Source organism: Sellimonas caecigallum (assembly GCF_019754295.1).
Classification (GTDB): Bacteria; Bacillota; Clostridia; order Lachnospirales; family Lachnospiraceae; genus Sellimonas; species Sellimonas caecigallum.
Window position 1 is genome coordinate 1 of sequence record NZ_VIRV01000003.1, and the last position, 57,671, is coordinate 57,671.

Here is a 57,671-nt window from a genome sequence, read left to right on the forward strand (position 1 = left end):
ATCTGTCTTTGAAATAGCCTTTATATTCAGGAGGTCTGGGAATGATAATCGAAGGAAATCCAAAAGAAAAAGCAGCAATGGAAGAATTTCACAAGGGGAACCGTGCCGAAGGACTTCGTCTCCAGGAAGAGTTTGCCAGCGAGTTCCGTCAGGAGTACAAGAACAAAGATCACTGTCCGTGTCTGAAGGCATGCCGCTACCACGGCAACTGTAAGGAATGTGTAGCCATCCACCGTGCACACCAGGAGCATGTTCCAAACTGTATGCGCCCTCTTCTCAACAAGAAGATCCGGATTTTATCCGAGCTTACAGAACATACGATTGCAAATGAGATTGAACCGCCTCATGAAATTCTGCGCAAATAGAATGGCAATCGAAAAGGAGCAGGCCGTGACAGGCCTGCCCTTTTATTATATCTCTGTCTTTTTCTTTCCAATCCGTATTTCTTCCATCTTCTCTGTCATCTCTTCCGGCAGATGATCAAACAGATAATTTCCGGTCTTTCCTCCGGTTCGTTTCAGGTAGATTTCCCGGATTTCCGTGTTCGCCGCTTCGATTTCCTCCAGAAGTCCCATGGCGGACAATCTCTGCGCGCCCTGCCCCATAATGATGATCTGTTCCAGTCCATCGGAAGTTGCCACTGTCACATGGTATTTGCGTCCGATCTCATGGACAGTTTTTTCAATATACTGATCTGCCGTCTCTGCTTCTTTCGTGTACACTACATAGATATTGTGATATTTCTGCACTTCCCCTATATTTCCCGGCACTTTGTATGCATCGAACACAAGGATCAAGGTGTTTTTCTTGTAGCCCTGATAGTTGCTCAGAATGTCCATGAGTTTGTTTCTCGCCGCCTCGATATTGATCTTGGACAGTTCTTTCAACTCATCCCATGCAAAAATAATATTGTATCCATCCACAAGCAGATACTCTTTTTCGTCTTTGCGTTTCTTCGGGATATAGCTCTGTTCCGCCCTGGAAGCAGAGATCGTCTTCTTTTGAAATCCGTATTTTCGTTCCTTTCCCGGACCGTAAGTACGGGTAAATATTTCCTCCAGCTCTTTGTCGTCTCCCCATCCGTATCCAGCTCCAAGACTGTAGGTCCTTGGCTCTTTCTCAGAAACACTCTCTGTCTGTACCGCTTCTTTCAGACAGCTTTCCAGGTGCATGTATTCTTCTACCTTATCCCACTCTACATAGAATCCGGCTCCGTGGGCACAAAAAACAGATCCGGTCGGATTTTCCGTATCCGCCTCCGAATCATAAGCGATAGCCGCAATGACTTCCTCTGCATTGTGACAAGGCTCATACCCGCCAAGCATACAGGAGAATCGGCCTCTTCCTTTTGTGTAGGCCATGACCTCCATCTGATAGCCCTGCATTTCAGATACCGGGGCACTTCCTATCAAGACAGCCATATCCCCTTCATTCTCCGGCGTCTCGAAACTTCCGCTCATGCGCTGGATGTCCGCCATGGCCCGTCCGACCATCTCAGAAGGAACTTCCAGCGTAAATTCATACACCGGTTCCAGAAGGATGCTTTTTGCTTTTTTGAGTCCATGCCGGACAGCCCTGTATGTAGCCTGCCGGAAATCTCCGCCTTCTGTATGTTTCTGATGTGCCTTTCCTGCTGCCAGGATCAGTTTCATGTCCGTGATCTCGGATCCTGTAAGAACTCCCGGGTGTTTCTTTTCCGCCAGATGCGTAAGGATCAGACGCTGCCAGTTTTTGTCCAGGACATCCTCGCTGCATGATGTCTCCAGCACAAGGCCGCTTCCTGGCTCTCCCGGCTCCAGCAAAAGATGGACTTCCGCGTAATGTCTGAGCGGTTCGAAATGCCCGACTCCTTCCACCGTATCCGTAATCGTTTCCTTGTACAGGATGCTTCCGGTTCCGAATTCTACTTCTGTATGGAAGCGTTCGCTGATCAGGCTTTTGAGGATTTCAATCTGAACTTCCCCCATGACCTGGGCATGGATCTCGTTTGCATGTTCCCTCCACACAATATGGAGTTCCGGTATTTCTTCTTCCAGCTCCTTTAGTTTCCCAAACATGCGATGTACGTCTGTCCCTTCAGGAAGCTGAATCTGATAGCTCAATACTGGTTCCAGGACCGGGGCCTGGGCCTCGGGCTCAAATCCAAGACCTTCCCCGGCAAAAGTATGAGTAAGGCCTGTGACCGCGCATATCGCCCCGGCCTGCACTTCCTCCGCCGGCTCGAACCCAGCTCCCGAATATATGCGGATCTGGTGCACTTTTTCCTCCCAGCATTCCTGCTCTTTCGCTCCTTCCCTTTGGTTGGAAAGCAGTGTCTTTACTTTCAGGGAACCGCCTGTTACTTTCATGTATGTCAGTCTCGTACCCTGCGGATCCCTTGCTATCTTGTACACTTTCGCTCCGAACGTATCCGGATATTCCGGATATGAGGTGTACTTGGAAAATATTTCCAAAAAGTCTTCGACCCCCTCTGTCCGGAGTGCCGACCCGAAACAACATGGAAAAAGTCTGCGCTCCCGAATCAATGTCCTTACTGCCTCTTCCTCAATTTCCCCTGTCTCCAGGTAAGCTTCCAGCAGGCTGTCATCACAGACCGCGATGTTTTCCAGAAATTCTTCTCTTTTTTGTTCCTTTCTGAAATCAATACACCGCTCATCCAGCCGTTCTTTCAGCTCCTTTAAAAGCGTCTCTTTATCCGTGCCCTCCTGGTCCATCTTATTCACAAAAATAAAGACTGGAATTCCATATCTGTCAAGCAGTTTCCAAAGCGTCTCCACATGCCCCTGTACACCGTCTGCACCGCTGATAATAAGGATGGCGTAGTCAAGCACCTGGAGCGTCCGTTCCATTTCCGCCGAAAAGTCCACATGTCCCGGTGTGTCAAGAAGCGTAACCGCCTTCTCCCCGATGGGCACCTCTGCTTGCTTGGAAAAGATCGTGATGCCCCGGTTTTTTTCCAGTTCGTGCGTGTCCAGAAATGCATCTTTGTGATCCACTCTCCCAAGTTTTCTTATCCTGCCGCCGAAATATAGGATGCTCTCTGCAAGCGTCGTCTTTCCGGCATCCACATGGGCCAAAAGCCCTGTGCAAATATGTTTGGATGGATTTTTTTTCAATTTGTCTCTTCTATTTTCAGACGTATTTTCCATGAAAATACCCCTTTCTGTTCTATGATCATACATTCATAATCATATCACAGAACGGGGTATAAGTCGATAAAGTTTTCCGTCAATCCCTATGCATCCGCGCTGTCCAGGAATATTTCCATTTTACATTGTTTTCTCACAAAGTAGAAGCACACTGCCTGCATGAGAATCGTGATAATCCATGATCCCGGATAGGAAATAAACAAAAAGAACAACGATCTGTGGTGCGGGAAAAACAGATAGATCCACACGATCCTCGTGCCTACCGTTCCGATCACAGACAAGAGCATCGGTACAGCGGAATGTCCCATTCCGCGCAGGGCACCTGGAAACAGATCCATGATGCCGCAAAGGAAGTATGGTACTGTCGTGATAGACAATACCTCCACCCCGCAGCGGATTACTTCCGCATCTGCCGTATATATCTTCAGGATCTGTGCCCCGAATACATAAGCGCCCACTCCCATGACTGCAGAGACGCCCACCGACAGGATCATGCAGTCTGCCAGCACCCGGTCCATGCGTTTTTGCTTCTTGACACTGTAATTCTGACTCGTAAAGCTCATGCATGCCTGTGTGACTGCATTGACTGCCGCATACAGAAATCCGATGATATTGTTGGCTGCTGTGTATCCTGCCATTGCCGTCGCTCCAAAGGAATTGACAGAAGACTGCAAAAGAGCATTGGAGAAATTGATGACTGTGCTCTGTATTCCGGCAGGAATCCCTACCTGAAAAATTCGTTTCAAATGCTCCTTTTTGATGGTAAGCTTGGAGAAACGAAGCTGATAATCTCCTTCTGAGCTATGGAGACAGCGAATGACCAGAATACAGGAGATCATCTGTGAGGTCACAGTTCCGATGGCCACGCCGGCCACGCCAAGAGGGATCACTATGACAAGCAGAAGATCCAGAACCACATTGGCACATCCTGCGGCAATCAGATAAAGCAATGGTCTCTTCGTGTCGCCCACCGCCCGCAGGATTGCCGCCCCATAATTATAAAGCATAAAAAACGGCATCCCCATAAAATAGATCCGCATATAAACTACCGACAAGTCTATGACATCGCCCGGTGTCCCCATCAAAGTGAGAGCCATCCGGGATGCGCCGACTCCGACAAAAGCCATCACTATCCCGCTGATCAAGGCAAGCGTGATGGCAGTATGTACAGCTTCCGACATTTCTTTTCCGCGTCCCGCCGCATGATAACGTGCTGCAAGGACATTTGCTCCAAGCGAAATTCCGATAAAAAGGTTGGTAAAGATATTGATCAGTGCAGTGGTCGATCCGACTGCCGCCAGAGCCCGGCTGCCGCTGAATCTTCCCACAACAATGATATCCACCGCATTAAACATCAGCTGCAGAATACTGGAAATCATCAATGGGACAGAAAAAGAAATCAGTTTGTCCATGATCGATCCGTTGCACATGTCAATCTCGTATTTATTGTTTTTCAATGTCCGGCTCCCCCTCTCATTTGTCATCTTTCTCTACATTGTCCGGACTGAAAGATCATCTCTTGTTTTTTCTGTTCTTCTCATAAAGGATGGAAAGACCTTTCAGCAGCAGATCATCATCCAGAATGATCTCCCGCTTACAGTGCGGTATAATCTTTTTCGCCAGTCCGCCTGTGGCGATGACGGTCAGATTTTCGCCCATCTGTTCTTTCATCCGGTCGATGATGCCGTCGATAGCGGCAGCGCTGCTGTAAATAATTCCGCTTTTCATACACTCAATCGTATTTTTCCCGATGAGATGCTCCGGCGCTTCCAGACTGATACCGCTTAGCTGGGCCGCTTTTGATGTAAGAGAGTCCAGAGAAACCTGAATTCCCGGGTAGATCATCCCTCCCTGATAACGTTTCTCACTGTCGATGACGCTCACTGTCGTTGCCGTCCCCATGTCAAAGATGATCATGGGCGCCGGATATTCCGCTATTCCTGCTACCGCGTCCACAACAAGATCCCCTCCAAGGGATGCCGGATTGTCCATCCGGATATTGAGTCCGGTTTTTATGCCGGCTCCTACGATCATGACATCCAGTTTCAGGATCTTCTCGGCCGCAAGCTGAAAGGCTTTCGTGATCTGTGGAACGACGGATGCGATGATCCCTCCTTCCAGGTCTTCTCTGTGAATCCCGTAAATATCAAGAACGTTTTTGATATCGATCGCGTATTCCAGTTCCGTCTTTGTCCGGACGGTGGAAAGGCGCTCTATAAATACACACCGGCTGCCTTCCATGCAGCCGATGACGATGTTTGTGTTTCCTATGTCGATTGCTAAAATCATTTTGACACTCCTAATCTGGCTCTGATATTTTTCCTCATAAGAACTTTTCCGATGCAAAGGGTAAGAACCCCGGCCACAATGGCTTCCGGTACACCGTTGATCCCGATGACAGACAGGATAAAGCTGTATACGGCGGATTCAGCCACGTTGTTTGCTGCTGCATAGGCATCGCGGAAAAATACAAAAATAAGGTTCATCACAAGCAGTGTGTTGACAAGTGCGCCGCATACGCCTGACGCAATAAGTCCGGCGGCCGACACGCCCGTCTTCTTTCTGCTTTTCTCAAACAGCCGGTACACATAATATGGGAGGATACCCACCAAAATCCGTGGGACAAAACAGATGATAAGGCTTCCGATACCTCCGCTTACCTCTCCCAGGCTGTAAAACGGCGTAAAAACAAACGATGTAACCGTCGGGTTCATCGTATTGTTGATCAGGCTTGTCAGACCGAAGATAGCGCCAAGTGCCGCTCCTTTTTTCGGTCCCAGAAGCAGAGATCCCAGTATCACGGGAATATGGATGATAGTTGCTCTCGTAAATCCAAGCGGAATATATCCGAGGAAAGGGGTAAACGCCATAATGACGATGATGGCGCCAAATAATGCCACCTGGATCATCCCCTGTACTTTTTTCATACTGCTTCGTGCTGCGCCTGCAGTTGTTGATGTTGTTTGATTCATATTTGCCTCCTTGTTATCATTCTCCTATGAGATACAATACATCGGCACAGACATGTACTACTTCTGTCCGCACATCAAAATCCGGTCAAGAATCTGTACGGCTGCCTCCTCTTTTGACATTTTTTCGAGTGAGACTTCCTCATCCTTCGTAATGATCGTCACGACATTTGTATCGCCCGCAAACCCCGCACCTTCTACTTTCAGGTTGTTTGCCACGATCATATCCAGATTTTTCTTTTCGAGTTTCCTTCTTGAGTTCTCTATCATATTTTCTGTTTCCATGGAAAATCCGCACAGAAACTGTCCTTCTCTTTTGTTGTCGCCCAGATATTTCAAAATATCGTCGGTGCGCTCCATCGGAATGGACAAATCCCCTTCTTTCTTTTTGACTTTCTCATGGCTTACATATTTCGGCCGGTAATCTGCCACCGCCGCCGCCTTGATGATGATGTCCTGACGCGGCGCCTCGTCTTTTACCGCCTCAAACATTTCCTTTGCCGTGTGGACCGTGATCGCTTTTACAAACTCCGGCTTCGGTATGGCTGTCGGTCCGGTCACAAGCGTGACATCGGCTCCCCGTCTCATGCAGACTGTCGCCAGAGCATACCCCATCTTTCCAGTGGAATGGTTTGTAATATAACGTACCGGATCGATGGCTTCCTGTGTCGGCCCTGCCGTGACAAGCACACGTTTCCCAGCCATATCCTTCTCAAACTGGATCTCTCTCAGAATATACTCGAGGAGCAATTCCGGTTCCGGCATCTTTCCCTGGCCGGTATCTCCGCACGCCAGATATCCGCTGGCCGGGTCTACCACCTCGTATCCGAATCTTCTGAGCTTTTCCAGATTATCCTGCACGATCGGATTTTCAAACATATTGGTATTCATCGCCGGGACGACAATCTTTTTACACGGGCATGCCATGACCGTTGTCGTGAGCATATCGTCGGCGATTCCGCCTGCGATCTTTCCTATTACGTTGGCGCTGGCTGGTGCGACCATGACGACATCCGCCTGTTTCGCCAAAGCCACGTGCTCTACACTGTACTGAAAATTCCGGTCAAATGTATCGATCAGACATTTATTGCCGGTAAGAGTTTCAAATGTGATCGGATTGATAAAATTCGTCGCATTCTCTGTCATCAGTACGTGCACATCCGCCTCAAGCTTCTTAAGTGCACTTGCAAGTGACGCGATCTTGTATGCCGCGATACTTCCCGTCACTGCAAGGACTACCGTCTTTCCTTTCAGCATATAATCCCCCTTCCTGTAGCTTTTATAATCTCAAAGATCCGTTACTATTATAATTTCTGTCCCTGAAAAAAGCAAGCCATACATAAGCAGCCAAAATCTCATATATAATTTTGACTTTTCCTTCAAATCTTGGTATTCTTATACATAATAACTTTTTTGACACAAACCAGAGGAGGCTATGTTATGGAAATAAATATCCTGTATGATGATGTTGGTTTTCAGTGTCTTGACCACATTGAGCATCAGACGAATGATCTGTATCTGACTCGATGCGGTATCCAGGCATGTAAACCAAATTATTGCTGGGGACCAAAGCTCCGGCCGCAGTACCATATGCACTTTATTCTGGATGGAAATGGTTTCTTTGAGATTGACCATCATATTTACCATCTGAAGAAAGGGCAGATTTTTCTGATTCCTCCTAACACAATGTCGCGCTACTATGCGGACGGAAATGATCCCTGGACTTATGCATTCATCAGCTTCCAGGGCAACAAGGCATCCCAGTACATGGAGCAGGCAGGATTTTCTGCATCCCCTTATATCCGTGACTGCGTAGTCGATCCGGAAGAGTATGCAGCTATCGTTCGCCAGATGCTGAAAACCCATCAGCTTACCATCACGAATGAACTGCAGCGTGTAAGTCTCCTGTTTTCCATGTTTTCCAAATTGACTTCTTCTTACCATGCCTCGGATTCTTCTTATATACAGAAATCTCATGATTATCTGCCCGAGACATATTTTGAACATGCCCTGCAGTATATCCATATTAACTACGGAAAAAATATACATATACAGGATATTGCAGATTACATTGGAATTACCCGTTCTTATCTGTTTTACATTTTTAATAAAAAGCTTCAGATGTCTCCAAAAAAATATCTTCTGAATTATCGCATCGAAAAGGCAAAAACCATGCTTTCTTCCACCGATATTTTCATTAAAGACATCGCCCACCATGTAGGATACGAAGATTCCCTTGCATTCTCAAAAGTTTTCCGCAATGCGACCGGGTATTCCCCATCTGCATATCGGAATTATAAAGCAGGTGTTCCTGAAAAACAATAGGACCTTGTGTTCCTGATTCGGCACAAAAAACGGCGCCCTGACAGAAAGACACAAAAACTGTGTTTTCCTGTCAGGGCTCTTTTGCTCTATCCTCTAAAAAAGATAAGTATTATTTTTCATCATATATTCTTCTATTTCCGGTATGGTCCTTGGAATATTTCTGGAAAGATTTTCACATCCATTTTCTGTGATCAGACAGTTATCTTCTATCCTGAACCCAATTCCCCATTCTTCATGATAGATACCGATATCTACACAAAATACCATACCAGGGACAACCACTTCCGGCCGCTTTATCATGTCGTGACAGTCATATCCAATATGATGTGCGCCGCCATGCCACATATACGTTCCGATGTCTTCAAATTTTTTGCACACCCCGACCTCTTTCAACTGTTCAAAATTGTATTTTTTCGCTGTGGCGTCCACATCTGCCATTTTAAATCCCGGCTTTAATACCTCGAACATATAGTCTGAAGTTGCAAGCGCGCAATTGTACAGAAGTTTCTGTTTTTCTGTAAATTTTCCGTTGCAAGGCCAACCTCTGGATACGTCGTTGACGAGACCTTTCCATCTTGCTCCTACATCATTCAGAATCATATCTCCATCCTTTGCCTGTCCTTTATAGGAATAGTAATGGATGCAGAAATTGTTCTGTCCGGCAGAGATGATCGGCGGAAATCCGCTTCCCTCCGTGCCATACTGCCCCAGTACATAATCAAATTCCGCTTTGTACTGATGCTCGTACATTCCAGGTCTTGACGCCTTCATCATCGCCTTGATCCCTTCGCCTGTGATTGCTTCCGCTTTCCGGATCGCCTCAATTTCACATGGCTGTTTAATCGTTCTTAGCTTTCTTAATATCAGGTTGGCATTTTCCTGCTTCAGATATGGGTAAGCCGCCTGGACATGTCTTAAAAAGTGATGTACAGATGTATCAATATCGGATGTGCTCTCCTTAAAGGAGTCCGCATATAAGAACTCATACTTTCCGGAGACCGCAAGGCTATGAAAATCTGTCGCAAAATTGGAATCATACCCAAAAGATTCGATTCCTGAAATATCTGACGCTTCTTTGTCTTTGATCCTGCTTCCGCTCCATCTTTCTGCCATTGGATCCGGCGTGCGCAGATAAAGCTTTTCCCACACTTCGCCATCATCCTGCTTGCCCGCAAGAAGAACAAGCCCTTTTTCTTCGATTCCTGTCAGATAGAGAAAATTACGATTTCCGAAAAAATCATAACATTCATCTGCTGACTTTCTGATATCATCTCCTGAAAAGAATACCACAAGAGACCCTTTCTTCAGCTCTGCATATACATTTCGGCGATTTCCGCTGTAATATTCTCTCTGCATAACTTTGTCCTTTCTCAAAATGTATTTAACAGACACATGCTGTTATTGTTTCCCCCGGGTTTATATCCAGGGAAGTGTAGCTCACGGCTGCCCCATTTATTTTTTTCTGTTTTGCCGCGATCTGTTTTCCGTCAATCTGGATAAACGGATGTTCTCCGTAAAATCTGACCTCCCACACAAATGATTTTCCGCATACATTTGTCAGGGAAGCAAGCATATTTCCCTTATAAGATACTGTAAATTCCGTATCTCCTACTATGATATGCTCTGCCTTTATATCTTTGATTTCTTCTGGAAGCCTTGGAGCTGTCGCTATCCTATAATCCGGAGCATCCGGTTCGATACCCATCATCCCTTCTATGACCTGGGAGACAAATGTAAAAGAAATTTCCGGATAGTCTCCGTTTGTCCCCTGGCTTGGACGCTCATGCGGCTGATCTTTCAGCAATGTAATATACTTCATCCATTTCCATGCCTCATCATTTTTATGATATAAAAACAGCATGTCTGGAATGTACGTATAAGATTCCAGATTGTCCGGTGCCAAGGGTGCTGTTCCGATGCCGTCTCCCAGATTTTCTAAAATAAATGCAATATACTGTTCATTTCTTTTTCCCGGTTCCGTAATCATCTTCAACGGCATAAACCACGTATTTTCCGTCGCAAAATCACTGTATCTCTCTCCGTTTATCCCCCATGCACGGACATAGCCGCTTTTCATATTGTCTGTAACACTCCACACATTATTGAAATATGCTTTCAGTTCTTTTGCTTTCTCATACCATTTTTCTGCCGCATCTGCATTTTCTCTTTTTTCCATCATCGCAGCATACGCCAGTGTAGCCTGATACTGTGAACCAATGGAGTCGCCCGACTCCAAAAGCGGTTCGCCGCTTCGTTCGTTGTAACTGCATGTCCCGTCAAAAATACCTCCTCCGGTTCCTTGTGCAACACCGTTTTTGTTTGAATCATGGATGGCAATAAAGTCTGTCATAACTTTTGTATAAAAATTCCACAAGTCATCGTCCATTATATATCTCTCATCCCCCGACCACAGATACTGTCTGTATGCCTTTTCCACTAATTCAAACTGGACCGGAACCTCCCGCACGAAATATTCGTCGTTTTTAAAGTCGATCGTATGAGGTGTCCCGTCAAAATTAAATGCCCATGGAGTATACCATTTCCGTTCTTTTGTTGCCCCTTTTGCAAAGGTACGGAACATGGAGAAGTTCTCTTCATCCAAACCAGTCATATGCGCTCCAGCTGTCTGGTGCACAAAATCTCTGGAATAAAATGCGGTTCTGTCATAATAGCCTGACCAGTAAGAGGGAATGTAGTCATGCAATCCGGTATGATCCCCCTCCGGATGCGCTTCGTCTTTGTTTGTGATTCCCTGCTTACCGGTCATGACAAACTGCTGCTGTTTTTCAACTGCCCAGCGAAATGTTTTTTCAAGATACTCGTTGGAAGAATGTAATCTTACTTTCTTATTCTGCCTGCATTTTCCGTTGGTTACTTCTTCTTTACCCACTGTATGCTCCCTTTTATTCCTCTATTTTCTTTACATAAAACAGTCTTGAAAAATAATCTCCCTGCTGCTCTCTTGCAACACCCGGGATCCCTGCCGCACAGTCTGATACATTGAGTCCTGCATACATCAGTTCATCTCCGTAATGTACGCCTAAATCTGCCTTGCTGCCAAAGCATTCTTTTACTTCGTACTTTGCGTTTTCTTCCAGACCTTTCACATAAATTCTTTCAAATTTTCCCTGTGCCGGCTGCAAAGTACGGAAGTATGCCACAAGTCCTTCGCTTCTGTCTTCTGAGACAACCTGCCATGCAGAATTGTTGCCTTCAAACGGACTCTTCAGACGGTAAAATACACCCTGCTGGATCAGCGCTCTGTTTTCCTTCATGAACTGGATCTGTTCTTTCATCTGCTCCAGCTCTTCTTCCGGAAGCCTTGTAATGTCAAGCTCATATCCGAATGTACCAAAGTACGCCACATTAGCTCTCGTTTCAAGAGAAGTATTGCGGAATACCTGATGGTTCGGAGATGCTGAAACATGACTTCCAATGCTGCTGATCGGATATACATAAGATGTACCATACTGAATTTTGATTCTGTCCACGGCATCTGTATTGTCCGAAGTCCATGCCTGCGGTGCGTAGTACAGCATTCCCGGATCAAACCTTGCCCCGCCGCTTGCGCAGGATTCAAATAAAATTTCCGGGAATTCCTGGATCAGTCTTTCATATAAGCTGTACACGCCCAGGATATATTTATGTCTTACTTTTCCCTGATAACTTTTTCCGTTTCCATTTGAAAAGACTTCTGAGAATGCGCGGTTCATATCCCATTTTACATAGGAAACCGGTGCGTCTGTCAGTACTTTTCTCATCTGTTCATAAATATAGTCCACGACTTCCTGTTTGGAGAAATCCAGCACATACTGATTTCTGCTGTGGCAGTAATTTCGTCTGATATCAGCAAGAAGCCAATCCGGATGCGCACGGAACAGATCACTGTCTTTGTTCGTCATTTCCGGTTCAAACCAAAGACCGAATTTCAGTCCCATTTCTTCTACTTTCTTTGCCAGACCGGTAATTCCTCCCGGAAGCTTCTCCATATTCGGATACCAGTCGCCTAAAGAACAGTTGTCCAGATTTCGTTTTCCAAACCATCCGTCATCCAGAACGAACAATTCCACTCCGATCTCTTTTGCTTTTTCTGCGATATCCAGGATTTTTTCTTCGTTGAAATCAAAATAAGTTGCTTCCCAGTTATTGATCAGGATCGGTCTTACTTTATCGCGCCATGTGCCGCGGGCAAGTCTTGTTCTGTATAATTCGTGGTAGACCTGGCTCATTCCGTTCATACCGTTTTCTGAGTAGACCATTACCATTTCCGGTGTCTGAAAATGTTCCCCTTTTTTCAGTTCCCACCTAAACTCGTTCGGATGGATTCCCATGACTACTCTTGTCACATCAAAGTTATCAACTTCTGCCTGGGCAAGGAAATCTCCACTGTAAACAAGGCTGAATCCGAGTACTTCTCCGCTGCATTCATCCGCATTTGCTCTTTTTAACATCAAGAAAGGATTGAACTGATGGCTGCTGCATCCGCGCATGCTGTATATGCTCTGCACGCCATATGTCAGTTTTCTTGTATGCGGGTGGCGTTCCCTGTTCCATGCCCCTGCAAGCTCTACCATCTCGTATTCTTTGTCCGGTAAATCCAGACATCCGCTCATACAGTTCAACAGCGTAATTCCTGCTTCACATTCGCATTCGAAGCGGACATGACGTGTGATAACTGGTCTGTCACGGAAGATTGTATAAGATAAAATCATCTTTGTCTGGATCATTTCATCTTCCAGAACAATCTCCAGTGTATCTGCTTCTTCGTTATCTTCTACGTAAACTGCCGGAAGTCCTTCAAGAGCTTTTTTCCCTGCGAAAATTTCATGAGTTTTATATTTAAAATCTACAACTCGGCTTCCGTCTGCACTTTCCAGTTCAAAAGCCGGATATCTTGTATCCCCTGAACCGAAAGTTGGATATTCCTGTTTCAGGTGTTCGAGAGAAAAATCGCTGCGCCCTTCAAACGGATACGGGGCCATGTCTCTTCTTGCATATTCAATCAGATATCCAAAATCTTCTCTGTCTGTAAGATGCTTTCCGTAATAAACATGTCCCAACTGACCGTTTTCCAAAACCTTGATAATGTAGCTGATCTTTTCGTTATAAAGATGAAACTCTTTTGCTGCCTCGTGAAATCTGATTGCCATGTTACTCTCCTTTTCATTCTGTCTTTAAATAAAGGGAATCTATGCCAGGCAAAGATTCCCTTTGTATCATTTATTATTTGATGGCTCCGCCAGTACCTTCGATAATGTATCTCTGTGCAAATAAGAAGATTAAAATTGGCGGTACAATCATAATCACTGTGATACATAACATAGGAACGATCTCCTGAGAATATACACCCTTGAATGACGCAAGTCCTAATGCCAATGTGTATTTGGATCTTTCCTGCAGGAAAATCAATGGTCCTAAATAGTCGTTCCATGCAGCAAGCATATTCAGTACACCAACCAGAATCAGTGACGGTTTCATAATCGGAACATAAATCTTATAGAAGATCTGGAACGCATTGGCTCCGTCGATTCTTGCCGCCTCTTCGAAATCTTTCGGTACGCCCATCAGGAACTGGCGCATCAGGAAGATGTAGTATGCTGATCCAAACCAAGATGGAACGATCAACGGTTTCAGTGTGTTCAGCCATCCAAATGCATTAAATTCCATGTACTGCGGGATCATTGTAACGTCCCACGGAATCATCATAGTGGAAAGCAGTAACATAAAGAGGATATTTTTTCCTCTGAACTGGAATCTTGCAAATCCGTATGCGACAAGCGCTGCGGATACCATGGATCCTACTGCGGATCCTACCGTTACAAGCACAGAGTTCTTCAAAAATGTGCCGAACGGCTGTGCATTCCATGCGTCCACATAGTTCTGCCAGTTCCAGATATCCGGCAGGAAGCTTGGCGGATAAGCAACCGCTTCTGTTTCTGATTTAAATGTGGAAAAGAACATGTATACGAAAGGGAACAAAAAGTAAACTGCAATCAATGTCAAAATCACATACAGTACTACTTTTGTTTTTTTAGACATTTTCATTACTTTTTCCTCCTCTTTTTCTTTTTCGTTCCTGAGTTTACTTCATTTTCATAGAATACCCACATTGAGGATGATTTGAATACAAGAGCGGTCAGACAGAGAATGATGATGAACATTACCCATGCATTGGCACTTGCGTATCCAAGTTTATGGTGTCTGAACGCGTTGTTGTATGTCATCAGTCCGTAGAAGTAAGTAGACTTCATCGGTCCGCCTCCTGTCAACAGCATAACGAGTGTTACCTGCTGGAAGGAACTGATGATAGAAGTAATCAAGTTGAACAATAATGTTGGTGTGATGATCGGCAGCGTGATGCTGAAAAACTGTCTTACCGGTCCTGCACCGTCAAGTGCAGCTGCTTCGTAAAGTTCCGCCGAGATTCCCTTGATATTCGTATAGAATACGAGCATCATCGTTCCGACTCCGAATGCACTTACGATTACGACTGCCAGGATTGCCCATGCCGGATCCACCAACCAGTTTGGCCCCTCAATTCCGATCAGGGAAAGCAGATAGTTTAAGATACCATAATCACTGTTCAAAACCCAGCTCCAGATAACGGATGTCGCAACACCGGAAACAACGGCCGGGATGTAGAAAATCGTTCTGTAAACCTTGATCCCTTTCAACGGCTGGCTGATCAGCATCGCAAGGAACAGGGCGATACAGATATTCAGCGGCACAAAGATTGCCGCATATTTAATACTGATTGTAAGAGATTTCAGTACCTGCTTATCTGAGGTAAACATCTCTATGTAGTTTCCAAGTCCCACAAAAGTACGCTCTCCAACAACTGGCCAGTCAAAAAAGCTGATGCACAGAGAAAAGATCAGCGGTCCTAATGTGAAGACTAAGAATCCGATAATCCATGGCAAAATAAACAGATATGGTGTAACTGTCTTCCATTTAAATTTTTTCATGTGACTCTCTCCTTATTTTTTGGAGGGGAAGTGCCCTTCCCCTCCTTCCGCCCCACCCTGCAGATGGTCCGGATTCTTTCACTTTTATACTATTCGTGGCTTGCTACTACCTCATCCAGAGCTTCTTTTGGATCTGCAAGGCTGCTTGGATTGATAATGCTTTCAAATGCAAGCTGAATATCTGCATCGACTTCTGTCCATCCTTCTGCAATAAAGCTTGACGGAGTATATCCTGCACAGTTGTCAAGTGCTGTATAGAACGGTGCACAGTTCGGGTCTTCTCTGAGGGCTTCAGATTCAACAACTGATTTTAATGCCGGTAATTCTGTCTCGATACGGTGTTTGTTCATTTCTTCTCCTGTCCAGTATTTCAGGAATTCCCAAGCTTCTTCTTTGTGCTTGCTGTCTTTGGAGATTGCGATACCGGATGTATTGATGACACTGATGGAGTGTTCTGTTCCTTCAAACTTCGGAATCTGAACAATACCATAGTTCAGGCCTTCTTCTTCAAACTGTTTGATCGGCCATGTACCATCTACATACATTGCTGTTTTTCCACCCAGCATTTCTGTCTGTCCTGATTCTTCAGATGCGTATAATACGCCGTCTTTTTCCATATCCTGGAATGTCTTGAATACTTCAACAGATTTGTCGCTGTTGATGTTGCCGTCAAGTTTTCCGTTTTCATCAACAAATGCTGTTCCATTGCTCCACAGATACATTTCCAGTGTGTATGGAAGTGTTCCGATCGGAAGTGTAAATCCGTTTACACTGTCAAGTTTGGACTGAATTTCTTCAGATGCTTTTGCTACATCTGCCCATGTCCAGTCGTCTGTCGGGTAAGCTACACCAGCCTGATCAAACAGGTCTTTGTTGTAGTACATACAGGATGTAACCACGCTGACCGGTACGCCGTAAATCTTATCATCGATAGAGTTGTACGGCCACAGTGCTTCGAAGAAATTGTTCTTGTATTCTTCGCCTTCTTTGTTAATATACTCGTCCAGTGGTTCCAGACTTTCTGAGTATGTCGGGTAATCCCACATGTACATTACGTCCGGTGCATCCCCAGCTCCCATGCTGGCTGTCATCTTTGTGTCGAAATCAGATCCCCATCCTTCCAGGACAACTTCGATCTTATCCTGGCTTTCGTTGAACTTGTCAACACATGCCTGCTGATCATCCAGTACAGATGCGTCATCCCAAGTTGCAAAACGAATCTTCACTTTGCCGTCACTTGTTTTGTCGTCACCGCTGTCTTTTCCGCCTCCACATCCAAGGAGCATGGAGCCTGTCATGGCTGCTACCAGACCAACTGCTGCAAGTCTTTTCATTCTCTTCTTCATAATGTTACCTCCGTTTTTTTATTTTTCTTTTTTTATTTCAATCCGACCGGCCGTAGTGCATGAAAAGCTCTCGATTCCTTTCAGAATCCGCTCTTCTTCCTTCACAATTTCGCCGTAGCAATCAATCTGAACAACTTTCACTTCCGCTTCTTCATCCGTCTTCACATAAATCCTGTCTGATTTTGTTCCGTTTACGATGATTGTACATGCTTTTTGTGAATCCAGCTCAACTACCCGATCAGTTGAATACAATGCAACGATTTCCGTTGTGTCGTCTTTTACTCTGACTTCCGGATATAAGTTCTGAGGTTCTTTTGCTTCTATCGGAGCATCCTGCAGTAATGCTTTGTGCTCTCTCATAAACGCCATATAGTTCTGTACCATGGCTTTTTGTCTGTCATCCATCTTATCCAGTCTTACTGAAAACTGCATTGTTGAGAATAAAGAATCTACGATCTGCAGTGCTGCCACTTCCGGCTTCTCCCCATAATGCCATACGATCGGATCGGAATGTACTGCTGTCTCGCCGCTGAGCAGACGCAAGTCAACGCTGCCTACACGGTTTGCCAGTCCGGATTCCGGACAATCCACAACTCTCAGCATATTTCCATATTTTTTGATGGCAGGTCCGATATAGCGCTGTCTGAATTCGATCAGGATATCTTCCTTGACAGCTTTTAAAGCTTCCATCGTCTCGCTTAAAAGCTTATCCAGCGCGATCTGCAGGCAGACACAGTCCATATCTGCATTTGCCTTCGGTGTGTTGGCTCTTTCATAAAACTCATCGATGAAGTCCAGCTTCAGACCGTCTAATCCCCATTCTTCCACTGCTTTTACGTATATATTTTTCAAATATGTTCTGACTTCCGGATAACGGATATCAAGAACGCCTGCTTTCTGTTCTTCATCTACTGTGATAAGCTTGTCATGGAACAGATTCCACATTTTGGAATACATTCCCACATACGGGACACTGAACCACAGAAGGTATTTCATTCCCAATTTGTGGACATTGTCCACATGTTCTTTCATGTTCTTAATTTTCTTTTCCGTTACTTCCCAGTCTCCGCAGAATCCGTATCCACGGTTTGTGTCATCTGTCTGCCAGCCATCGTCCACGATAACTGTCTTAAATCCCATTTCTTTTGCGCGTCTGCACTCTTCTTCGACTTCTGTATCTGTAAATTCCTGATGATAAGAATACCAGAAAGAGTACATCGGGTCTTTTGCATCTTCCGGTACATGTGCGGATTTCATGCCGCAGTCGTTTTCCCACCATGCTCCCACTTCTCTGATAGACTGTTCATATCTTACATCTCTGAAATCCTGAAGAATCCGCACTTCATATTCCTTTTCATCTGTTGCTCCAAGGTAGATATCTATCTTGCATTTCATTGTTCCGTCTTCTTCATGCACGCCAAGATTCATTCTGACTTCTTTTAATGCCTCGGAAACGGCAACCGTTCCTCTGTTTTTTCCATCTGTGCTAAAAAACGTGATAACCGGAGCGGACACAGAACTCATAGACCTCTCTCCGTAACTCCAGTCTGCTTTCACTGTTCTGTCAAACCGGCAGGTCGGATGCCATCTTCCGGCAATATCCTGTACCGGGAAATTCCATTGCGCAGTAACAACTGCATCTGTTGTGTTTTCCGGAATATTTTCCAGGCGGATCACTTCTATCTGCCGTCCATCTGCCAGTATTTCCGTATTCTGTTTCAGTTCTGCATTTATGTTGCTTGTTACTTTCATTTCTTCCTCCCGCTGCTCTTTCTTTTCTATGCTGACTGCCTGTCTGAACTATATTTTCAACATTTAAAACTGTGTTTCTTTTACGTCCTCAATAATACCATTCACATGCCCTGTCCAAAATGGAAGAATGACCAAATTATATGTCCTAATGTCAAATTTTTGAGCATTTCAACATATTTTCATCGATATCTTTACTTTTTTTACAGCACTTTGTATCCCCTGACCAGATAACTTTCCTTCATGTTAGCTGAAAACTCAAAGGAAAATCGAGGTTACAGACAGCCAAAAACCATGAAGTTCAAAATTGAACTCCATGGTTCTTTCATACTGTTTTCCGGTTATCTTGTTACCAGCCGGTAATATGTCCTGGATGTCAGGCTGTAGATGACAAAATAGACACACCCGAAGACAAGCACTGTCACAACTGTGCAGACAGCAAAAAGATCAAGATTGACCAGATTCATGACTCTAAGCAGCCTGCAAAGCGCCGGGAATGCCACCGCCATGTGAATCGCTGCCAATATAAGCGGCAGGAAAAACACCTGAAGGATCTGCTTTCGTATGGCCTTTTTGACTTCCTCCCGACTCATGCCTACTTTTTGCATGATGTGAAAACGCTCTCTGTCATCGTACCCTTCTGTGATCTGCTTATAGTATATGATAAGACATACCGCTGTCACAAAAAGAATGGATAAAAAAATTCCTATAAAGAAGATAGATCCGTACTGTTCATAGTAATCCGTCCGGGCTGTATCTATCGAATCCACTGTCAGAAGACGTGGGACATCCTCCACAAGATGGTTTCTCAGTCCTTCGAAAAACATGTTCTTGGCGTCTGATGCTCCTTTTAAATCAAAGTAATACTCATACTGCACCGTTCGATATCCTGTAGTGGAATCTGCATACTGCGTATTATACATATCCCGGATCTCCATGACAATATCCAAGTCTTTCATCACTGCCACGACAAGATTGTCTGTCAAATACATCACTTCATTCCATGTTTCCGGGTTTTCCACCGTCTTTTTAATCTCCCATGTACGATCCTCAAGCTTCAGCTTATCCCCAAGCTGTATCTTTCCTTTTGTAAAGACTGCAGTTTCATCTTCTTCCAGAGACAGGTCGGCCCCCATCATACGGTTGTAGTCATCCTGCGTAAGAGCAAGGAAAAGAAAAAGATCCTCCTCCTTGCCAAGTACTTCATCAGACAGTCTCAGCTTTCCGTCGTCATATACGGCTCCCAGCCAGCACTGGGCGTATCCTCTTGCATTTACAATCTCCACCCCCGTCTCGTGGGCTCTTTTATCCAGAGATCGAAGAAGGGTATCCGGCGTCTGGGTCACGTCATCCATAATGTAACTTGTCTTATATTCTCTCGGAAAGCGAATTCTTAAAATGTCTTCTTCCCCCAGGTACATGCTCATGCTGGAAGAGATCGCCACAATGACTGCTGTGGACAAAATGCAGATCGTGGCAAGTCCAGCCGCATTTTGTTTCATCCGATAGATCATTCCAGATATCGTGATAAAATTTCCCGGCTTGTAATAAATCCGTTCCCGTTTTTTCATCCATTTCAGAAAGGCAATGCTTCCGGAAAGGAACAGAAGATACGTGGCCGCGATGACAAGGAGAACCGCCGGCAGGAAAACATTGATGGTTTCGTACGGACCGTTTGCCAAAAGCGCAAGACCATACCCGAATGCAAGGGCGGCAACTCCAAGTACAGCCAGAGCAATCTTTGCTTTTGGTTCACGTTCTCCTTCTCTTGCTCCTTTCATCATATCTGCCGGATTCATCTTCCAGACTGAGATGCTGTTATAGCAAAACAGTATGAAATAGATGACAGCAAATGTCCCGCATGTGGACAGTACCGAATCGAGAGGCACTGTAAATTCCAGGGTCGATGGGATGTGTATGATCTTCAGGAAAAGCAAAAACACAAGCTGGCTCAAAAGAGCTCCTGAGAAAATACCAAAGAACAGCCCCTTCCCCGCTGTAACCGCCACTTCCCAAAACATCATGACAATGAGGTGCCGTTTCTCAAGCCCAAGTATTCCATAAAGTCCGATTTCTTTTTTCCGCTGTTTCAACACAAAGCTGTTGACATAGACAAGGATCAGAAAAGTCATGAATACCGCTACCACCGCGCAAAAGCCAAGCATCATGTCTGTGTTGGACCCTTTGACCGTACCTGCTTTTTGCATCATGCTGCGTATACTTTTCAAGATATAATACATAGCGATGACGAGCGCGTTGGCCAGCATATACGGAAAATAAATCGTCTTGTTCTGGCGGATGTTCGTCATAGCCAGTCTCAGATACATGATTTTAAACATCTCGTTTTCCTCCCGAAGCCAACACTGTGAGTGTGTCCGATATCTTCCGGTACATTTCTTCGTGACTAAGGCTTCCCCTGTATAGCTCATGGTACACGGCTCCATCCTTTATAAAAAGCACACGGTCTGCATGGCTCGCCGCTTTTGTACTGTGAGTAACCATGAGAATCGTCTGGCCAGCTGTGTTTACTTTCTCGAACAAACCTAGAAGCTGATCTGATGCTCTGGAATCCAGCGCCCCTGTAGGTTCATCTGCCAGTATCATCTTTGGTTCCGTGATCAGTGCTCTTGCAATGGCCGCCCTTTGTTTCTGTCCACCCGACACTTCATATGGAAATTTGTCCAAAATGTCTGTTATCCGAAGCAGCTTTACAAGAGGCTCGATCCTGCGTTTCATAACTTCTGTCTTTTCCCCCGACAGAACAAGAGGCAGATAAATATTGTCCCTCAAAGACAGCGTATCCAGGAGATTAAAATCCTGAAAGACAAATCCCAGATTTTCTCTCCGATAAGCTGCCAGATTCCGTTCCGGGATCGAACGGAACGAAAGTCCATTCAGGATGATATCCCCCGCTGTCGGCTTGTCAAAGGATGCCAGAAGATTCAAAAGCGTCGTCTTTCCTGATCCGGACTCCCCCATGATCGCCACATATTCTCCTTCTTCTATCGAGAAATTGACATCTATGAGGGCTTCCGTCTGATTGCCTCCAAACCGGTTTGTATAATTTTTTTTCAAATGCTTTACTTCAAGCAGTGCCATCTGTTTGCCTCCTCTCGATCGTATCCCGATCCTTTTGACTATACTATACAAAAAAAAGAAAGCATCTGCCATCGATTCGGCTTACACTTTCTTTTTCCAAACTTACATCCATGTAAGGTAGGGAATGTTATGACTTCGTTTCCATCTATTCTGCACAGACTGCTTCCTTGCGCGTATCAATTACCACTTTCGTCCCTTTTCCCACCTGTGATTCCACTGATATTCGATGTCCTAAAAGATCGCATGTCCGTTTTACAAGGGAGAGCCCGATCCCGGTGGAACGCTTATCCAGCCTTCCGTTGTACCCAGTATATCCCCACTCAAAGATTCGCGGAAGATCCTCCAAAAGGATGCCGATCCCGGTGTCTTCTACGACCACAACGCCCGGTTCTTTGGCATAAACTGTGACACTTCCCTTCTTTGTATATTTTACCGCATTTGTAAAGATCTGTTCTAAAATGAATACAAACCATTTCTCATCCGTAAGTATATCACAGTCCAGGCCATCTCCCATCACGAAGGCAAGCTTCTTCTGGATAAAGAAAGAAGCGGTACGGACAGCCGCCTGCTTGACAAGGCTTTCCGCCAAAAAGTGATCAAATCGCAGGTCTTTCCCTTCCTTCCCAAGCTTCTGGTAATTGAGCGCCATCTCGATATACTGCTCTGTCTTGACCAGTTCCTGCCGCATAGCTTCCTGGTCAGCTGACGGCTCCTGTACGAGCAGACGCATGACTGAAAGCGGCGTCTTGATCTGATGGCTCCACCGTGTATAATAGAGATCTGCTTCCGCTTTTTCCTTTCGGATCTTTTCTTCTGCTTCCGCTTTTTCTCTCATCGTACGCCTGTAGAGTTCCTGATAAAACTGTTCAGCCTGGGTATCCCATTTTGGCAGACTGTCTATCTCTCGATATTTTTCTTCAAGAATCCCGGAAAGCTGCCTGCACTTCTTCTTCCATCTTCGAAAACCAACAATCCAGGCCGCTGCAAAAAGCGCTGTCGTCAAAACTGATGTATATACGAGGGGTCCATCCGGAAGATCATACAGGAAATAGACTGCCGCCATGATGAACAGGAAGGCAGCAAAAATCATCTCTTCCCCCTTCTTTTCCCATGCAAAAAGAAGGAGCTCGTTATTCTTCCACATAGTACCCTATCCCTTTCTTCGTCAGAATATAGCCACACAGCCCGATATCCTCCAGCTTCTTTCTGAGCCGCGTCACATTGACTGTGAGCGTATTGTCGTCGATGAAGCTCTCCGTCTCCCAGAGTCTCTGGATGAGCTGCCCTCTCTCCACGATCTTTCCCGCATTCTCCATCAGCACCTGCATGATCCGGAACTCATTTTTGCTGAGTTCCAGTTTCTCAGTCCCGTGAGAAAGCACTGCCGAAGACAAGTTCAGCGTAACTCCTTTGTGAGCAAGCACATCTGGTCTGGTATTCGCAAAGGCGTATGTTCTCCGCAAAACCGCCTGGATTTTTGCCACAAGCACATCCATTTTAAAAGGCTTTGCCACAAAATCGTCCGCCCCCATATTGATGGCCATGACAAGATTCATATCATCCCCGGCGGAAGAAAGAAAGACGACCGGTACATTGCTGATCTTTCGTATCTCAGTACACCAATAATATCCGTTGTAAAATGGAAGGGAAATATCCAGGAGTACAAGGTGCGGATCCGTCTTCCGGAATGTGTCCATGACTTGCGCAAAATCATCTGCCGCCTCAACAAGATATCCCCACTTTGTAAGATTTCGCTTCAGGATTTCCACAATTGTTTCATCGTCCTCAACAAGAAATATCTTATATTTCAACGTCGTTACCTCCCATCTTTTATAAACATATCCCTATTATACTGTTTGTTTTCAAAAATGTCAGCCTCCTGTTTGCAGACCTTCCCTCTTTCAATTGTAAACCTTTATTATTTTTAAGTTGACAATCAATATGCATATATACTATACTTCCTTTGTACACTGATATTTCGGAAATTCCATCACAAATACATTCCGACAGAAAAGGAGACTTTGCTATGAATTCACAGATTACTACAACTTCTTCCCATACAAAACAGCTTGTCACAATGGCTCTGATGACAGCTGTGCTCTGCATTTTGGCGCCGCTTTCTATCCCGATCCCGGTCAGTCCGGTGCCCATCAGTCTTACAAATCTTGTCCTCTATATCGGCATCTACATACTGGGGACACACCGCCTTCTTGGCAGTTACATCGTCTATCTCCTTCTTGGTATCTGCGGGCTTCCTGTCTTTTCCGGTTTCTCGGGCGGACTTGGAAAGCTGGCAGGTCCTACCGGCGGATATCTGGCTGGATTTCTCTTTCTTATTTTGATCTCCGGCTTCTTTATGAGCCGGTCCGAAGGACGTTTTCGTCTTGCCCTCCAGGCCTTTGGACTCATTCTCGGCTCCGCGGCAATGTATCTTTTCGGCACAATGTGGCTTTGCTTTCAGATGCATCTCTCCTTCGTGGACGGCCTTTTTGTCGGTGTGATCCCGTATCTTCCAGGAGATACGGTAAAGATCATCCTGGCTCTGATCGTCGGACCACTGCTTCAGAAACGACTTGCACGTTTTCTCATACAGCAATAAAAAAATCCTGCTGTCCGGCAGGATTTTTCTATTGATACCGCTAATAAAGGCTTCGGTAAATGTCCTCCATCTGTTCTTTTGTAAACCAGATATAGCTTTGGCCTAACAGCCGTTTCTGGCTTTCCTGCACACTCACTGAAAAACTGCGGATCTCTTCTTCTTTCATCCCGTACTCCCGGAGTGGTTTGCGCGGGATGATGCCGGACAGCAGCTCTTCCAGCTTTTTAAACACATCCTCTTCCCTGCATCCCAGCACGTTTCCAAGCATTTTTGTGAGCTGTCTGATCTTTCCGTTCGGCCTGCATGTCTGATATGTTTGAAACACTGCCGTCAGAAACTGGTAGTTGGCCTCTCCGTGCGTCACATGGTATGTGCCGGAAAGAGGATAAGACATGGCATGGACTGCACCTGTACCGGCGTTGGCAAAAGCGATCCCCGCAAGGTTGCTCGCCGTCAAAAACTCATCCAGCATTTCCATTCTAGCCTCTTTTCCTTCCGCCGTCATGCGCAGGAATCCCCGGATCAACAGATCGATGGCTTTCTCGCTGAACATTTCCGTGTACAGATTTGCCTTCGGGGAGACATATGATTCCATGGCATGAATCAGCGCATCGATCGCGCTTGTGGCAAAGAAAAAATACGGAAGCTCCCGCAAAAGTTCCGGTATGAGGACAGCCTTATCCGGAAAAAGAGCTGGATCTGCCAGGCCAAGTTTCGTGTGAAGGCTTGTGGCTTCCATGATCGAGACACTGGATACTTCCGATCCCGCCCCACATGTAGCCGGAACCGCGATCAACGGATATTTTTTTGTGATCTCAACCTCTTTTTTAAATATGGAGACAGCATCTGCTGTCTGCGGAATGCCCGTGACAAGGATCTTGGCCATATCGATGATCGCGCCTCCTCCTACTGCGATGATCCTTTTGCAGCCGCTCTTTTCAAAATCCGCCCTCAGCTTTTCTATCATCACATCGGTAGGTTCTCCGCTTCCATATTCATCTTTAAAATGCACACAGGCTTTTGGCTCATATTCTTTAAAATACCTGTCAAAAACAGATCTGCTGCAGAGCAGAAAATCTTCTTTTGTCATAGATGATTCCATAACAAATTCTTTCGCCGTCTCATATTTTACAATTTTTGTTGTCTCCCTGAATAATTCCATCTGTTTTCCCATTTCCTTTCCTGTTTTCTACAGGCTCCTTACATAGGCTGCGGCATTAATGGCGGCAATGGCTCCGTCTGAGACGGCCGTGGCCGCCTGCCTTACCTGCTTGACACAGATATCGCCCGCTGCGTAGACACCTGGGATTCCTGTATTCTGCTTTTCGTCCGTTACAAGATATCCGTCCTGCTTTGCCAATTCCGGATACAATTCCGTGTTCGGGACGGATCCTGCATAGATAAAAACCCCGCATCCTTCCGCATGTATGATCTCCTGCTCTTTTGTGTGCTCATCTGTCAGCACAAGCGTATCTGCCGCTTCCTTTCCACGTATCTCCGTGAGGCGGCTGTGAAGTCTTACTTCGATGTTCTTTGTCTTTTCCACTTTGGATGTAAATTCCGGTATAGCTCCAAGCTGATCTTCGAAATGGATGATCGTAAGCTTTCTCGCGTACTTAGCCAGGAAAAGCGCTTCCTTGATGGCACCGTCCGCTCCTCCTACCACGAACAGATCTTTTCCTTCGTAGCGCGCCGCGTCTCTTGACGCATTGAGTCCTGTCCCTTTTCCAAAGAACGTCTCCTCCCCTGGTATCCCGAGTTTTCGCGCTTTTGTTCCGGCTGCAATGATGACCGCCTTTGCCTCATATACAGACTGTTCTGTCGTGATCCTCTTGACAGGTTCTTTGAGTTCGGCCTTTATCACTTTTTCCATCACGATCTCCACACCAGCCTGTTCCGCCTGCTTTCTGAGTCGGTCTGCAAATGTACTTCCTGTCTCTCCTTCAAAAATTCCCGCATAATGAGTTACTGTGGAAACACTTCCCAGAAGTCCTCCAACTGCTTTTTCTTCCAAAACGATCGTGCGAAGTCCTCTGCTGGCTGCGTAGACAGCGCTGCTGATTCCCGCCGGTCCTGCTCCGATAATACAAATATCATACATCATTCATTCCTCCATCTGATTCTGTCCTTCATGCTTTCCTTCAGCATACCATAAATTTGTCATAAGAAAAAATGATATATTTTTATTATCCCATAAAATATTTTTATGTTTTTCTGCGATGTCCAGAACTGTCTTTACTATTTTTTCCGTGGTTCCACAGAAAGCATGAGAACGGCTGCCAAAATAAAGACAAATCCAATAAAATCCATCGCCGTAAACGCCGCATGCATCATCAGCACAGTGGCAATGGTAGCTGTGACCGGCTCCACGGATGCAAACAGGCTGGCTTTTGCTGCCCCTATGATCCGTACTCCTTCCATATAGAAAGAAAATGACAGCACCGTTCCCACTACCACAACAACCGCCATGGCTCCAATGGCCTGTCCGTCCCACGTACCGACAACATGCCATGGTTTTGTGAATGCGGAAAGGAAAATCCCTCCAAGCAGCATCCCCCATCCGATCACACAGAATGTTCCATATTCTTTCATAAGTCTTCCCGGAATCAGATTGTACGCTGCCATCATGACTGCAGACCCTAGTCCCCAGAAAAGCGCTTCCCTGGAAATGGCCAGAGAATGTACGTTCCCGTGTGTGGCAAGCATGAAGGTGCCGAAAAGTGCACATGCAAGGGCAAGTATCTCTAAAAGCCGCGGCACTCTCCTGTTCCACACCGCCAGACAGACCATGATGATGACCGGCGCCGTATACTGAAGTACTGTCGCTGTCCCGGCATTGGAAAGCTCTACCGCTGTGTAATATGTAAGCTGACACCCTGCCATACCAAAAATCGCAAACAAAATCAGCACCCCGACATCCTTCTTGTTCTTCCAGATCCTCCACATATCTTTCTTCTGCTTGGCCAGCACCGTGGAAAGCAGGAGAAGTCCCGCCAACAAAAGCCGCACGCTTACGAGCCATCTGGCGTTCGTCCCTTTGAACTCAAAAAGATACTGGCCGAAAACCCCAGCCAGTCCCCAGAATATTCCTCCTATGAGGGCGATGCACATCCCGCGCAGCGCCTCTCTTCTCTCCATGTGATTCATGAGTCTCTTTTCTCCTTAAAGCGGTTCATCATGACAGGCATGTACTCTTTGCTGTATTCTGCCAGAGAGTAGCTTCCTCTGTTCAGGCACCAGTCTGTCACAAGCGCCCTCTCACACAGAGAATAGTATTTGACCAGCTCCGAGACGGATTTGCTGTCGTTGATCTCCCCTGCTTTTTGTCCTTCCTCAATGATGGAAGCGACAAGCTTATAGTATTCTCTGTTCTGATCCAGAAGGCTTCTGTCCCCCTTGGAAATCAGCTGCGTCGAGTAAAGAGACGCCAGAAGATCCACCTTGATAGAATTTTCCATAAAAGAATGCGCCTTATAATTCAAAAACATCAGCTGTTCGAAATGATCCATCTCCGGGCTCAATTCTTCCCGAAGGGTTTTGTAATGCTCGTCCAGCACAGTGGAAAGGGTATTTAAAAGAGCATCCTTTCCGTCAAAATAATAGTAAAACGAACCTTTTGATGTATTGGAAAGCCGGATGATATCATCCACTGTCGTATCATCATACCCCTTTTCGTAAAACAGATCCCACGCAGCCGATACGATCCGGTCTTTTACACTTTTCCTTGAATCATCCATTGTCTGATCCACTCCCTTCCATAGTTTATATCGCAAAAATCAAGAAAGACCCAGTTGTACCGATGACAACTGAGCCTTTTCTTCCCTCAATCACGTACTGTTTCCAGTATACCTTTTTTACATTCTTTTTGCAATATCTGCGCATGCTTTCATCGCTTCGATCACAGAGCTTCTGAAGCCTGTTCTTTCGAGAACGCGCACTGCTTCGATGGTTGTTCCTGCCGGGGAGCATACCATATCTTTGAGTTCTCCCGGATGTTTTCCTGTTTCCAGTACCATCTTTGCGCTTCCGAGAACTGCCTGAGCAGCGAATTTGTAAGCCTGCGGTCTTGGCATACCGTCTGCCACTGCAGCGTCTGCCATCGCTTCGATGAAAAGGAATACGTAAGCCGGGGAGCTTCCGCTTACAGATACGACCGCATCCATCAGTCTTTCCGGAATCACTTCCACTTTTCCGAAGCTTTCAAGAATGCTGCAAGCATATTTGATCTCTTCTTCTGTCATATTTTCATTCGGGCATGCAGCTGTCATCCCTTCCATGACCATAGCCGGTGTGTTCGGCATCGTACGCACGATCTTTACTTCTTTTCCGAATTTTTCTTTCAGCCAAGCAAGTGTCTTGCCCGGTGCGATCGTGATGATGATCTGGCTGTCTTTTACTTTATCTTTGATCTCTGTGATCACAGATTCATAAAACTGCGGCTTTACAGCAAGTATGATGACTTCTGCATTTTCCACTACTTCCATGTTGCTGTCTGTGATCTGGATTCCATATGTCTCTCTTGCTCTCTCTCTTGTCGGCGCAAATACGTCAGCTCCGATGATCTCTTCCGGTTTCATCAGTTCTTTTTTGATAATTCCGCCCATGATGGCGCTTGCCATGTTTCCGCATCCGATAAATCCTAATTTCATATGAATACGCTCCTTTTTTGTGTGCTCTTTTTTGTATACATTCAAACAACTTGTATACAATTACCTTCTTAAACATATCACTCCTGAAGCCAAATGTCAATCATTCTAAATCAATTTTTTAATTTTTTTCTTTTGTTTTTCCTTGTATTTTCGTTTTATTTTGTATACAATATCATACAAGATCCTATTTTTGATATTTGTATCCGAAAGGAGAACACCAATGGCCGAAAAAATCTCTCTGGCCGATCAGGCTTACGAAAAGATCAAACATAACATTCTGACTCTTTCCTATCCGCCAGGCATGCAGCTTACCGAAGCCATGCTTACTGAAGAGCTGAATATGAGCCGCAACCCTGTCCGGACAGCACTTAAGATGCTCCACTCGGAAGGACTCATCACTCGCGATTACTATCGCTCCATGATCGTGGCCGAGATCACAGACAAGGATATCAACGAAATCTACCAGCTCAGGGAACTTCTGGAAGGATCTGCCTTCCGCATGATCTTCGAAACCGGGAGGGCGGAAGAATTCTCCTACCGTATCGAGGAGAAAGTTGTCCGCATGTGCGCAGCCTCCGACGACATCTTCCAGTGGGAGCTTGCCGATACCAAGATGCACATGGAGATCGTGAGCATTTTCGAAAACGACCGCATAAACCGGATCTATGAAAATAACCTCAACGAAGTCATTCGCATGGGGCTCTATTCCGTAAAAAATGGCCTTCATATCGAGAAGGCCAATGAAAATCTCAAAAAAATGATCCGCTATATGCGAAAAAACAACTATGAAAAAGCGTATGACATCCTGAAGGGCGACCATTTCATGATCGGGAAAAGCAGTGCGCTGAAAAAATGATAGGAGGATATAAATCATGCTTGCAGATGCTCAGTGTTGTATTACGAAAGATGTTGAAGCAGTTTATTCTTTGTGTTTCCAAACAACACCACCTGCAAAAATTATCCTTGTGGATGACGGCTCCATACGGTTACTGCCCCTCTCAGCAAGCTATCAAATGACTTTATGGAGCGTCTGTCCTATGGCGATGGCGGCACGGCTTCGGCAGTTCGTATTGCCTCCTCAAAAGAATACGATTTTTAATGCTTCCTTCCATGCCATATAAAATTCATGTATCGAAGAATACCGTTCGGATCGTTTCTTCGAAACAGCTTTTGACACAACCTCATAACTTTTTTTATTTAACTCCCATTTTGAGAGCGGACAAGGCATGAAGGCACTCTTTTCATACATCTGCCGTATCTCCTGATCTGTATAATGACCAAAAAAACTGTTAAAAAGCACTGCTCCCAGTGTATATACATTGGTTGCTTCATCGATCACAGCTCCGTAACAATATTCTTCCGGTGCCTTGACCCTTTTGGTTCCCCAGTAGTCTTTCCCCATGTCATTTGCAGCAGGTTTTTTTCGAAACAGATCGATGTCACAAATGGTGGTAGTATCACTTTCAAAATCATACATGATACTGCCATCATAGAAGTCTACCGCGACATATCCTTTTTTTGAGACCGCGTCCAAAAAAGAAAATAATACATCGGCAGAGTTCAGCCGCTTCGTAATAGGCAATTGTTTGAAACGCTTGGCAGGCGGTATGATTTCCGGATCTCTGTCATATTTTTCAAAATTCCAGTGATCAAACAGACATTCTCCCTCGACCCACTTAAATATAGCCAGATACATATCCCCGAAAGCATAATGTCTGACAAGATCGATCAGATTCTTATGTCTGATGTTCTCGTATACCGGCATCGCCGCTTTCAGCGCAGTTACCGCCTCTTCTTTTGTCTGCGCGGATTCCATCGTACTTAAACCAGCCACCTTGATAAAAAACTTTTCCTTGCCGTTGTCAACTCCAAAACTGATATTTCCAGAATCATTTTGATCATAAACAGCAAACACTTTTCCAAATTCACGAAGCCACGAAACATCACATGCTTCTTTTAAATGAAATTCAATATCATCGAATTTATAACCTACCACTGGTTCCCTCCATATTAAACGTTCCTTCTTTCCTTTATTTGCTTCTTGCTATGGACACTGTATCACAAAATCGCATTTAAATACTTCTTCAGCGCATCACGATATTTTTGCGTGAGCAGTAAATATTGCTCTTGCTCTTCAGCTGTCCACTCATTCCAAATTTTGTTTTCAATTTCGTATAATGGATAGATCTTCTCAGATGCAAATTGCTTTCCTTTTTCAGTCAGGCAAACAATCGTGTTCCGTCCTTTTCCCTGCTCAAGATAGACGATTCCGTCCTTTTCCAATTTGCGGATCGCAGAATTTATTGTCTGTCGGCTTATGCCGGTCAACTTACTAATGTCACTTTGCAGACACCGATCCCCTTTTTCACAAATTACATACAAAATATTTTGGACGCTGTCTGAAACGCCCATCTTTACGGCGGCCTCGTGGTACAGAGCATTGATCTCTCCAGCCAAATAGGTATATTTCTCCGACGTTAAGTAATGCATAGATTTATCTCCCTCTTGTCCGTTTTCGTGCATGTTTATTATATCCGTTTTCGGACATATATCAATAGAGCTAGTCTCAGCATCTATACAGCTTTTTTCTCCTTTTTCATAACGGATTTCTCGATAATATATTCTTTCCTGTCTTTGAATTCCTGGAGTTTTCCGTCATTCCAGTTCTGTACCGGTCGGTAGTAACCTGTAATCCGGCTGTACACTTCTGTCTTTTTGCCGCAGTGCGGGCAGGAGAAATGTTCTCCGTTGATATATCCGTGTTCCTGGCAGATGGAGTACGTCGGAGATATCGTGTAATACGGAAGCTCGTAATTTTCCGCGATTTTCCGCACAAGGATAGCGGATTCTCTCCATCCAGGGAGTTTTTCGCCAAGGAATGCGTGGAACACCGTTCCGGACGTGTAGAGTGTCTGCAGTTCGTCCTGGATATCCAGCGCGTCAAAAATATCTTCTGTGTATCCGACAGGAAGATGGGAACTGTTCGTATAATAAGGTGTACCATCCCCTTCCGCTGCCGTGATAATGTCAGGGAACTGCTCCCGGTCATGTTTTGCGAACCGATAAGTCGTAGATTCTGCCGGCGTTGCTTCCAGATTAAATAGCTCTTCATACTGTTCCTGATAATCGGAGAGCCGATTTCTCATGAAATTCAATGTTTTCTTTGCAAACTCCTGCGTTTCTTTATGCGTGATATCTTTTCTCAGCCAGTTGGCATTTAATCCCGCCTCATTCATGCCGATCAGACCGATGGTAGAGAAGTGATTTCCAAATCCACCGAGATATCGTTTTGTGTACGGGTAGAGGCCCTCGTCCAAAAGTTTGGAGATAACCTCCCTTTTGATGTGCAGCGATCTTGCTGCAATATCCATCATATGGGCAAGGCGCCTGAAGAAATCTTGTTCGTCTTTTGACTGGTATGCCATCCTCGGAAGATTGATCGTTACCACTCCGATGGATCCTGTGCTTTCCCCACTTCCAAAGAAGCCGCCCGCTTTCTTTCTCAGTTCCCGCAAATCAAGCCGGAGTCTGCAGCACATACTTCTCACGTCGCTCGGTTCCATATCACTGTTGATATAGTTGGAGAAATACGGCGTACCATACTTGGATGTCATTTCAAAAAGCAGTTTGTTGTTCTCCGTCTCAGACCAGTCGAAATCCTTCGTGATCGAGTATGTCGGGATCGGATACTGAAATCCTCGCCCTTGGGCATCCCCTTCGATCATGACTTCGATGAAGGCTTTATTGACCATATCCATCTCTTTTTTGCAGTCTCCATATGTAAAGTCCATTTCTTTTCCGCCTACAATGGCTTTCTTATCCCTCAAGTCATCCGGAACCGTCCAGTCCAGAGTGATATTTGTAAACGGGGCCTGTGTCCCCCACCGAGACGGGGTATTTACTCCATAGACAAAAGATTCGATGCATTTTTTCACTTCGGTGTATTTTAAGTTATCCGTGCGGACAAACGGCGCAAGATACGTATCAAAGGAAGAAAATGCCTGTGCGCCAGCCCATTCATTCTGCATGATGCCGAGGAAATTGACCATCTGATTGCAAAGCACACTCAGATGTTTCGCAGGGGAAGATGTAATCTTGCCTGTAATCCCTCCCAGACCTTCCTGGATCAGCTGTCTTAAGGACCATCCTGCACAGTAGCCGGTCAGCATAGAGAGATCATGGAGATGGATATCTGCATTTCTGTGGGCCTGTGCTATTTCCTTGTCATAAATCTCTGTCAGCCAGTAATTTGCCGTGATGGCTCCGGAATTGCTGAGGATAAGTCCTCCCACCGAGTATGTGACCGTAGAATTCTCCTTTACCCTCCAGTCGTTGATCTGAAGGTAATTATTGACGATCTCCTTATAGTTCAGTGCGGCAGACTTCAGATTCCTTACTTTCTCCCGCTGCTTGCGGTACAGGATATATCCTTTTGCCACATCCGCATACCCCGCCTGCACGAGCACTTCCTCCACACTGTCCTGGATCTCTTCTACCTTGATCTTTCCATTGCAAATCTTTGGTTCAAAGTTTGCCGTTACTTTTAAAGCAAGCATATCGATAATGCTCGGATGATAATTCTTCTCTTCTGCTTCAAACGCCTTGCGGATAGCTCCACTGATCTTGGCGATATCAAATTCAGCGATCTGTCCGTCTCTTTTTACTACCTGATACATCTGCCCAATCCCTTCTTTCTCTTTTCTGCCTGTTATTCCGTCAGTGGTTTCATTGTACCACTGCGCATATTCAGTGTCAATGCAAAAGACAATATATAGTTGTTTTTGTCGGTTTAACCTTAAAACAAACACTATATATTGTCTTTTGATTTTTCCTATATTCCTCTTAGTTCCGCCTGGGGAACATATTTTTTCACGATTTCCAAAGCCTGTTCCAATATGGAACGGTCATAACTGTGAAGTCCCGGACGGATCAGATTGCCTGAGTCCTCAAACTGCTGGAGGAAATACCGCTTTGCTCCCCGTATCCAAAGTCCCATCTCCTCAAAATCTGACCGCTGATGGAACTCTCTTACGACGGTGGTCCTAAACTCGTACGGGATTCTCCCTTCCATCAGAATATCCACGCTGTCTTCGATGGGACGGATATCAAATCCCGGTACACCGATTGTCTGTCCGTAATGCTTCCTCGAATTTTTCAGATCCATAGCAACATAGTCGATAAGTCCCTGTTCGATAAACCGATCCAAACGCTCGGGAAAGCTTCCGTTTGTGTCCAGCTTGACCGCATATCCCATCTCCCTGATTTGTCTCAGGAATTCCTCCAGACCATTCTGCAGGAGCGGTTCTCCGCCGCTTACGCAAACTCCATCGAGAATCCCTTTTCTGCGTTTCAGAAATGCAAAAATCTCTTCTTGATCTATATCATCGTGAGATTCGGTCTGTGTGACCAGATATGCATTATGGCAGTACGGACACCGAAAATTGCACCCTGCTGTAAAGATCGTACAGGCTGCTTTTCCTGGATAGTCCAGAAGGGTCAGTTTTTGTAATCCTTGTATCCTCATATCTTCTCATTCCTTTTCTTTTTTACTTTTCCGTATACTTCCCGAATCTTTCCAACAAGCAAGGTCAGGTATCTGAGCACTGGCTCTGTAGCGATGGAAAATACGACAAACAGCATAATGCATTTTGCGGACATGCCGGTAATGGCAAACAGCTGATTTAACACCGTACTGCAAAACAGAAGCGCAACCACACATCCTGCCAGCACAGCTGTCCGGATCTTGTTCATCGGCTTGCTGATAGAGAAGAGGATCATAAATCCGACGATAGCCAGAAGCATCGTTGCAGCTGTGGAAATGTCACTTTGATCAACTCCAAACGTCTGTCCGAACACGACAAGCGCACCGACTGCCAGCACATCCGTAAGTCCTGCCGGCAATGCCTTCAGAAACACGTTTGTGAGAAAGTGCCCCTGAATCATATTTTTATTCGGTTCCAAGGCAAGGAAAAATGCCGGGACTCCGATGGTAAACATACTGATCAGGGATACCTGGGATGGTTCCAGAGGATACGTGATCATAAATACTACGGAGAACAGTGCAAGCAGCAGGGAAAAAATATTCTTGACCAGAAAAAGACTGGCGGACCGCTGTATATTGTTGACAACTCTCCGTCCTTCCAGAACAACGGAAGGCATGCACGCAAAATTGGAATCCAGAAGGACAAGCTGAGATGCCTGGGCAGCAGCATCGCTGCCGGAAGCCATCGCAATACTGCAATCGGCATCTTTCAAGGCCAGCACATCGTTTACACCATCCCCTGTCATAGCTACCGTCCTGCCTGCCTCCTTTAACGCCTTGACAAACTGTCTTTTCTGGCTCGGCGTCACACGTCCGAAGACAGAATACTTCAGCACCGCCTCCGATATATCCTTCTCGCTTTTTAATTCAGATGCATCCACATAATTCTCTGCATGTGCGATTCCTGCCTTTTTTGCTACTTCCGAAACCGTAACCGGATTATCCCCGGAGATAACTTTGACTTCCACACCTTGCTCTTCAAAGTAGGCGAATGTCTGCTTTGCCTCTTTTCGTATCGGATTTGCAAGCATGATAAATGCAAGTGGAATTACCTTTCCTTTCAGCGCTTTTCCGTCCGGCTTTTCCTCACTGCTTCCGAATACAAGAACCCTGTATCCTTTTCCAGCGTATTTGCTGATTTCCTCTTCGTATTCCTCATAGTCTTCCCGCAGAACAAATTCCGGAGCCCCGAGCACGTACGCGGTATCTTCATAGCTCACGCTGCTGTATTTGAATTCCGAAGAAAAGGGTGTGACTTTTACCGGCTCTCTGCCGCTCTTTTCCTGAAAATGGGCCTGGATAGCCTCCATAGTAATATTATCGCTGCTCATAGCTGCCGCGAAATCTCCGATCAGCTCTTTTAACGGCGGCATTTTTTCTTTGTCATAGTTTTTGGAAGCTTTCAGCCCCTGGACTTTCATCGTGTTTTCCGTGATAGTCCCGGTCTTATCCACACAAAGCACGTTGACTCTGGCCAGAGTCTCGATACTCTTCATGTCGTGAAGAAGGACTTTCTGTCCTGCAAGCCGTATGGCGCTTACTGCCAGCGCCACACTGGCAAGCAGATAAAGCCCTTCCGGGATCATCCCTACAACTGCTGCCACCATGGCTGTGATGCTGGAACGAAAGCTTTCCTCGTTAAGGAAAAAGCTCTGGGAAAACAAAATCAGGCCGATCGGGATGATGACGATCCCCACACCTTTGACGAGTTTGTCCAGAGAACGGATCATCTCCGACTGTTCTCCTTCCTTCATGGCCTTTGCTTCCAGCGTCAGCCTGGATATATACGAATCCGCTCCTACTTTATCAAGACGCGCGCGGCACTGCCCGGAAACGACAAAGCTGCCTGACATGAGTACGTCGCCTTTGTGTTTCGTGATCTCATCTGCTTCTCCTGTCAGGAGAGACTCATTGACCTGGACTTCTCCCGACTCCACAATAGCATCCGCACAGATCTGATTTCCGGCCTTGAAGATCACGATATCGTCCAAAACCAGCTCCTCCACATCGATCATTTTCTGCTCTCCATTTCGCACGACCATCGCCCGGGGCGCATTCAGCATCGACATCTTTTCCAGTACATTTTTAGCCCGGACTTCCTGTATGATACCGATCAGCGTATTGATGATCACAACCGGCATAAAAGTAAGATCACGGAAAGATCCGACTACGATCAAAAGTGCTGCAAGGATCACAAAAATCAAGTTAAAATAGGTAAATACATTATCCTTTATGATGTCTTTGGTCGTCTTGGCCGGAGGATCCACCGGAATGTTCCTCCATCCCTTATCTTTCCTTTCCCGAACCTGCATATCGTTCAGACCTTGGCAGCAATCCGGCTTTAACCTGTCCACCGGGATCCTGTCCACATCGTATTCTTCTGTCTCGTCCCATCTCTCGGCCATTCTTCTCAGCATCTGTTCCCTCCGTTGTTTTTCGTCTTTTTCTTTCGTATAAATCTCATTATACGCCCCATTTCCCAAAAAACTATAAAAACAATATTAAGAATTGATTAAAAAAAGTCCCCGCAGGAATACTGAAGTATTGTGTATTCCTGTGGGGAACATACTAACTGTTCAAACTAATTTGATTAGTTAAAGCTCTGTTCTGTTCTTTCGATGATTTCATCCTGAAGCGCTTTGCTTAAGTTTCTGAAGTGATCGCTGTATCCAGCTACACGCACAATCAGATCTTTGTAGTCTTCCGGATGTTTCTGTGCTTCGATCAGTGTCTGCTTGTCGATGACATTAAACTGAATGTGATGTCCATCCATGTTGAAATATGTTCTTACAAGATTTGCCATCTGATCGAGTCCTTCTTCTCCTGCCACTACATTCGGAGTGAATTTCTGGTTCAGCAGTGTTCCGCCTGTCTGAAGATGATCCATCTTTGCACAGGATTTTACAACCGCTGTCGGTCCGTTTACATCTGCTCCTTTTTCCGGAGAAATTCCTTCGGATACCGGTTTTTCTGCAAGACGTCCGTTTGCACTTGCTCCCATAACTTCTCCGAAGTATACGTGACATGTTGTCGGAAGCATATCTACACGGTACATACCGCCGTTTGTATTGTGGCGTCTGGATACTTCCTGCTGATAGTAGCTGAATACTTCCTTCATGATATCATCTGCGTAATCGTCGTCATTTCCGTATTTCGGAGTTTTATTTCTAACGAGATTCAGAGTCTTTTCATGTCCTTCAAAGTTGTCATCCAGGGCTTCCATCAGTTCTGCCATCGTCATTGTCTTTTTGTCAAATACATTGTATTTCACAGCAGACAGACAGTCTGTGATCGTACCGATACCAACACCCTGAATATATTTTGTATTGTATCTTGCTCCGCCTGCATTGTAGTCCTTTCCTTTGGAGATACAGTCGTTTGTGATGATGGAAAGGAACGGAACCGGCATGTACTCTGCATAGATACGTTCAATCACGTTATTTCCCTGTACCTTGATGTCAAGGAAGTGTTTGATCTGTTTTTTGTACGCTTCGAAAAGATCTTCGTATGTCTCAAATTCTGTTGCGTGTCCAAGAGCAAGACCGATCTGTTTTCCTGTACGTTTGTCAAATCCATTGTTGAGTGTGATCTCAAAGATCTTAGGCAGGTTGAAATATCCTGTCAGGATGTACGCTTCATTTCCGAATGCTCCTGTCTCAACACATCCGCTTGTACCGCCGCGTCTTGCGTCTTCCAGAGTCTTTCCTGCATTCAGGAGTTCCTGGATGATTGCTTCTGTATTATAGAATGCCGGCTGTCCCCATCCTTTTCTGGAGATCTCGCATGCACGTTTCAGGAATTTCTGAGGTGTCTTGCGGCTGATCTGTACGTTTGAACTCGGCTGAAGAAGCTTCATTTCATCCATACAGTCAAGGATCAGATAACTTACGTTGTTGACACCATTCTTACCGTCCGGTGTGATTCCTCCTGTGTTGAGGTTTGCAAAGTCTGTGTATGTTCCAGACTCTTTCAGTGTGATACCTACCTTCGGCGGTGCCGGCTGGTTGTTGAATTTTACCCAGAGACATTCCAGAAGTTCCAGTGCTTTCTCGTCATCCAGGATTCCGTCTTCCACGTCTTTTTCGTAGAACGGATTCAGGTGCTGGTCGAAACGTCCCGGTGAATATGCATCCCACGGATTTAATTCGCTTGTTACACTTAAGTGTACAAACCAGTACATCTGGATAGCCTGCCAGAATGTCTGCGGTTTGTGTGCCGGTACGACATCACAGTTTGCAGCGATCTGAAGAAGCTCTGCCTTTCTTGTTTCATCTGTCTCTTTTTCTGCAAGTTCTCTTGCATATTCTGCGTAACGTTTTCCAAGAACCATAACCGCGTCACATGCGATGGACATTCCGCGGAGCTGGTTTCTCTTGTCAAATGCATCCGGATCATTCTGGAAATCCAGTGCGTCGATTGCTTTCTGGATATCTTCTTTGTAATCCAGGAATCCTTTTTCATAAATTTTTACAGAACCTACTGTATGTCCCGGTCCTCTCTGTTCCATGAACTCTGTAAAGATACCTGCTTCGTAGCAGTCTCTCCACTCCTGCGTCATATTGTTCAGGATCTTATTTCTGATGGATCTTTTTTCCCAGTATGGGATGATGACATCTTCCTGGAATTTGTAATCTTCATCTTTTACTTTGAAGCTGATGAGCTCACGGTCATTCATGACATGCATGTCTTCTACTGTGTGGCAGCAAAGTTCCGGGAATGTCGGTGCAGCCCACGGGCCATCGCCTTTTTCTCCTACGATGAGTTCTCCATCTCCGATGTAAAGTGTCTTTGTTGCAAAGTAGTCTTTTAATACCTGGGCACGAAGTTCCGGAATAGAAAGATTCCCTTCGTATTTTTTGTAAGTTTCTGTCTCACTCTTTGCACGTTCCATGTCGATGTGTGCCTGCGTGTTCTCGCTCAGTTTTCTGAGTGCTTTGATTCTGGCGTTCATACCTCTTTCTTCCATGATTTTAACCTCCTATTTTGGTATTGTGAAAGCCTGCCTGCTGGAACATCTTTACGAAATGCTCCATCTCTTCTTTCGATGGGGCACTTAAATTTTTCCCCTCATATTCTGTTCCAAGTCTTTCATATTTACTGGAACCTGTATTGTGATATGGAAGCAGATTGACCTGCGGTGTGCGGATTTTCTTTTCCAACAGGAAATCGATTACCGCCTGCATATCTTCTTCTGTTCCGTTTACTTCCTTGATCGTCGGGATCCGGATGTAAATCCGTGCCCCGTCTTTACTAAGCTTCTCCAGGTTTTCCAAGATCAGCCGGTTATCCTCTCCCATGTACTTCCTGTGCTTTTCAGGATCCATGGATTTGATGTCATACAGAAATGTTTCCGTGTACGGAAGAATCCGTTCAAAATGGCTGTACGGTACATATCCGCATGTATCGATCGTCACGCTGATGCCGGATTTATAAAGCTCTCTTGCCAGCTCTTCCATATAATCCATATCATTGGCAAGAACCTCTCCGCCTGACAAAGTCACACCTCCGCCGGATTCCTCGTAAAACATCTCGTCTTTTTTCAATTCTTTTACGAGCTCTTTGACCGTATATGTTTTTCCCGCCATCTCACGCAGATTCTGCGGACAAACATCTGTGCATTTCCCGCACAATATGCATGCCTTCTGATCCGTCAGCGCTTTTCCGCCTTCTATCCGGATGGCATGTTCCGGGCATTCCTCTGCACAGTATCCACACCCGGTACATTTCGACTCGTTTGTCAAAAGCTGATTGGTATATTTCTGAGTCTCCGGATTGTGACACCACGTACATTTCAGCGGACATCCTTTAAAAAATACGCTCGTGCGGATTCCGTCTCCATCGTGGATGGAATACTTCTGAATATTCGTTACCAGTGGAGTCATGTTTTCTCCCCTCTCTTATATTTCCTTCTCTTTCAGCTGGGCGGCTTTTATGCCGTCCTGTAAGTTATAGACTAAAGTTCAAACTTTGGTACAATTATAACAATCAATCTTCTGTTCGTCAATATTTTATCAATACTTTTCTTCTCATTTCAGCAAAAATGGATAAAACCACCCTTCTTTTTTTGGTGGTTTTATCCATTTATCATTTCTATAAATCCTGCTCGGCATAAGCCTCCGCAATATTGCGGATATGATCTCCGATTCTTTCATAGTCGATCAGTATCTCGGAGTACAGCACAGCACTCTCAATATCGCACGCATGGCTGTGAATCCGTTCTACCTGGTTGTTCCTGCAACGTTCGGTAATATCGTCCACTGCCCGCTCAAAACTTACTGCATCCACAAGCATCTGTGTCCTGTCCGCATTCTCTGAAAGTTCCAGCCTCTCGAATGCTTTTTCGCACTGTGTCCGCATTTCTTTCAGCTCTTCGATCGTAGATTGGGACAAGGAAAGTTTTCTTTCTTTCATCATTGCCGCGTGTTCTGCAAAGTTCATCGCGTGATCGCCGACACGCTCCACGTTTCCGGACATCTTGAATATACTGTTTAATTTCTTTGTCTCGGCAGGTGCATGCTCCACTGTGAGGACTTTGGACAGACGTTTTGATATATTAATGTTATAGAGGTCAATCTGATTTTCCTTCTCTTCCACTTCCTCAAATCCTTTGACGTCTCCGCTTAATATCATGTCAAATCCTTTGAGGACATTTTCTTTTGCAAATGTAAACATCGTGCCGACATTTTCCATCAGGCTGTTAACCGCAATGGCAGAAGATCCGAGAACATGCTGGGTATTCATCATCTCCTTGAGCCATACTTCCTCGTCCAGATGTGCTTCCTGCTTTTTATCCGGAAGGATCTTCTCCGCCAGTGCAGCAAGTCCTGTTCCGAACGGAATCAGAACAATAGTCGTGACAATATTGAAAATCGTATGGACGTTTGCAATCTGTGCTGCCGGATTTCCCGGTGTAAAGCTTGCCACGAAGGAAGCAAACGGCGTTGTCAATGTGATTGCCACAAAAATGATCGTTCCGATCACATTAAACATAAAGTGGATGACCGTCGTCCTCTTTGCGTTCCGGTTCATTCCTACCGACGCAATCAGCGCCGTAATACATGTACCGATATTCTGCCCGAACAGGACGAATACTGCACTGTTGATATCGATCAGTCCGCTGATAGCAAGCGCCTGAAGAATACCGACAGAGGCCGAAGATGATTGGATGACAGCCGTAAATATAGCACCTGCCAGTATACCAAGCAGCGGGTTAGAGAATTTGGTCAAAAGTGATACAAATGCTTCTGATTCTCTCATCGGCATCATCGCGTCGCTCATCAGACCAAGGCCAATGAAGAGTACCCCTAATCCGGCGATGATGCTTCCGATGTTCTGTACCTTTCTGTTTTTTGAAAACATCAGCATGGCAACACCGATAAAAGCAAAGAGCGGCGCTATCGTCCCGATATCAAGAGCCACAAGCTGACCTGTGATGGTCGTTCCGATATTGGCTCCCATGATGATCCATACTGCCTGGCGAAGTGTCATGAGCCCCGAATTCACAAATCCGACTACCATGACTGTCGTGGCAGATGAAGACTGAATGATCGCTGTGATGACAGCACCTACAAGTACTCCAAGGATACGATTGGAAGTGAGCCGCTCCAGGATCCCTTTCAGCCTGTCGCCCGCTACCGCTTCCAGATTGCTGCTCATCATCTGCATTCCGTAAAGGAAAAGTGCAAGCCCTCCAAGCAGCATAAAGACATATTCTGGTTTCATTTGTTGATTTTCCTCCTAAAATCTTCCCTTTCGTTTCTTTTGATATTCTGTCTTTTCTTATGCAGTTGTAATGCGGCTTTTTGCCGCACTATCTATCATTTTATATGAAGGGAAACATCGGTGTCAATCCATTTTTAAATCTATGTTAATTTTGTGTTAAATCGCTGTAAAATGTCTTTTTCTTTTCCGGAATTTGCGCCAAGATGATGGCGGCAAACATCAGCACGCATCCAATGATTTCTCTCTGGTTCAACGTCTCCCCCAGAACCAACATACCTGCCAGAACAGAGATGACCGATTCCAGGCTGAGAATGAGCGAGGCGACTGTCGGATTGATCCCTTTTTGTCCAACAATCTGGAGTGTATATCCGACGCCGCTTGAGAGCACACCTGCATACAAAATGGGAAGCCAGGCTGCCAAAATAGCGGACGGATCCGGTTTCTCAAAGAGAATCATTCCGATTCCGCTTACGATTCCGCTCACAAAAAATTGAATACAGGACATTTTTACCCCGTCCACAAGTTCCGTAAAATAATCAATCACTAAAATATGTATGGAAAAAACGAGGGCGCAGAAAAACACCATCGCATCCCCATATCCGATGGAAAACCCTTCCGTCATACACAGGAAGTAAAGTCCAAAAAGCGCCAGTATCACTCCGATCCATATATTCAATCTGCAGCGCTTCCCGAAAAAAAGCCCGAGAACAGGTACAATGATGATATAAAAAGCCGTAATAAACCCAGCCTTTCCAACCGTCGTGTACTGGATACCGATCTGCTGAAGACAGCTTGCCACACCAAGAGCCAGGCCGCACAAAACTCCGCCGGCGACCAATGTCTTGCGATACCGTTTCTTTTCAGATCTCGTGCGTGAAATAGTTTCTTTTGGATTGATCTTCTGCAAAATCACAATACATGGCAGTAATACAATCCCTGCAATAAAAGACCGGACACAGATAAAAGTATATGGCCCTACATAGTCCATCCCGACACTCTGCGCTACAAATGCTGTCCCCCATATAAAAGCGGTAAGGAACAGAAAAAACGAATTTCTGATTTTATGCGTTTTCATCTCTTTTTATCTTCCCCTATCTATTCGTATTTCAGTTTTCTGTTTTACTTTGCTCACACTTTCCCGAATGACCAATCTTGCAGAGACTGCGATACACATGCTTGTCTCACGGTTTGTGCTTATTCTTTCTGACAGCACTTCCACGGCCCGCTCTCCCATAAAATTCATAGGGATATGTACCGTGGTAAGCGGGGGCACAAGGTACTTGGCCATGGAACTGTCATTAAAGCCCACTACACTGATATCTTCAGGTATCTGAAGACCCGCCTCTTGGATAGCTTTATAGCAGCCCACAGCCAGAGAGTCGTTGGCACAGAAGATAGCTGTCGGTCTTTCTTTCAGCGCCAGCAGCTCTTTTCCGAGTTGATACCCGTACTTTGGCGTGAACCCTCCGATCCTGATATAATCTTCATGGAGAAAACCTTTTTTCTCCATATAAGAACAATAAATCGGCATCCGGGCATCCTCCAGTTCTTTCCCGTCCGAATCTATATCGCTTCCACCGATAAAGGCGATCCTCTCATGACCTTCCTCCACGAGATAATCCAGTACTTTCTTCACCGAATGTGTCAGATTTACAACGACAGAATCGAAAAGTTCCTGGTCTCCTTTTGCGTCGATAAATACGGCAGGCCTGTCAAGATCTCTGATTTTTTGAACCGTCGATTCGCTGAAGGTTCCAAGACAGATGATCCCGTCGATCTTTGCCGCATCTTCCGGACAGATCTCTCTGCCGATCTGGATCTTCTGAAAGCCTTCTCTTTCTATCTTTTTCTCTGCCGCAATCCGGAGCGACAGATAAAATGTATCTTCCAGTTCTTCTTCCGGAGAGTAAGAGCAAAAAATCCCAAGTTTCAGTTTCTTTTTTCTCTTTTTTCTGTCTTTTATATGATACTCCAGACGGTCAGCAGCTTCAAACACTCTTCTCTTTGTCTCATCCTGCACATTTAACGTGTCATCAAAGTTGAGTACCCGAGACACCGTTGTCACAGAAACGCCAGCCATCTCGGCTATTTCTCTGATTGTTGCCATGATCGATCCTCTCCCTGTTAATCCAGATATTGTTTCCTAGCTTCTTTGATCTCTTTTCCCGCATCTACAATGGAAAATGTAAATGTCATAGAAAAATCCTGGCGTTTTACCTTATATTCTTCCAGCTGTTCTTCTCCGCAGCTGTTGCTTCCAAGGCCGGAGTGATGACGATCCAGATGAACGATCACATGGCTGCTTTTCTTGATCTCATGAGGATGCCTTGCTTTTTCCAGGCTTTCATCTGTGTAATTTGCGATATTCAGCCCAAGCGCGCTCTCCGCTTTGCATAGCATCGTCTGGTTTCCGTCGGAAAGACCGAACCATTTTACGTGTTCCCGATGTCCGTTTTCCTGCGGGAACACATAGTCCGTATGCATACCGTCCACCGTATTTCTGTAAATCCCCATCACACTCGCCGCCTTGCTGTCCGGATAGCTTTCTCCTGGTCCCATTCCATACCAGACTGTCTGCTGAAGATCTTTTGAAGCCTTCATGCACACTCCGATCCGAGGCAGGAATTCCGGCTCCATTTTCCCTCTTTGCACAGTCTTTCCGTCGATGGAGACACGCACCTGGCCAGAGCTAAATACAGTGTATTCATACTCGCACGCAAATCCCCAGGACTGGTTCACACAGCCGAAATATTTTCCGATGGTAATAACCACTTTGTCTTCCATCTCTTTGCAGTCAAAGTGAATCGTCCGTTCACTTCCTGTCTGGATAAAACATTTATTCATCCAATCATGTTTCTTATACATGTCATTGTCGATCGTCGCACGGTATACCGTCATCTCCGGACCGTCTGCCAGATAAACTCTGCCGCCTTTTTCGATGGACAAAAGTTTTCCGAATACCGTGTGGAATTTTGCCGTGATCTCTTCATTTTCCACGGTAAGGAAGCCTCTTTCTTCCCAAATCTGAAGTTTCTCCTTTTTCTCCCTCTCTGTAAGGACATCTCTTCGGATCTCAAGCAGAAACTGTACATCAGAAATGATATGTCCCGCTTCTGCAAACAGTTCATCTTCCTTCAGGCATGCTTTTACTCTCAGATAATAATCTTTGTTTTCCGCTAATTCAAATGGCTGGACAGGAATTGTCATCTTTTCTTTTCCATGAGGTTCTGTATGCAGGGTATCGATTGTCCCTTCCTGTATCGGCATTCCGTCCTCTTCCAGCGCCCAGTTCAGGACAATGCAGTCAAGCGAGCGGAAGTCATAGTAGTTCTTCACAAGGATCTCCGTCTTCTTCCCCGGAACTTTCGTGATCTCTACCGGTGCGATAACCTGCTTGTATTCCAAAAGTCCCGGGGAAGGTGTACGGTCCGGCATCAAAAGTCCGTCGATGCAGAAATTTTCGTTAGTCGGAAAGTCTCCATAATCTCCTCCGTAACGGTAATATGTCTTACCATTTTCCTCAGCATAAATTCCGTGGTCATACCATTCCCAAACAAATCCTCCCTGTAGTCTTTTAAACTTCCGGAACATGTCCTGATATGCCTTCAGTCCTCCTGGTCCATTGCCCATGGCATGACCATATTCGCACAGTATATGGGGCTTTCCGCCTTTACTTTTTGACTCTGCGATCTCTTCTAATCTTTTGACCCTTGTGTACATCGTAGAGTAAACATCTGTCACTTCCGCTTCATAGTCTCCTTCATAGTGGATCATCCTTGATGGATCCAGCTTGCGGATTTCTTCCGCCGCTCTTCGGAAATTGCATCCAAACGCAGACTCATTTCCCATGGACCACATGATAATACTCGGATGATTTCTATCCCTTTTTACCATCCTTACACTACGGTCCACATACGCTTGTTCCCATGCCGGATCATCTGTAATCCATTGGTAATTTTTTACCAGCTCAAATCCATGGCATTCTAAATCTGCCTCATCGATCACATAAAGTCCGTACTCGTCGCAAAGATCATAAAAATACTCATTGGCAGGATAATGGGAACAGCGCACCGCGTTTATATTATGCTGTTTCATCAAAATAATATTATTTTTCTCCTGCTCATACGTCACACATCGTCCTTCCTTCGGATTGTAGTCGTGATGATTTACACCGTTAAGAAGAATAACTTGTCCGTTGACACGGAAGTTCCCATCCTTGATCTCAATCTTGCGAAATCCAATCCGCACTTGGATCGTATGCTGACCTGCCGTTACCGTGAGCAGATACAGCTCCGGGGTCTCGGCTGTCCATTTCTTTACATCTGGAATCCGTTCTTCCAGATGAACAGTCCCATCATCTGTGCGGAAATCTCCCTGCATTACCTTATTTCCATTATATTCCAGGATATAATTTCCTTCCCCTTCTGCCTGTTTCAAAGTAATATCCGCCGTGAAGATCCCATCCTTGAAACTCTCGTCGAGGCTTCCGTCTGCCGCACAGTTATAAATCGCCTGTTTGGGCTCATTGATGAGTTCCACATCTCTATAGATACCGGAAAGCCACCACATATCCTGGTCTTCCAGGTATGTTCCGTCCGACCATTTATAAACACGAACTGTGATATCATTTTCCCCTTCATTTACATAGTTCGTAATATCAAACTCCGATGGAAGCCGGCTGACTTTGCTGTACCCGACATACTGTCCGTTTACCCACACATCAAACGCACTGTCCACCCCATGGAATCTAAGGATCGTATCCTGTTTTGTCCATTCCTTGGAAAGATATACTGTCTTTTTGTAGATTCCCGTAGGATTTTTTGTGGGCACATACGGCGGATCCAGAGGGAACAAATACTCAGTATCCGTGTAATGCATGCTGTCATATCCCCGAAGCTGCCATACTGACGGAACGTCGATCGTATCCCAGGCTTCGTCTGTCTTTGCCTTTTCAAACCCTTGCGGGGAAAGTTCCGGAGCTTCCAGATACAGGAATCTCCACTCTCCATTCAAACTGATCATTTCCTGAGAATCCCGGTAAAATGACGTCCGGGCCTCTCTCCTTCCGATACCGCAAAGATTTTGATTTTCCCATCTTTTCTTCATGATGTCTTCCTCCCTTTATGATTTCCTTAGTAAATAGATTTTACCATTTTACTAAGTAAAAATAAAGGTTTTTACCAATACTAAGTGGTCTCCAGAAGCTTCTCTACCATGCTGTCCACGGTAGCTTCCCGAGACATATTCGCCTTCATTCCGAACCGCATTGCTTCCTCCTTGGTTTTTCGCCCGATGCAAAGCGCGCAGCTGTCAGACAATATTTGCTTTTGCTCCTCTCCAGAAAAAATATTGGCAAATCCTCTTACAGTGGACTCGCTTGTAAAAAGAACAGCGTCAATCTGCTGCTCACGGGTCAGCTTACAAATTCGCTCTTTCAGCTCCGCGTGCATCCTTGTGATCGTTTCATAAACCGGAATATCCACACATATGGCTTTGGCGTCCCGGATTGGAGGAAACAGCTCTTTGGAAGCTTCCCTTGCCCGAAATGCTGTCACATGATCTCCTGGTTTCACACAGGATGCCAGAAGTTTTCCAAGTTCCCCTGCCTCGTATATTTCCGGTATCAAGTCCGGACGAATCCCATGATGCTTAAGCTCCTGCGCTGTCCCTTTCCCGATGACCGCAAACTTCGCTTTCCAAAAGCTCCGTACATCCATTTCTTCCTCATCAAGGAAAATAAACCATTCCTTTACTCCAACAGCGCTTGTAAAGACGATCCACTCATTCGTTTCCTGACTTTCGATCCGTTCTTTGATTCCATACAATGCTTCCCGTATCTTTCTTCTTTCCTCTTCAGACTGCAATGCTTCTGTGGAAATGGCGGAACATTCGATAACACGAGCTCCAAGCATTCGAAGTTGCTCAGCCAATCTTTTGTTCTGCTTTCCAGGTCTTGTGACAATGTACTGCCGGCCGCCCAGGGGAAGCTTTTCGATCCATTGGAAGCGTTCTCCGTACGTGCATACTTTTCCTACAACGATGACTGCCGGCGCTCCAATCCCGGCTTCCTTTACCTTTTCCGGAAGGAGCGCTACCGTGGATGTAAGTGCTTTTTGGTCCTTACATGTCCCGTTTGAAACGACAGCTGCCGGCATTTCAGGAGACATGCCGAACCGGATCAGATTTTCGCAGATTTCTTCCAGAGCCGTAACTCCCATGAGAAAAACAAGAGTCGCGTTCATCCTGACAAGGGCTTCATAATCTATGTCCGGCGTTTTCCCCTTTTTCATATGTCCCGTGATCACATGAAAGGACGATGCACAGTCTCTGTGTGTGACCGGAATCCCCGCATAAGCCGGAACTGCCGTGCAGGAACTAATCCCCGGAACCACTTCAAAAAGAACCCTTTCCGATTCCAGAAATTCCAGCTCTTCTCCTCCTCTTCCGAACACAAACGGATCTCCCCCTTTTAGCCTGACCACCTGCTTTCCTTCTTTCGCTTTTTCTGCAAGAATACGGTTGATCTCTTCTTGTGGTACGAGATGATGATCCCGGCGTTTTCCTACATTGATCATCTCAGTCTGGTCCGGGATCATACTTAGGATCTCGGTACTGACGAGAGCATCGTAGACGACCACATCAGCAGTCTTAAGCAGAGAAACCGTCTTCCGTGTGAGAAGCCCGGCGTCTCCCGGACCTGCCCCTGCAAGCCAGACTTTTCCTTTCTTTTCTGATCCCTTCCCGTCCATCCTTTTCTTTTCCATCATTCATACTTTCCTTTCAGGATATTAGCCAGCTCCTCTGCCAGCGCTTCTCCTCTTGTCGTATCTCCGGATATCGATCCCGTCACATATTCCCCGGCCGCTTCGTGGTAATACAGCCCACGCAAAAAGATCTCATTGCCGCAGACCTTGGCAAATGCAGCTACAGGGGAAGTACAGCCTCCGTCTAATGTTCTGACAAATGTCCGCTCAGCCTTTGCCGCCCATATGCTGTCCGGACAAGCAACCGATTCTATCCCCGGGATCTTCTCTCCTTTCCTTCCCTGTACCGCAAGGATTCCTTGCCCTGCCGAAGGAATCATCTCATCTATAGAAAAAATGCGGGTTATACAGTTTTCCATTCCAAGCCTGCGAAGCCCGGCAGCCGCCAGTATCGTGGCATTGTATTCTTCCTGCTCCAGCTTCTGAAGACGAGTCTGTACATTGCCTCTTATATTTTTGAATATACATCCCGGGTACAGTTTCCCTGCCTGCAGAGTTCTTCGTTTGCTGGATGAGCCAATGATATCTCCGGGAATCAGACTTTTTTTACCCGGCTCCAGAACCATGACATCTCTCGGATCCTCCCGCCTGGTAAGCGCAAGTATCGGAAGCATCTCCGGAATTTCCATAGGCATATCTTTCAGGCTATGAACGGCCAGATCAATCTTTCCCTCCAAAAGAGCATAATCCAGCTCTTTCACAAAAAGTCCCTTTCCTCCGATTTTCTCCAAACTTTTATCCAGAATGCGGTCTCCTGTTGTCTTCATCGTCACGATTTCTATCTCCAAACCCGGGCTGGCTTTCAGAAGCTCTTCTTTTACGATCTGAGCCTGACGTACTGCCAGTATGCTCTCCCTGCTTCCAATCCTTATCTGTCTTTCCATTTTTTCTTACCCTTCCCGTTTTTTCACGATGATCAGAGAAAAGTAGCCCGGATCATCCGGTACATCCTCCGGCCTTTCGTAGATATTTTCTTCTGACATTCCACAGTTTTCCACCATCCAGAAAGGATGATGTCCATCTTTCAACGCTTCTTTCACAGCCGGCATCTTCTTTCCTGCCTTCATCAATATCTTTGTTCCCGGGAGCTTTATTCCTTCCTCCACTCCATAAGATGCCGGAAGGATGTGGATCTGCTCTTTGTTTTCAGCCAATCCTATCGAAAGCCTTGCGGCAGCTGCGCAAAAAGATGGGATACCGGGGATAATCTCCGCTTCGTATCCTTCTTTGCATATCCGCTTATGAAGATACAGATAGGTAGAATAGATGGACGGATCTCCAAGTGTCAAGAAAGCGATGGACTGACCTTTGTCCAGCGCCTTTCTTATCCAGTCCGCATCTGCATTGTGGATTGCCTTCAGTTTTTCTTTTTCTTTACTCATAGGCATCGGAAGATACAAAACTCCTCGCTCCTGCATCTCCTGTACTTCTTGCAGTGCTGTCTGGTATGCCACACATTCCTGTTTATATCCTGCATACGTTTTCTCTCCCGCTTCTTCGTACACCGGCATCTCCAGACCTGGATCGGACACCGGTACAGCGATGATATCGCAGGCTTTTATCGTCCGTACCGCTTTCAGTGTCATCAGGCTGCTCTCTCCCGGTCCAACACCTACTCCATATAATTTTCCTCTCATCTTTTCTTTTCCTCCGCTTCTGACAAATGACGGACAAACATTCTGCGGATCCCGTCCATCTCTCCCAGGCCTTTCATGCATATCCGTACCTGAAACCCTGCTTTTTCCAACATGGATTTCCAGGATCCTTCCTCTTCCCCGGCCATATCGTTTCTGGCGTGATCTCCAGCTACGATCATGAATGGCATGAGAAGCAGTTTCTCCGCCTTCTGCTCTTTTAATTTGCGTATGACATCCCTGATTTTCGGAAATCCTTCCACTGTTCCGACAACCACATTCCGGAATCCTTCTGCCCAGAACATATAATCCAGAGCCGGATACGCCGCATTTGTGTGATGTTCGGTTCCGTGTCCCATAAGTACAAGAGTCTCGTTCTTTTCCAGTCCCGCTTCTTTCATGACTGCGCGGACAGCTTCACTGTAATCTTCCACAGAAGAAAGAAGCGGCATTCCCATCTCCATACGAACGAATCTCGCTCTGTACGGCTGAAGCATAATTTTCATCTTTTCGTATTCGTATCCGTTTATAATATGAGTAGGCTGGACAAACACTTCTTCCACACCGTCGCGCTCCATGGCCAACACCGCCTCCTCCACATCCATAATGTGGATCCCCATCTCTTCTCTCAGCTTCCGGAGGACCATGCCGCTTGTGAAAGCCCGATAGACTTTTCGGTCTGGAAATGCTTCCTGCACTTCCCGCTCTATGGCGCCGATCGTCCTTTCCAGTGTATCCAGATAACTCGTTCCAAAACTGACTGCAAGTATTGCTTTTTTCATCTTCGCCTCCTGTCCATTATGAGCGTACACCAAACAGGGATGCCTGTCAGCATCCCTCGCATTTTCTTTCTCATAATACCATCTTGAAAAATCACTGTCAATCAGGCCATTCCTGGGTTTTACGCACACAAAAACAAATAAAATCTTACCTTTTTTGCATAGAACTGTTACAATGATATCATAATGTCAGGAGCCCCCCTTTGATCCCGACATCAGTATAGGAATAAAAACGGAGGCGTTGTAAATGGAACAGAAATTTAGCATTATCTGCGACGGATCCTGCGATCTTCCGGAAGAGATCCTCCGCCAAAAGGACATTCGTATTGTTCATTTTCTCGTATCATTTAATGGTACAGACTATTTAAAAGAAGGAGCGGAACTAAAACTTCCAGATTTCTACCAGCGGATGGTGGACTTTCCTTGTGTCTACCCGAAGACGGCTGCACCTTCACCAGAAGATTTCTATCGCATCTTCGAAGAAAAAGCCCGGCTTGGCCAGGATATTTTCTGTGTGTGCATTTCATCCAAATTAAGCTCTTGTATCCAGTCAGCCAAGATCGCGCGCGATATGCTGTCTGAAACCTACCCGGACACCCAGGTTGTCGTTCTGGATTCCATGGCTGCCACTTTGATGCAGGGAATCTTCGTCCTTGTACTGTGCCGCCTGAGAGACAGCGGATTGTCCGTCCTTCAGGCCGAAGCATGCATGAAGAATCTGATTCCTTCTGCCCGGATCTTTTTTACTGTGGACACACTGGATCATCTGGAACACGGAGGGCGAATCGGAAAAGTAGCAAAGACTGCCGGCTCTCTCTTAAATGTAAAACCGCTGATCACATTCTATGATGGGGAAATTCATTCTGCCGGCATCAAAAGGGGCCGCCGGTCATTGGAGTCACTCTGTGACCTTTGTATTCAGTATTTTAAAGACCACCAGTGCACTCCCAAGGAATGCAGTCTGATCATCGGATACGGACATGAGAAGCAAGAAGGCCAGCTTTTGCATGACATGCTGCTCCAGAAACTATCTTCCTCTTTTGATCAGATTGATCCACTCCCTGTTTGTCAGATCGGCGCGACTATCGGCGTCCACACCGGCCCGACTCCTATCGGGATTGGTGTAATAAAAAAGGCGGTTTTCGAAAACCGTCTCTCCAATAACGCAATCAGTACAGGCGGACGGAAAATACCCCTTTCCATCCGCCTACCTTTTTATGTTACTGCGCAGGGCAGACGACAATGATCCTCTGCGGAGATGTCTGCGGAGGAATGCTGAATGTCGTGGCCGTATAGTATACAAGGAGATCCGAATTCCCCGGATCACAGAGGAATCGTTGTCCGTTGATCGTCTCGATGTTCGTTCCCGGGGAAATATTAAGGCGAAGAGAGTTGTCTTCCGCGGTCAGTGTCTCGTCAAAATAGCGAAGCGTTACTTCCTGGTTTCTCCGAAGGAGAGTGATAATCTCAGCCTGGTACTGCGGAGGATAGATAGCCGGAACCGGAAGATTGCTGTCATAGAAAGCCGCTACGCGCATCCCCGGGCGCAGCCTTACGCAGTCCACGACCATCGTATCCTGGGATACTGCCATATTTACTGTCCCGTTTTGTGTCATGATCGATACGATCAGCGTACAGCACGAGGATCCGTTTCGAATATTCTGGATGATCCCTGTCACTTTTTGATAGGAAACAAATGCCATATTCTGTATATCCTTTTTTTATTACCATATGAAAAGACAATGCTCATTGTGCATCTTTACAGCAGATCCCTTTCTGTGCGGGTCCTTCTTTTTTTCTGCCTTGCCGGTCAAAACGCGACCCATGACAAGGGCAGTCCCATGTCTGTTCATCCGGATTCCACACGAGTCGGCATCCAAGATGGGAACACCGGATCCCGCCTCGAAAGATGGGACTTACAAGCTGTTTGACCGCCGTCCCGGTGTCTTTTCCAACCGGACCGATCTCCCCGACAGAAAATCGGGCCGGTGCAAAAGCATCCGCATATGGATTGGGCCTCTCACAGATCTGATCCCGCAAAATCATGGCGGCTGCCATGGAGGAAGTCATCCCCCACTTCTGAAATCCAGATGCTACATACCATCCCGGTTTCGAGGAAGCGTACGTACCGACAAACGGAATCTTATCAGCTGTCATACAGTCCTGGGCAGACCAGGCCGCTTCCACGCGGCATCCCGGAAAAAATTGTTCTGCTGCCCTTTTCAGTTTCTCATATTTTCCGCCTTCCGCATTTTCTCCGGTTCGGTGGGCTTCTCCTCCAAACAGGATCCACTTTCCGTATTGTCGAAACGAGTAGCTTTTCTTTCCTGTTCCGATGTACATTCCATCGATCGTTCCTGCTCCGGAAATTGCAAGGACATAGGATCGTTCCTGGTGCATCCGCGCAAAATACATTCCCGGAAAATTCACAAATGGGAAGTGGGCTGCAAAAATGATGTGTTTTGCCGCAACACTTCCTCCAGGTGTGATCACTTTATGGTCTTCCACTTCTTTTACCGGACTTTTCTCATAGATCGTGAGAGATCTTGCCAGAGCGTCTGCAAATTTCAACGGATGGAACTGTGCCTGGTCAGAAAACCGCACAGCGCTTTTGTGGGAAACTGGAAACGAGATATCTTTCACAAAAAAAGCCGGGGCGCCAAGCTGTCTTGACACTTTTGCCTCCTCTTTCATTCGCTCTTCCTCCTGCCCGTAGACATAGGAATCTGTCTTTTCAAAATCGCAGGAGATTCCTTCCCCGGATATGATCCTTTCATACTCTTTGACTGCTGCCAGATTTGCCCGCACGTACTTTGCCGCTGTCTTAAACCCTTTTTCCCGCACAAAATCTGCCAGGATATCTCCGTGCTGGGCTGTAATCTTGGCCGTCGTATGCCCTGTCTGCCCGGATGCAATCCGATCTGCCTCCAGGACAACTGTCCGGATTCCTTCTCTTTGCAGCTGCCATGCCGTGAGAATCCCTGTCATTCCTGCTCCAATTACTACTGCTTCTGCCCGTATATCCCCGCAAAGCGGAGGTCTGCTTGCGATCTCATATGTCTGTTTCCAAATAGACTCCATAAATGCCTCCCAGATGATCTTATCTATAAGATATTTCTATCTATAAGATTTCCCTCCTGGGCTTCTTTATACATTCCCGCGGCATACTAGCCGATCACAACTTCCGCCTTGCTTGTTCCTGTTTTGTCTTTCGTCACAACAATCTTTTTTTCGACCCGATTTTTCAACGCTGCCACATGGGAAATGATACCCACAAGCTTATCCCCCCGGCTGATGGACACAAGGGCCTTTACCGCTTTTTCAAGTGCTTCATCGTCCAAAGTTCCGAATCCTTCGTCCACAAACATAGCCTCCAGTCGGATGCCGCCAGACATCGCCTGAATCTCGTCGGAGAGCCCAAGCGCCAGGGAAAGGGACGCCTGGAAGGATTCCCCTCCGGAGAGAGAATGAATGCTGCGCTCCGTGCCATTATAGTGATCGATTACATTGATCTCCAACCCGCTCTGGCTTCGTCTGTCAGCCGCCGTCCGTTTTCTCGTCATCTCATACTGTCCGTCAGTCATGACAAGCAGCCTTCTGTTGGCACGCAAAAGAATTCTGTCAAAATATGCAGTCTGGACATATGTCTCCAGCATGATCTTCTCTTTCCCCGCCAAAGTTCCGTTTACCGTATCGGAGAGACTGCCTGCAATCCGGTAAGACTCTTCCGCTTTTTTTTGCTTCTGGCAAAGTCTTCTGATTTCCTGCACTGCTCTCTTATTTGTCCTTAATATTGGAAGAAGATGGTCTTTTTCTTTCAGACAGACTGCCTTCTCTTCCAGAGCTTTTTTCCTTTCCAACTCCATCTCTTCTTTTCTTCGTATCAGCGCACTCTCCTGGCTTCCTTTTTCTTCCTGCTGTTCTTTCCACACCCGGATGGCAGAACGGCAAGCTGCGATTTCGTTCTCCAGTGTCCGGAAATCTGCTCTGGCTGTCTCCAGCCTGATCTCCATCTGCTCTTTTCTTTCTTCCATCCCGGCGATAACCTGTCTCGCCTCTTCATAGGAAGAGTAAAGAAGCTTTTTCCGATCTGCCTCCAGTTTTTCTTCCATCGATTTCCGATCTGCTGTGCACTGCGCAATCCTCTTTTCCAAAAACAGGATCTCCTCCTGATCTTTCTCCGCAGTCTCTTCCAATCTCTTCTTCTGAGTTTCCAGTTCTTTCTTTCTCTCCCGAAATGATATCAGCTGTTCCTCTTCACTTTTGAGTTTTTTCCGCTTTTCCTCCAGCCTGATCCCTTCTGTCTTCATCATTGTATAAGCTTCCTGAAGACCTTTTATCTCCTGCGTCCAAAGCATATTGGCCTGTTCTTTCAGATTCCGCCCGGTTGTCTCCTGCTGCCCTTTTGCTTCGCCTGCCAGCCTGCTTTGTTCCGCCTCTTTTTTCTGTATTTTTGAAAGCTTCTCTTTTTCTTCTTTCAGCTTTTTCTCGTCCGGAATGTGGAGAGGACGCTTCGCCTTCTTCGGATGCACTTTTGCTCCGCAGACAGGGCATGGTTCTCCTTCTGAAAGCTGTTCGGCCAGGATTCCTGCCTGTCCATCCAGAAAGGCGCGTTCCATGGCAAGGCAGGACTCCTGTACAGCCTGGCTTTGCTCCCGTATATGAAGATACCGTTCCTGTTCCTGCTTCAGACGTCTCACTGCATCCTGGTACTGTCTGCACACTTCACGAAAAGCGATCAGTTTCCCGTACCGCTCTTCCAGTCTCTGGCTTTCCTCCGCCAAACTCTTCCATCGCTCTTCCGACACAGGAAATTCAGAAAGTTCTTTTCTCACTTTTTCAAGTGTCTGCTTCCTGATTTTATATTCCCCTTGTTTTTTCTCCAGAAGCATGGCCGTCTTTGATTCTTCACGGCGCTTTTCCTCCAGTTGTTTCTCTGTCTTGGCAGCCTCTTTGTATTTTTCCAGCTGTTCTTTCTCCCTTACGATCCTCTCCTTTAAATCCTCCGTCCCTTTTGCCTCTTCTTCCGCCTTATCCCGTACTTTTTTCTTTTCTTCTTCCTGCGAAAGCAAGTTCAGCAGCTTTTCTTCTTCTTTTTTCTCCCCTTTTTTGGCAAGAAGCTCTTGCTCTGTCTTTTGGACCTTCTGCCCGGAATGCTCTGCCCGTCCTTCTGCCTGCCGGATCGTTTCATCCAACTTTTTCATCTTTCCTTCGATCTTTTCCTCAATCTCCTCCGCTGCCGAAATCCATTCCTCTGCATGAGGACTTAAGAGTGCCTCTTCCCAGCGTTTCTTTTCCTCCGTCATTTCTTCCGGACAGCAGATTTCTTCCGCGTAATGCCGGATGTCACGATCGAGCAATTCGTACTCTTTTTTTACGGCAGATGCCTTTTCCCTGATTTTTTCCTGAAAAATCTGGTATGGCTTTGTGTGGAACAACATCCGGAAGATCCTGCTTTTTTCTTCCGTCGAAGACATCAAAAGCTTCTGAAACTCCCCCTGCGCCAGCATGGCGATCTGGGTAAACTGTTCTCGGCGAAGTCCAAGGATTTCCTCACATTTTTCCGTTACCGCCCTGGCTCCGGTTACGACCGTTCCGTCCGGGAGCGTCAAAATGGCATCTGCCTTCTGTGTGATGAATCCTTCTCCTCTCTTCTTTTTTCTTACGTATTCAGGATTTCTCCTTACCCGGTACACTTCTTTTCCTACTGAAAAGGTAAAATCCACATACGTCTCCTCCCCTTCGCCCGCATACTTGCTTTGAAGCATATCAGATTTTCTGTAATTTCCGCTGGGCTCTCCATAGAGAGCAAACGTGATGGCGTCAAACAATGTCGTCTTGCCGGCTCCTGTGTCGCCGGTTATGACGTAAATCCCTTTTGACCCAAGTTTGTAAAATGGAATCTCCTGCCTTCCGGCATAGGGGCCAAAAGCGGACAGTATCAGGTTTTCCGGTCTCATTTACTTCCCTCCCAGATTTCTTCCATCATTTCCAACACCAGTTTTCTCTGCTTTTCCGATAAGGGCTGTCCGTTCTGCATCTCATAGAATTCCTCCAAAAGTTCTTCCGGACTTTTTCTCTCCATCTCTTTGGCTGCCTCAAATTCCGACTGGCTCCTTGCCCTGTCATTGTCATAATCCATCTTCATCATATTCGGATAGATCAGCCTGAGCTTTGAAAGCGCGTCCAGCACATCTTCCGGATCTGTCAGCGTGATATGGTAATAAGCTTCCGGATCCAGGTTTTCATAAAAGCTTTTTGCTGTCAGTTCCATGTAAGTGCCTCGGATCTCCACAAGATCCCTTTTAGGGATCAGGGGAATCGTCTCTATCTTTGTGTTCCCTTTCTCCCGGATATCCAAAATGGTCACGGATTTTTTG

Annotated in this window: 45 protein-coding genes (1 of these 45 running past the window's edge); 5 read left to right on the plus strand and 40 right to left on the minus strand. The window is 45.9% G+C overall.

Annotated elements, in window-relative coordinates; genetic code table 11:
- The first annotated feature begins 41 nt into the window (after nucleotides 1–41).
- Nucleotides 42–365 (plus strand): LPS biosynthesis protein, encoded by a 324-nt coding sequence (locus FLB61_RS03435; protein ID WP_087203032.1) that lies wholly within the window; start codon nucleotides 42–44, stop codon nucleotides 363–365.
- Between the two features lie 45 nt (nucleotides 366–410).
- Here FLB61_RS03435 and FLB61_RS03440 read toward each other — a convergent pair whose 3' ends face one another.
- The 5 genes from FLB61_RS03440 to coaBC form a co-directional block, all read right to left on the minus strand.
- A complete protein-coding gene (locus tag FLB61_RS03440; protein ID WP_221919410.1) occupies nucleotides 411–3,149 on the minus strand; it encodes a translation factor GTPase family protein in 2,739 nt (912 codons plus the stop codon).
- Between the two features lie 86 nt (nucleotides 3,150–3,235).
- Nucleotides 3,236–4,633, minus strand: a complete 1,398-nt coding sequence (locus FLB61_RS03445) for an MATE family efflux transporter (RefSeq protein ID WP_246599093.1) — start codon at nucleotides 4,631–4,633, stop codon at nucleotides 3,236–3,238.
- A gap of 28 nt (nucleotides 4,634–4,661) precedes the next feature.
- Entirely contained in the window at nucleotides 4,662–5,438 is a 777-nt protein-coding gene (locus FLB61_RS03450) for a type III pantothenate kinase (protein ID WP_221919411.1), read from the minus strand.
- Nucleotides 5,435–6,121 carry an ECF transporter S component gene (locus FLB61_RS03455; protein WP_221919412.1) on the minus strand — a complete coding sequence of 229 codons (687 nt, stop codon included), beginning with the start codon at nucleotides 6,119–6,121 and terminating at the stop codon, nucleotides 5,435–5,437. Before FLB61_RS03455 ends, FLB61_RS03450 begins: the two co-directional genes overlap by 4 nt.
- Nucleotides 6,122–6,178: 57 nt before the next feature.
- The gene (coaBC, locus tag FLB61_RS03460) at nucleotides 6,179–7,375 is read right to left on the minus strand and encodes a bifunctional phosphopantothenoylcysteine decarboxylase/phosphopantothenate--cysteine ligase CoaBC (RefSeq protein WP_221919413.1); all 1,197 of its coding nucleotides are present in this window, start codon (nucleotides 7,373–7,375) and stop codon (nucleotides 6,179–6,181) included.
- 183 nt (nucleotides 7,376–7,558) lie between these two features.
- Here coaBC and FLB61_RS03465 point away from each other — a divergent pair, with 183 nt between their 5' ends.
- Nucleotides 7,559–8,443: an AraC family transcriptional regulator gene (locus FLB61_RS03465; protein ID WP_221919414.1), complete on the plus strand. Its 885-nt coding sequence runs from the start codon at nucleotides 7,559–7,561 to the stop codon at nucleotides 8,441–8,443.
- A 93-nt stretch (nucleotides 8,444–8,536) separates the two neighbouring features.
- Here the strand turns inward: FLB61_RS03465 and FLB61_RS03470 are convergent, their stop codons facing one another.
- From FLB61_RS03470 to FLB61_RS03520, 11 genes are all read right to left on the minus strand, one after another.
- Complete coding sequence (locus FLB61_RS03470) at nucleotides 8,537–9,799, minus strand: aminopeptidase P N-terminal domain-containing protein (protein WP_221919415.1); 1,263 nt, start codon at nucleotides 9,797–9,799, stop codon at nucleotides 8,537–8,539.
- 25 nt (nucleotides 9,800–9,824) lie between these two features.
- Entirely contained in the window at nucleotides 9,825–11,333 is a 1,509-nt protein-coding gene (locus tag FLB61_RS03475) for a hypothetical protein (RefSeq protein ID WP_221919416.1), read from the minus strand.
- A 13-nt stretch (nucleotides 11,334–11,346) separates the two neighbouring features.
- The gene (locus FLB61_RS03480; RefSeq protein WP_221919417.1) at nucleotides 11,347–13,593 is read right to left on the minus strand and encodes an alpha-galactosidase; all 2,247 of its coding nucleotides are present in this window, start codon (nucleotides 13,591–13,593) and stop codon (nucleotides 11,347–11,349) included.
- A 73-nt stretch (nucleotides 13,594–13,666) separates the two neighbouring features.
- Entirely contained in the window at nucleotides 13,667–14,488 is an 822-nt protein-coding gene (locus FLB61_RS03485) for a carbohydrate ABC transporter permease (protein ID WP_221919418.1), read from the minus strand.
- Complete coding sequence (locus FLB61_RS03490; protein ID WP_221919419.1) at nucleotides 14,488–15,408, minus strand: carbohydrate ABC transporter permease; 921 nt, start codon at nucleotides 15,406–15,408, stop codon at nucleotides 14,488–14,490. The genes FLB61_RS03485 and FLB61_RS03490 overlap by 1 nt, the downstream gene beginning before the upstream one ends.
- A gap of 89 nt (nucleotides 15,409–15,497) precedes the next feature.
- On the minus strand, nucleotides 15,498–16,754 hold the full coding sequence (locus FLB61_RS03495; protein WP_221919420.1) for an ABC transporter substrate-binding protein: 1,257 nt from the start codon (nucleotides 16,752–16,754) through the stop codon (nucleotides 15,498–15,500).
- An 18-nt stretch (nucleotides 16,755–16,772) separates the two neighbouring features.
- Complete coding sequence (locus FLB61_RS03500; RefSeq protein WP_221919421.1) at nucleotides 16,773–18,506, minus strand: glycoside hydrolase family 36 protein; 1,734 nt, start codon at nucleotides 18,504–18,506, stop codon at nucleotides 16,773–16,775.
- 338 nt (nucleotides 18,507–18,844) lie between these two features.
- The gene (locus FLB61_RS03505; RefSeq protein WP_158096507.1) at nucleotides 18,845–20,842 is read right to left on the minus strand and encodes an FtsX-like permease family protein; all 1,998 of its coding nucleotides are present in this window, start codon (nucleotides 20,840–20,842) and stop codon (nucleotides 18,845–18,847) included.
- Complete coding sequence (locus FLB61_RS03510; RefSeq protein WP_221919422.1) at nucleotides 20,835–21,602, minus strand: ABC transporter ATP-binding protein; 768 nt, start codon at nucleotides 21,600–21,602, stop codon at nucleotides 20,835–20,837. Before FLB61_RS03510 ends, FLB61_RS03505 begins: the two co-directional genes overlap by 8 nt.
- 145 nt (nucleotides 21,603–21,747) lie before the next feature.
- Nucleotides 21,748–22,746 carry a sensor histidine kinase gene (locus FLB61_RS03515; RefSeq protein ID WP_087201792.1) on the minus strand — a complete coding sequence of 333 codons (999 nt, stop codon included), beginning with the start codon at nucleotides 22,744–22,746 and terminating at the stop codon, nucleotides 21,748–21,750.
- The gene (locus FLB61_RS03520) at nucleotides 22,733–23,413 is read right to left on the minus strand and encodes a response regulator transcription factor (RefSeq protein ID WP_087209599.1); all 681 of its coding nucleotides are present in this window, start codon (nucleotides 23,411–23,413) and stop codon (nucleotides 22,733–22,735) included. The genes FLB61_RS03515 and FLB61_RS03520 overlap by 14 nt, the downstream gene beginning before the upstream one ends.
- A 215-nt stretch (nucleotides 23,414–23,628) precedes the next feature.
- Between FLB61_RS03520 and FLB61_RS03525 the strand changes: the two genes are divergently transcribed.
- A complete protein-coding gene (locus tag FLB61_RS03525) occupies nucleotides 23,629–24,201 on the plus strand; it encodes a biotin transporter BioY (protein WP_221919423.1) in 573 nt (190 codons plus the stop codon).
- 40 nt (nucleotides 24,202–24,241) lie between these two features.
- Here FLB61_RS03525 and FLB61_RS03530 read toward each other — a convergent pair whose 3' ends face one another.
- The 5 genes from FLB61_RS03530 to proC all read right to left on the minus strand — a co-directional run bounded on the left by FLB61_RS03530 (nucleotide 24,242) and on the right by proC (nucleotide 28,850).
- Nucleotides 24,242–25,375 (minus strand): 4-hydroxybutyrate dehydrogenase, encoded by a 1,134-nt coding sequence (locus FLB61_RS03530; protein WP_246599094.1) that lies wholly within the window; start codon nucleotides 25,373–25,375, stop codon nucleotides 24,242–24,244.
- Between the two features lie 15 nt (nucleotides 25,376–25,390).
- A complete protein-coding gene (locus FLB61_RS03535; protein WP_318255628.1) occupies nucleotides 25,391–26,305 on the minus strand; it encodes an NAD(P)/FAD-dependent oxidoreductase in 915 nt (304 codons plus the stop codon).
- Nucleotides 26,306–26,439: 134 nt separating this feature from the next.
- The gene (locus FLB61_RS03540; RefSeq protein ID WP_087209607.1) at nucleotides 26,440–27,348 is read right to left on the minus strand and encodes a DMT family transporter; all 909 of its coding nucleotides are present in this window, start codon (nucleotides 27,346–27,348) and stop codon (nucleotides 26,440–26,442) included.
- Nucleotides 27,345–27,938: a TetR/AcrR family transcriptional regulator gene (locus FLB61_RS03545; RefSeq protein ID WP_087201783.1), complete on the minus strand. Its 594-nt coding sequence runs from the start codon at nucleotides 27,936–27,938 to the stop codon at nucleotides 27,345–27,347. Before FLB61_RS03545 ends, FLB61_RS03540 begins: the two co-directional genes overlap by 4 nt.
- A gap of 117 nt (nucleotides 27,939–28,055) precedes the next feature.
- Nucleotides 28,056–28,850 (minus strand): pyrroline-5-carboxylate reductase, encoded by a 795-nt coding sequence (gene proC, locus FLB61_RS03550; RefSeq protein WP_204244055.1) that lies wholly within the window; start codon nucleotides 28,848–28,850, stop codon nucleotides 28,056–28,058.
- A gap of 220 nt (nucleotides 28,851–29,070) precedes the next feature.
- Here proC and FLB61_RS03555 point away from each other — a divergent pair, with 220 nt between their 5' ends.
- Nucleotides 29,071–29,706, plus strand: a complete 636-nt coding sequence (locus FLB61_RS03555; RefSeq protein WP_087201781.1) for a GntR family transcriptional regulator — start codon at nucleotides 29,071–29,073, stop codon at nucleotides 29,704–29,706.
- Nucleotides 29,707–29,928: 222 nt separating this feature from the next.
- On the opposite strand, the gene FLB61_RS03560 is transcribed toward FLB61_RS03555, so the two are convergent.
- From FLB61_RS03560 to FLB61_RS03630, 15 genes are all read right to left on the minus strand, one after another.
- Nucleotides 29,929–30,846, minus strand: coding sequence for a serine/threonine protein kinase (locus tag FLB61_RS03560; protein ID WP_087201779.1), 918 nt, complete (start codon nucleotides 30,844–30,846; stop codon nucleotides 29,929–29,931).
- A gap of 62 nt (nucleotides 30,847–30,908) precedes the next feature.
- Nucleotides 30,909–31,373, minus strand: a complete 465-nt coding sequence (locus FLB61_RS03565; RefSeq protein ID WP_246599095.1) for a MarR family winged helix-turn-helix transcriptional regulator — start codon at nucleotides 31,371–31,373, stop codon at nucleotides 30,909–30,911.
- 50 nt (nucleotides 31,374–31,423) lie between these two features.
- Nucleotides 31,424–33,526, minus strand: a complete 2,103-nt coding sequence (locus FLB61_RS03570) for a ribonucleoside triphosphate reductase (protein WP_246599096.1) — start codon at nucleotides 33,524–33,526, stop codon at nucleotides 31,424–31,426.
- 155 nt (nucleotides 33,527–33,681) lie between these two features.
- A complete protein-coding gene (locus FLB61_RS03575) occupies nucleotides 33,682–34,374 on the minus strand; it encodes an anaerobic ribonucleoside-triphosphate reductase activating protein (protein ID WP_221919424.1) in 693 nt (230 codons plus the stop codon).
- Nucleotides 34,371–36,809, minus strand: coding sequence for a cation-translocating P-type ATPase (locus FLB61_RS03580; protein ID WP_221919425.1), 2,439 nt, complete (start codon nucleotides 36,807–36,809; stop codon nucleotides 34,371–34,373). The genes FLB61_RS03575 and FLB61_RS03580 overlap by 4 nt, the downstream gene beginning before the upstream one ends.
- Nucleotides 36,810–36,982: 173 nt before the next feature.
- On the minus strand, nucleotides 36,983–39,358 hold the full coding sequence (hypD, locus tag FLB61_RS03585) for a trans-4-hydroxy-L-proline dehydratase (RefSeq protein ID WP_221919426.1): 2,376 nt from the start codon (nucleotides 39,356–39,358) through the stop codon (nucleotides 36,983–36,985).
- Nucleotides 39,359–39,362: 4 nt separating this feature from the next.
- Complete coding sequence (locus tag FLB61_RS03590) at nucleotides 39,363–40,274, minus strand: trans-4-hydroxy-L-proline dehydratase activase (protein ID WP_087209627.1); 912 nt, start codon at nucleotides 40,272–40,274, stop codon at nucleotides 39,363–39,365.
- Nucleotides 40,275–40,482: 208 nt separating this feature from the next.
- Nucleotides 40,483–42,114: a Na/Pi cotransporter family protein gene (locus FLB61_RS03595; RefSeq protein ID WP_221919427.1), complete on the minus strand. Its 1,632-nt coding sequence runs from the start codon at nucleotides 42,112–42,114 to the stop codon at nucleotides 40,483–40,485.
- Between the two features lie 145 nt (nucleotides 42,115–42,259).
- Complete coding sequence (locus FLB61_RS03600; protein WP_221919428.1) at nucleotides 42,260–43,189, minus strand: DMT family transporter; 930 nt, start codon at nucleotides 43,187–43,189, stop codon at nucleotides 42,260–42,262.
- 6 nt (nucleotides 43,190–43,195) lie between these two features.
- The gene (locus FLB61_RS03605) at nucleotides 43,196–44,221 is read right to left on the minus strand and encodes a LacI family DNA-binding transcriptional regulator (RefSeq protein ID WP_221919429.1); all 1,026 of its coding nucleotides are present in this window, start codon (nucleotides 44,219–44,221) and stop codon (nucleotides 43,196–43,198) included.
- A gap of 17 nt (nucleotides 44,222–44,238) precedes the next feature.
- Nucleotides 44,239–47,220, minus strand: coding sequence for a glycoside hydrolase family 2 TIM barrel-domain containing protein (locus FLB61_RS03610; RefSeq protein WP_221919430.1), 2,982 nt, complete (start codon nucleotides 47,218–47,220; stop codon nucleotides 44,239–44,241).
- Between the two features lie 80 nt (nucleotides 47,221–47,300).
- Nucleotides 47,301–48,881, minus strand: coding sequence for a uroporphyrinogen-III C-methyltransferase (cobA, locus tag FLB61_RS03615; protein WP_246599097.1), 1,581 nt, complete (start codon nucleotides 48,879–48,881; stop codon nucleotides 47,301–47,303).
- Complete coding sequence (hemC, locus tag FLB61_RS03620; protein ID WP_087209636.1) at nucleotides 48,878–49,762, minus strand: hydroxymethylbilane synthase; 885 nt, start codon at nucleotides 49,760–49,762, stop codon at nucleotides 48,878–48,880. The genes cobA and hemC overlap by 4 nt, the downstream gene beginning before the upstream one ends.
- A 6-nt stretch (nucleotides 49,763–49,768) precedes the next feature.
- Nucleotides 49,769–50,515, minus strand: a complete 747-nt coding sequence (gene cobI, locus FLB61_RS03625) for a precorrin-2 C(20)-methyltransferase (RefSeq protein ID WP_221919431.1) — start codon at nucleotides 50,513–50,515, stop codon at nucleotides 49,769–49,771.
- Complete coding sequence (locus FLB61_RS03630) at nucleotides 50,512–51,294, minus strand: sirohydrochlorin cobaltochelatase (protein WP_087201755.1); 783 nt, start codon at nucleotides 51,292–51,294, stop codon at nucleotides 50,512–50,514. Before FLB61_RS03630 ends, cobI begins: the two co-directional genes overlap by 4 nt.
- Nucleotides 51,295–51,538: 244 nt before the next feature.
- Between FLB61_RS03630 and FLB61_RS03635 the strand changes: the two genes are divergently transcribed.
- The gene (locus FLB61_RS03635; protein WP_221919432.1) at nucleotides 51,539–52,537 is read left to right on the plus strand and encodes a DegV family protein; all 999 of its coding nucleotides are present in this window, start codon (nucleotides 51,539–51,541) and stop codon (nucleotides 52,535–52,537) included.
- On the opposite strand, the gene FLB61_RS03640 is transcribed toward FLB61_RS03635, so the two are convergent.
- From FLB61_RS03640 to FLB61_RS03655, 4 genes are all read right to left on the minus strand, one after another.
- A complete protein-coding gene (locus FLB61_RS03640; protein WP_087201751.1) occupies nucleotides 52,512–52,994 on the minus strand; it encodes a hypothetical protein in 483 nt (160 codons plus the stop codon). The two genes, FLB61_RS03635 and FLB61_RS03640, sit on opposite strands and share 26 nt — an antisense overlap.
- A gap of 43 nt (nucleotides 52,995–53,037) precedes the next feature.
- Nucleotides 53,038–54,372, minus strand: coding sequence for an FAD-dependent oxidoreductase (locus tag FLB61_RS03645; protein ID WP_221919433.1), 1,335 nt, complete (start codon nucleotides 54,370–54,372; stop codon nucleotides 53,038–53,040).
- A gap of 86 nt (nucleotides 54,373–54,458) precedes the next feature.
- Entirely contained in the window at nucleotides 54,459–57,251 is a 2,793-nt protein-coding gene (locus FLB61_RS03650) for an AAA family ATPase (protein ID WP_221919434.1), read from the minus strand.
- Nucleotides 57,248–57,671 carry the final stretch of an exonuclease SbcCD subunit D gene (locus FLB61_RS03655; protein ID WP_087209652.1) on the minus strand. 707 nt of this gene lie beyond the right edge of the window, so 424 of the gene's 1,131 nt are visible here — the last part of the coding sequence; the start codon falls outside the window, past its right edge — the gene reads right to left on this strand; it ends in the stop codon at nucleotides 57,248–57,250. The genes FLB61_RS03650 and FLB61_RS03655 overlap by 4 nt, the downstream gene beginning before the upstream one ends.

Coding starts and splice junctions, on each gene's coding strand:
- FLB61_RS03505 (WP_158096507.1), bottom strand. CDS start 20,842: ATGTTTAAAATCATGTATCTGAGACTGGCTATGACGAACATCCGCCAG.
- FLB61_RS03605 (WP_221919429.1), bottom strand. CDS start 44,221: ATGGCAACAATCAGAGAAATAGCCGAGATGGCTGGCGTTTCTGTGACA.
- FLB61_RS03470 (WP_221919415.1), bottom strand. CDS start 9,799: ATGCAGAGAGAATATTACAGCGGAAATCGCCGAAATGTATATGCAGAG.
- FLB61_RS03555 (WP_087201781.1), top strand. CDS start 29,071: ATGGCCGAAAAAATCTCTCTGGCCGATCAGGCTTACGAAAAGATCAAA.
- FLB61_RS03435 (WP_087203032.1), top strand. CDS start 42: ATGATAATCGAAGGAAATCCAAAAGAAAAAGCAGCAATGGAAGAATTT.
- FLB61_RS03450 (WP_221919411.1), bottom strand. CDS start 5,438: ATGATTTTAGCAATCGACATAGGAAACACAAACATCGTCATCGGCTGC.
- FLB61_RS03565 (WP_246599095.1), bottom strand. CDS start 31,373: ATGCACGAAAACGGACAAGAGGGAGATAAATCTATGCATTACTTAACG.
- FLB61_RS03500 (WP_221919421.1), bottom strand. CDS start 18,506: ATGAAAGTAACAAGCAACATAAATGCAGAACTGAAACAGAATACGGAA.
- hypD (WP_221919426.1), bottom strand. CDS start 39,358: ATGGAAGAAAGAGGTATGAACGCCAGAATCAAAGCACTCAGAAAACTG.
- FLB61_RS03610 (WP_221919430.1), bottom strand. CDS start 47,220: ATGAAGAAAAGATGGGAAAATCAAAATCTTTGCGGTATCGGAAGGAGA.
- FLB61_RS03575 (WP_221919424.1), bottom strand. CDS start 34,374: ATGAGGATACAAGGATTACAAAAACTGACCCTTCTGGACTATCCAGGA.
- proC (WP_204244055.1), bottom strand. CDS start 28,850: ATGAAATTAGGATTTATCGGATGCGGAAACATGGCAAGCGCCATCATG.
- hemC (WP_087209636.1), bottom strand. CDS start 49,762: ATGGAAAGACAGATAAGGATTGGAAGCAGGGAGAGCATACTGGCAGTA.
- coaBC (WP_221919413.1), bottom strand. CDS start 7,375: ATGCTGAAAGGAAAGACGGTAGTCCTTGCAGTGACGGGAAGTATCGCG.
- FLB61_RS03445 (WP_246599093.1), bottom strand. CDS start 4,633: ATGACAAATGAGAGGGGGAGCCGGACATTGAAAAACAATAAATACGAG.
- FLB61_RS03465 (WP_221919414.1), top strand. CDS start 7,559: ATGGAAATAAATATCCTGTATGATGATGTTGGTTTTCAGTGTCTTGAC.
- FLB61_RS03630 (WP_087201755.1), bottom strand. CDS start 51,294: ATGAAAAAAGCAATACTTGCAGTCAGTTTTGGAACGAGTTATCTGGAT.
- FLB61_RS03570 (WP_246599096.1), bottom strand. CDS start 33,526: ATGTATCAGGTAGTAAAAAGAGACGGACAGATCGCTGAATTTGATATC.
- FLB61_RS03540 (WP_087209607.1), bottom strand. CDS start 27,348: ATGAATCACATGGAGAGAAGAGAGGCGCTGCGCGGGATGTGCATCGCC.
- FLB61_RS03590 (WP_087209627.1), bottom strand. CDS start 40,274: ATGACTCCACTGGTAACGAATATTCAGAAGTATTCCATCCACGATGGA.
- FLB61_RS03535 (WP_318255628.1), bottom strand. CDS start 26,305: ATGATGTATGATATTTGTATTATCGGAGCAGGACCGGCGGGAATCAGC.
- cobA (WP_246599097.1), bottom strand. CDS start 48,881: ATGATGGAAAAGAAAAGGATGGACGGGAAGGGATCAGAAAAGAAAGGA.
- FLB61_RS03515 (WP_087201792.1), bottom strand. CDS start 22,746: ATGTGGAAGAATAACGAGCTCCTTCTTTTTGCATGGGAAAAGAAGGGG.
- FLB61_RS03525 (WP_221919423.1), top strand. CDS start 23,629: ATGAATTCACAGATTACTACAACTTCTTCCCATACAAAACAGCTTGTC.
- FLB61_RS03530 (WP_246599094.1), bottom strand. CDS start 25,375: ATGGGAAAACAGATGGAATTATTCAGGGAGACAACAAAAATTGTAAAA.
- FLB61_RS03490 (WP_221919419.1), bottom strand. CDS start 15,408: ATGAAAAAATTTAAATGGAAGACAGTTACACCATATCTGTTTATTTTG.
- FLB61_RS03510 (WP_221919422.1), bottom strand. CDS start 21,602: ATGGCACTGCTTGAAGTAAAGCATTTGAAAAAAAATTATACAAACCGG.
- FLB61_RS03495 (WP_221919420.1), bottom strand. CDS start 16,754: ATGAAGAAGAGAATGAAAAGACTTGCAGCAGTTGGTCTGGTAGCAGCC.
- FLB61_RS03645 (WP_221919433.1), bottom strand. CDS start 54,372: ATGGAGTCTATTTGGAAACAGACATATGAGATCGCAAGCAGACCTCCG.
- FLB61_RS03580 (WP_221919425.1), bottom strand. CDS start 36,809: ATGCTGAGAAGAATGGCCGAGAGATGGGACGAGACAGAAGAATACGAT.
- FLB61_RS03440 (WP_221919410.1), bottom strand. CDS start 3,149: ATGGAAAATACGTCTGAAAATAGAAGAGACAAATTGAAAAAAAATCCA.
- FLB61_RS03600 (WP_221919428.1), bottom strand. CDS start 43,189: ATGAAAACGCATAAAATCAGAAATTCGTTTTTTCTGTTCCTTACCGCT.
- FLB61_RS03640 (WP_087201751.1), bottom strand. CDS start 52,994: ATGGCATTTGTTTCCTATCAAAAAGTGACAGGGATCATCCAGAATATT.
- FLB61_RS03650 (WP_221919434.1), bottom strand. CDS start 57,251: ATGAGACCGGAAAACCTGATACTGTCCGCTTTTGGCCCCTATGCCGGA.
- FLB61_RS03635 (WP_221919432.1), top strand. CDS start 51,539: ATGGAACAGAAATTTAGCATTATCTGCGACGGATCCTGCGATCTTCCG.
- FLB61_RS03485 (WP_221919418.1), bottom strand. CDS start 14,488: ATGAAAATGTCTAAAAAAACAAAAGTAGTACTGTATGTGATTTTGACA.
- cobI (WP_221919431.1), bottom strand. CDS start 50,515: ATGAGAGGAAAATTATATGGAGTAGGTGTTGGACCGGGAGAGAGCAGC.
- FLB61_RS03480 (WP_221919417.1), bottom strand. CDS start 13,593: ATGGCAATCAGATTTCACGAGGCAGCAAAAGAGTTTCATCTTTATAAC.
- FLB61_RS03545 (WP_087201783.1), bottom strand. CDS start 27,938: ATGGATGATTCAAGGAAAAGTGTAAAAGACCGGATCGTATCGGCTGCG.
- FLB61_RS03595 (WP_221919427.1), bottom strand. CDS start 42,114: ATGAAACCAGAATATGTCTTTATGCTGCTTGGAGGGCTTGCACTTTTC.
- FLB61_RS03455 (WP_221919412.1), bottom strand. CDS start 6,121: ATGAATCAAACAACATCAACAACTGCAGGCGCAGCACGAAGCAGTATG.